Here is a 57671-nt window from a genome sequence, read left to right on the forward strand (position 1 = left end):
GGCATCAATCAATATAATGGCCGCTTGGGAGGTTGAAGCTCCCGTTACCATGTTTCGCGTATACTCCACGTGTCCGGGCGTATCGGCAATAATATAACTTTTAGATGCGGTGGAAAAGTAGATATGGGCCACATCAATGGTGATGCCTTGCTCTCTTTCTGCCACCAATCCATCGGTTGCCAGTGAAAAATCGAGGTAATCGTATCCTTTTTGTTTGCTGGTACGCTCAATGGCCTCCAATTTATCGTCTGTCAGTGACTTTGTATCGTATAGTAAGCGTCCGATCAAGGTGCTTTTACCGTCATCTACACTTCCTGCTGTTGCTATCTTTAAAACTTCCAATGCTTTGTATTTTTTTGATTCCTTGCACCCTTAGACTTCGCTCAGGGTGACCATGGAAATGACTTTTGTTCTTAGAAATATCCTTGTTGCTTACGTTTTTCCATGGCGGCTTCGGACCGTTTGTCGTCTATTCGTGCGCCTCTCTCCGAAATTTTGGAGTCCCTGATTTCCGAAACTACTTTATCGATAGTATCAGCATGGGATTCCACAGCTGCTGTACAGGACATATCGCCTACAGTTCTAAAACGCACCATACGTTCCTCGACCACCTCATCATCAGCCCTAAAAACCACATCGTCCTCTGCGGACCAGATTAAACCATCCCTAAGGAAAGTCTTTCTTTTGTGCGCGAAGTATATGGATGGAATTTCTATGTCTTCCTTTTGGATATAGCTCCAAACGTCCAACTCGGTCCAGTTACTGATCGGGAATACCCTAACGTTCTGGCCCATTTCAATTTGACCGTTCAACATATCGAACAATTCTGGACGTTGGTTTTTCTCATCCCACTGGCCAAAATCATCACGAACTGAAAAAATACGTTCTTTGGCCCTTGCTTTTTCCTCATCACGTCTAGCTCCGCCGATACAGGCATCAAACTTGAACTCCTCGATGGCATCCAACAAGGTTGTGGTCTGAAGCATGTTTCTACTCGCATATTTTCCGGTTTCCTCCACCACTTTACCTTGGTCAATGGAATCCTGAACGTTTCGCACAATCAGTTCCACTCCCAATTCCTCCACCAAACGATCCCTAAACTCAATTGTTTCGGGGAAGTTGTGGCCGGTATCAATATGCATTAATGGAAACGGAATTTTGGCTGGCCAAAAAGCCTTTTGGGCCAATCGTACCAATGTAATTGAATCCTTTCCTCCCGAAAACAACAACACAGGCTTTTCAAATTGGGCTGCTACCTCTCGGATTATATAAATGGCTTCATGTTCCAATGCATTGGCATTGGGCCTACCCGAATGGTTTATTGTTTCAGGTTTTTGTATTTCTTCTGTAAGTGTGCTCAAATCTTGTTTTTTTTTTAAGAATTGGGTGATTATGTATGTAAGCCGCATTCGCGGTTCTCCAGTACTTTAGTGGGATCAAAATATTTGTGCTCGTTCGGCAATCCGTGTTCTGTCAGATACGCATCCAATTGGGTGTCACTCCAATGATAGAAAGGACTTACTTTTAAAACACCATCCTTGCTCAGACTCAACACATCCAATGAATCGCGGAGCGCTGTCTGGCCTTTTCGAAGATTAGTGAACCAAACATCAGGTTTGTGCTCATCCATCGCTCTTTTAAAAGGCTCCAATTTTACCTGCTCTGTAAATTCTTTATGTCGAGGGTCATCAATTTGTGGAATTCCCATTACGGCGTCCCGGTGGGCCGAAGTCTGCAAGGGCACGTACAATTTAATATTGAGTCCAAGTTTGGAAATTAATTCTTCAGCATGCTTATAGGTTTGTGGGGTATTGTAGCCCGTATCGCACCATATTACCGGTAGATTTTTATCCACTTCGGTAACCGCATGAAGAATGGCCACTTCATAAGGACGGAAATTGGTTGTAACTACTGGGTTTTTCCCATGCCCAATGGCCCAAGAAATGATTTCCTCAGGCGGAATGCCCTTAAACTGGCGATTTAAATTCTGAATTTCTTCTTGTGATAGTGCCATACTTAATAAATTTTATTTGCCCCATTTGATGCCGTTCCAAATTCTTTCGTGAAAGAAATACAGCACCATTTTAGTGACCAATTCAACCAGACCAATTGAAAATGCAAGCGATAATGTTCCCGTTACAATCCAAGAAATGATAATGGTGTCCAATGTTCCCACCACTCTCCAACTAATGGATTTGGCAATGCTCCTTTTTGGGCTCTCGGAAACTTTATCTTTCTCGAAAGTTGTTTTCTCTTTTTTGCTATCGACTACAAGTTGGTCTGCTATCATTTCGTATTATCTTTTTCCTATCGGTTTACTAGGAATTTCAAAAATAGGACTAATTTCTGGAATGAAAAGCAAAATGAATCTTAAAATTGATTTTACCCTATAGTTTTAGTAGATTATCGAATATTCACCACCTCTTTTGCCAAATTCTTAACCATTTTATTCAAAAACTGAAAAGGGTTTTACTTAGGAAATTAGGTCGGCCAAGGTATTCTTTCGATACACATCCAAAGCGCTATCACGCACTTGGAGCATTAATTTATGCACGGAACATTCTTCCTCATCGGGGCAATCATCACACTTTTCATAGAAATTCAAGCTCACACAGGGCACCATGGCAATAGGCCCCTCCAAAACCCGCATCACTGCTGTCATTGGGATTTCGTGAGGTTCCTTGATGAGATAGTAACCACCTCCTTTTCCCTTTTTTGAACCAAGAAATCCATTTCTTCTAAGGGTCAACAGAATGCTTTCTAGAAATTTTTGTGAAATATTCTCATGCTTGGCAATTTCTGCAATCTGAACGGGCTCTTTAGTTCCCACCGAAGCAAGGTACGTGAGTGCTTTTAGGCCATATTTTGTCTTCTTGGAGAGCATCCCACGAATATAGCGAAAATTAACAATCCGCCTTTAAAATATCATGGGTGTAGCGTACTATTCCAACGCCTGCTCAATATCGGCTATAATGTCTTGTATGTTTTCCAATCCAACTGAAACGCGGACCATACCATCTGAAATCCCAACGGACTCTCGGTCTTCCTTACTCAATTTACTGTGGGTGGTAGATGCAGGATGGGTAACAATACTCCTAGCATCGCCCAAATTTGCCGAAAGGGACAACAGTTCAATATTATCAAAGAATTTTTTTCCAGCTTCAAGACCACCTTTTACTTCAAAAGCTACCACACAGCCACCAGCCTTCATTTGTTTTTTGGCCAATTCGTATTGGGGGTGTGATTTTAAAAACGGATACTTCACCCATTCAATCTTGTCATGGTTTTCCAAATACGTGGCCAATTCCAAAGCATTGGCACAATGTCTGTCCACCCGAAGGGCCAACGTCTCCAAACTCTTGGACAAAACCCAGGCATTGAAAGGTGATAGCGCTGGACCGGTAATCCGCGAAAAACGATATACTTTGTCCACCAACTCGTTACTGCCCACAGTTATTCCAGCCAAAACCCGGCCTTGACCGTCCATCAATTTAGTTCCTGAGTGAATGACCAAATCGGCTCCAAATTGTATCGGCTGTTGCAAGTATGGGGATGCAAAACAGTTATCAATAATAAAAATAAGCCCATGTTTTTTGGCAATATTTCCCAAGCGTTCCAAATCCAATACATCTACCCCAGGGTTGGTTGGCGATTCCACAAAAATAATCTTGGTGTTAGTTTCGATTAAATCTTCAACAGTGTCCAGGTCATTGGCCCCAAAATAACTTGTGGTAATGTTCCATTTTGGAAAAAACTGGGTAAACAAGGTATGTGTTGAGCCAAAAACACTTTTGCAGGATACAATATGGTCCCCACTTTCCAATAAAGCTGCGAAGGTTGAATATACAGCCGCCATACCGGAAGCAAAAGCAAAACCGTTTTCAGCTCCTTCCATCTTGCATACCTTATCTATAAACTCCGAAGAGTTGGGATTGGAATAACGCGAATAAATGTTCCGGTCCTTTTCCTCTGCAAAAGAAGCCCTCATATCCTCGGCATCTTCAAATACAAAACTGGAAGTTAAGTACATTGGACTGGAATGCTCCAAAAATTGCGTACGCTCCATTTGCGTACGGATTGCTTCTGTTTCAAACTGCTTACTGCTCTTTCTCATATCTTTTCTGCTATTCTTAAAATATCCCCAAATACCCCACGTGCGGTCACCGCGGCTCCTGCCCCTGCGCCTTGTATTACCAAGGGACTCTCTCCGTAGGATTCCGTATATATCTCAATTATGGAATCCGAACCTTTCACCTGACCCAAGGCACTTTCTTTGGGCACGGAAACTAATTTCACTTCCAAAACACCTTTATCTTGTTGCAAATCACCATGAAGGTCTCCTACATATCTAAGTACATGACCTTCCTTCTGATTATTTTTAATTTCAGTGTAGATTTTATCCATATTTCCAATTTGGGAAGCAAAATCATCAAATGAAAGTGTTCGCAACTCCTCTGGAATCAGATTTTCCACTGAAATATCGGAAAACTCATTCTTCAAATCCAACTCCCTGGCCAATATCAACAGTTTTCTACCCACATCATTGCCCGACAAATCTTCACGTGGGTCGGGTTCGGTAAACCCTTTTGCCATTGCTTCTTTTATAATGGATGAAAACGAGGTATCCACCTCCGAAAAGGTATTGAAAATATAACTCAATGATCCAGAGAACACTCCTTTTATTCGGGTAATGTTTTCACCGGACAAGTGTAAAAGTTTAATGGTGTCAATCAATGGAAGTCCTGCTCCCACATTGGTTTCATACAGATACTGTTTCTGATTTTTCTCCAAACATTTACGAATAGACTTGTATTTTTCAAAACTAAGGGTGTTGGCAATTTTATTCGAAGAGACCAAATCGAAACCATGTTTGATCAAGGTTTCATAATTCTCAACAAATGGTTTGCTCGCTGTATTGTCCACTGCGATCAGGTTTTCCAAATGATGGGTTTTGGCAAAAGCGATGATATCTTCAATATGATAGGGTTTTCCCTCCTTTTCCAATCTTTTTTTCCAGTTAGCACCGATTCCCTTTTCGTCTAAAAGCACTTTTTTGGAATTGGACACGGCAAAGACCTTAAGGTCTATTCCTTTTCGTGCTTCAATGCTTTTATTGGAGTCCAAAAGCTGTTCAATAAGGGTACCTCCCACATTACCATGCCCAAATAGGGCTAAGTTTATTTTCTTGGCAATTCCAAAAATCTGACCGTGAATTACGTTGATAGCTTTGTTCAAATCTGCATTCTTCACCACCATACTCACATTCTTACCTGTCACGGTATTGTTGAAAAGCAAAGGGATTACTTGATTCTTCACCAGGGCATTGAACGGTTTATGAAAACTGCTCAAATCCATTCCAACTATGGAAATGACCGAAACATCTTTCACCACAGTAATTTGATTAATGTCATGCGATGAATAATCGGTCTCGAACTCTTGGTCAAGAACTTTCTTGGCCTTTTGGGCTTTAGAAGCATCCACCACCAAACCAATACCACGTTCTGATGACCCTTGGGAAATGATTCCGACACTTATTCCATTTTGACCCAAGGCCCTAAATATTCGGGCATCTATTCCCACTTTACCCAAAAGTCCGCGGCCTTCTAGATTAATCAAGGCCATTTTATCTAAAACTGACAAAGATTTGATGCCCCCGTTATTGGTTTTCGGGCCAATCAATGTCCCTTGGTTGTCATCATTAAACGTATTGCAAATCCGTAAAGGAATGTTCTTTTCAATGAGTGGGATGATGGTCTTGGCATGCAGGATGTTGGCTCCAAAATTCGCTAATTCGTTCGCCTCGTCGTATGAGATAACATCAATCAATTTTGCCTCGGGCACCAAATCTGGATTTGCGGTAAAAATTCCATCTACATGGGTATAATTGATCAATTCGGAAGCATCCAAAAAGTTGGCCAAAAGTGCTGCTGAATAGTTTGTGCCATTTCTACCCAAAGTAGTGGTAACACCCTCTTTGGTAGACCCAATAAAGCCGGTCACCACAGGAATTGTATCCGAATCCACATCGTGAAAACAACGAATCACATTTTCTTTGGAAATGCCTTGGTCCACTTCCGCATTGTTATGGGAATCATCAGTTTTAATCAAGCTTCTGGAATCAATCAACTGTGCTTTTAGCCCTTTTTGTTTTAAAAGTGCCGTGACGGTTTTGCCAGAAATCAGTTCCCCAAAAGACAACACTTCATCTTTGGTTCGAAGGCTATAATCACCGGTTAGTGAGACCCCACTCAAAATCTTTTCAATGGCTTTGAGTTCTTCTTTGAGGTCAATCCCATCAAAATCGTTTTTCTGATACAATGAAAAAGTCTTCAAATCTTCGGCAAAGGCCTCCCCTTTTGCTGCCTTTTCCAATAGATTTTCCAATTGATCCGTAGCCTTTCCTCGAGCCGAAACCACTACGGCAAAATGTTCATTGTTCTTTGCACGGTCGCTTATGATTTTCAAAACGCGATCAATACCCTCGCCATTGGCCAAGGATTTCCCTCCAAATTTTAGGATTTTGATACGCTCATGCCTTCCATTTTTCTGAAAAATGGTTTCCAATAGCTTCTCCAACTGTTCAAACTCCATCAAAAAGGCATCATGCCCATGTACCGATTGTACCTCACCGTAAGTGACATTGGTATTGGCCAAGGCCAAACGTTTATAGGTCTCCTTGTTTTCCTCGGCGGTAAAGAACAAATCGGAATTGACGCCAACAATATGAATCTTCGTATCACTATCTTGAAGGGCTTTGAAGGCCTCTTCTCCATTTCGGGTAATGTCGATGGTCTTCAAAAGCTGATTCATCAATTTATAGGCGGATAATTGAAAGCGCTCTTGGAGTTTCTTTCCATGGTGCATCAACCAGCTTTCCACATTAAACACCTGAAGTTCCTCATTGGTACTCCTTTTGAAGCGTTCCTTAAAAGATTCCGGGGTGCGATAGCATAACATCGCGTGCATACGTGCATCATGCACGGGTTGTTTGGAATTTACCAAAAACTGCTCTTGAATCTGGCAATTGGCGATCAGCCAATCTGTGGATTTCCAATCTGAGGCCACAGGTATCAAATGTTCCGTAATGGAAGGATTCAACGCTGCCATCTCCCAAGCAATTCCACCCCCCAAAGAACCGCCAATAATCGCAAATAAACGGTTAATCTGTAATTGTTTCAATCCCAAAAGAAAAATGCGGGCAATATCGCAGGCCACAAAATCCTTATAATTTTCAATGACAAATCCGTCATAGCCATTCCCCGGGATATTAAAAGCCAAAATGGTATAGGTATCGGTATTGATGCACTTGCCCTCCCCTATCAAATCAGACCACCAGCCCTCTTCACCAGCCACATTGGAGTTTCCGGTAAGGGCATGGTTCACCAGCACTATGGGTGCAGTATGTAAGGGTTGCCCAAACACCTGGTATGATAACTTTAAGTCTTGGGCAACACCACTTTGGGTTGTAAATTTTTCTATGTTCAGATGCTGCAGCATAGCTGTTTTACGTCATTAATCTATTAATCAACCTATTTAAATGGCGGCAAAAGCCTGTGTCAAGTCAGCTTTTAAGTCTTCTATATCTTCCAGTCCTACCGACAATCGAATTAAATCTTGGGTAACACCGGCACTTTCCTGTTGTTCTTCGTTCAATTGCTGGTGGGTAGTACTGGCCGGGTGGATGATCAAGGATTTGGTATCGCCGATATTAGCCAATAATGAGAATATTTTTGTGGCATCCGTTAGTTTTTTTGCTGCTTCAAAGCCACCTTTTACCCCAAAGGTAACGATTCCACTCTGCCCTTTAGGCAGGTACTCCTTTGCCAAATCGTTATACTTACTGCTCTTTAGGCCAGGGTAATTTACCCAAGCGACCTCTTCCCTGTTTTCGAGCCATTCTGCCAGGGCCAGTGCATTTTCGCTGTGTTGTCTTATTCGAACTGGCAAAGTTTCCAACCCTTGTAAAATCTGAAAAGCGTTGAATGGGCTCAAGGCGCCACCAAAATCACGTAGTCCCTCTAAAATCAATTTAAAAGTGTAGGCTGCGGCTCCCAAAGCTTCATGATATACCAAACCGTGATAACCGGCTGAAGGTTCCGTAAACTCAGGGAATTTTCCATTGGCCCAATCAAAGGTACCAGCATCAATAATGGCACCACCAAGAGAATTGCCCTGACCACCAATATATTTTGTTAAGGAATGTATTACCAAATTGGCACCATGCTCAATGGGATTCAACAACCCTGGTGTAGCTACGGTATTATCTACAATAAAAGGTACTTGTGCCGCTTTGGCTTCCTTAGATATTCCTTTTAAATCGAGAACATCCAATTTTGGATTTCCCAATGACTCCACAAAGAATGCTCGTGTATTTTCCTGAACGGCAGCTGCAAAATTGGATGGATCTGATGCATCTACAAAAGTGGTGGTAATGCCCAACCTTGGCAAGGTCACATTCAATAAGTTGTAGGTCCCTCCATACAAGCTACTCGAAGCCACAATATGATCTCCCGTTTTTAAGAGCGTCATTAAACCTGTTGAAATGGCAGACGCTCCAGAAGCAAACACAACAGCACCAACACCACCCTCAATTGCAGCCAAACGTTCTTGTAAAACTTGATTGGTGGGGTTGTTCAGACGGGTGTAGATAAAGCCCAACTCCGCCAATGAAAATAAATTAGCAGCATGGTCAGTGTTGTTGAATACATACGAAGTGGACTGATAAATAGGTACAGCTCTGGTGCCAGCTGTTTGGGTAGTATCGTGTCCTGCATGTAATGCATTGGTTGAAAATTTTTGATCGCTCATGACTTTTGCTTGTTTAATTTGTACATCAATAAAATAAAAAGTCAAACCCCTTAGGCTAAGCCTACTGGAATAATCAAAAAGTTATAAGAAAGTGAAATCGAAAAAATGCCGATTGTCGTTATCTATTCCCATACGGGATAGAATGTAGCACCTTCATGGCTCTAGGGGCCAAGGGTTGCTAAGGCTTCAAAGGGTCTATTCCCTCCACCTTTCTTGATAACTATTCAATACGTGTTTGAACTTTGAGCGACAAATATACAGACGGAAAAACCGAAATTCCTAATCTTTTTGGAAAAATTCACAGAAGAACGTGTATTCCTCCTACTTTAAAACTGAAAACTCAATATTGGAATCCGTAAACACCGTATGGGTCTGGGTTCTAAAATCGGACGCATCAGCCTTAAAGATATTCTCCACATAGGTCTGCGGATTCAAATCTATCAACGGGAACCATGTGCTTTGTACCTGAACTTGCAATTTGTGTCCTTTTTTGAAGGTATGGAAAACATCCTGTAACTTGATGTTCACGTCGGTTTTCTGATTGGGTGTGAAAGGCTCAGGGTTGGAAAAACTGTTCCGGAACCGACCCCGCATTACTTCGCTGCGTACCATTAAATGATAGTTGCTCATTCTAAGGTGATCTTGCATTTCTTCATTGGTCTCAGCATCGGGAGGGTGTACATCAACAATCTTCACAATCCAATCGGCAGCGGTACCCGTGGTGGCGACCTTCAATTTGGCCATGATGTCACCAGCCAAAGTAAAGTCTTCATCCAATACGTCTGTTTCAAAAACGAGCACATCGGAACGCCTTGCTGCGAAGCGTTGATCGTCCGTCATATATTTTCTGGGAGTGAAAACAGTCTTCACATCTTCAGAATAAGGGACTGGTTTCTTAATATCACTTATAAACTGGATACCTGAAGTTCCTTTTTGTTCTGATGTCAACTCTTGGTTTTCGGAAAGATACATGGTCTGCTTCACCATGTTTGCTGGCGGCCAGGCATCGTATTGCTTCCATTCTTTTTTACCGGTGTCGAACACATAGGCTTCGGGCAAACCGGAATCCATATCGCCATCACCCTTTAAGAAGTGATTGAAAAATTTGGTCTCGATATTATCCTGAAAAAATTCAGAAATAGAGTCTCCAAAATAGTAATTGCCTACTAAACTTCGGCCATTGCGTCTGGCCCAATGACCGTGATCCCATGGACCAAAAACCATAGTATTGTAGTTTTCTTCGTTGTATTTTTCAATGTTCTTGTAGGTTTCCAACGGCCCGTATAAATCCTCAGCATCAAACCATCCGCCCACAATCATAGTGGCCACGCTGCTCTTTACATCTTTTAAATGCTGAATGAGTCCACGACTTTGCCACATTTCATCATAGTTTGGATGTTCCTTTAACTCGTTCCAAAAAAAGTCGTCGGTGACTCCTTCAGGTCGCATTTTAGGCGTATCCCCCGTTTCGTACTCATAGAAATAATCCAGATTTTTTAGTGGTCCAGCATCCAGGAAAAACTGGTATTGATCTTCGGTAGGCAAATCTGGAAGCACATACCAAGCTGTATCAACCGGTTGGTCACCATTTGGGCGGGGAGTTCCAAAAAGGGCGGTTGCCCTAAAGTAACTCAACAAATAGGCCCCGTTATGATGAAAATCGTCAAAAAAGAAATCCCCAATACAGGCTTGGGGCGATGCCGCTTTTAAAGCAGGATGCGCATCAACCGTAGCGTAAGTAGCATAAAAACCAGGGTACGAGATTCCCCAAATCCCAACCTTGCCATTGTTGTTCTCCACATTGTTCACCAACCACTCAATGGTATCGTAGGTGTCCGAACTTTCATCCACCTGATCATTGGAAGTTTTATTGGGAATGTAGGCCCGCATGTTTTCATAATGCCCTTCGCTCATCCATCTTCCACGGACATCTTGGTAGACAATGATGTTCCCTTCCTTCATCAAATTCACGTTGGGACCAATCTGAGGTCTAAAATTACCCTCTCCATAGGGTTGTGAGCTGTATGGAGTACGCTGCATTATAATTGGGTATTCTTTTGATGTGTCTTTTGGCGAATATATGGTCGTGTGTAATTTTACACCATCCCGCATCTCAATATCCACCTCTTGTTTGGTATAATTATCGGCCACATAGGTATCCGCAACGGCCACTTCGGTTTTAGTGGTTTTTTTACAACTTACCACAACAAATGACAAACAGAGACCTAATAGTAGGATACGAAATGAAGTTTTCATGCTTTTCGAATTTTGATTCTCTAAAACTACTAAAGTTCGGGAGAGTATGCCAACAAAAAAGCTATCTAAAAGCATTGAAATGCGTCATTCTGAATTCATTTCAGAATCTCATGATAATCATAAACAAATTGGTATGAGAACCTGAATCAAGTTCAGGTTGACGAAGATTTACTTCTTGGACAATTCTATGCTTTTATTTTAAGAATAGATAAAAGGATTACAGATCGAATGCCTCTTTCACCTGGTCCACCATATCCAATTTCTCCCAAGTAAACAGTTCTACTTCTTTTTGGATTTTTCCATTATATGGGGATTCAAAAACTTTGGTGACCGTTTGTGGTTCCTTGCCCAAATGTCCATAAGCTGCCGTTTCCAAATAGATGGGATTACGAAGCTTCAATCGCTCCTCGATGGCAAAAGGTCGCATATCAAACAGTTCTGAAGCCTTTCTTGCAATTTCACCATCGGACATCCCAACATTGGAAGAACCATACGTCTCCACAAAAAGTGATGTAGGTTCCACTACCCCAATGGCATAACTCACCTGCACCAAAATTTCATTAGCCACTCCGGCAGCCACCAAATTTTTTGCAATATGGCGAGCAGCATAGGCTGCGCTTCGGTCCACTTTGCTGGGGTCTTTTCCACTAAAAGCACCACCACCATGGGCCCCTTTGCCACCGTAGGTGTCCACGATGATTTTTCGACCAGTAAGGCCTGTATCGCCATGAGGACCCCCAATCACAAATTTTCCGGTTGGATTGATATGATATTTAATCTTATTATTAAACAGCTTCTGGATGCTATCGGGCAACAATTTTACAACCTCGGGAATTAAAATATTGATGATATCTTTCTTAATCGTGGCCAACATTGCATTGTCACTGTCAAACTCATCATGCTGGGTTGAGATTACAATAGTGTCAATTCGTTGGGGAATATTATCATCTGAATATTCTATAGTGACCTGTGCTTTGGCATCAGGACGCAAATAGGTTATTTTGTCACCTTTTCTCCTAAATTCTGCCAACACCTGAAGAATTTTGTGCGATATGTCCAAAGCCAAAGGCATGTAATTATCGGTTTCCTTGGTGGCATATCCGAACATCATGCCTTGATCGCCCGCCCCTTGTTCTTCTTTACTTCCACGATCAACTCCTTGATTAATTTCTTGGGATTGTTCGTGAATCAAGGAAATTACCCCACAGGAATCTCCACTGAATTTATATTCGCCTTTGGTGTACCCAATTTGGTTGATCACATCCCGGGCAATACTTTGCAAATCTACATAGGTATGACTCTTCACCTCTCCGGCCAATACCACTTGTCCTGTGGTCACCAAGGTCTCACAGGCCACCTTGCTCTCTGGATCAAAGGCCAAGAAATTATCCAAAAGGGCATCACTGATTTGGTCCGCAATCTTATCTGGGTGTCCTTCACTAACGGATTCTGATGTAAACAAATATGCCATTGTTCTTATGTATTAGAGGTTGCTTTGACCAAAGCCCTGTAAAGAAGTTCCAGACCCTATTGAAGAGATGCCAAATACCATTTGGCATGAACTGCTTTAGCATTTTTAGAGGTTGCAATCAGTCAAATCTTTCCTCATTTTGAAGGGCAAAAGTACATATTTGGAACATATTTTAAAACTTTGTTTTATACGGATTGTTAAGACTCCATTTCAAAGAGTTTTTTTTCTTTGACTGGATATACTTTGTATATTGCGACACTCATTAGCCTAACCATTTAACACCAACACCCTATGCATATTGCGGTAGCAGGAAACATTGGCGCCGGAAAGACCACCCTGACCAACTTATTGGCAAAGCATTATAAATGGGAAGCACATTTTGAAGATGTGGTGGACAATCCGTATTTGGATGATTTCTACACCCAGATGGCACGTTGGAGTTTTAACCTGCAGATTTACTTTTTGAACAGCCGCTATCGCCAAATTCTAAAAATCAGGGAAACGGGAAAAAATGTAATCCAGGACCGAACCATTTACGAGGATGCCCACATCTTTGCCCCCAACCTGCACGCCATGGGATTGATGACCAACCGCGATTACGAAAATTACAAAGGGCTTTTTGAGCTGATGGAAAGTTTGGTGCAACCACCCGATCTATTGATCTATCTGCGCAGCTCCATTCCCAATTTGGTGAACCAAATCCATAAACGTGGACGGGAATATGAAAATTCCATCTCTATTGACTACCTCAGCCGCTTGAACGAACGCTACGAAGCCTGGGCCAATACCTACGAAAAAGGAAAACTGCTCATCTTTGAAGTGGACAACCTCAACTTTGTGGATGACCCCGAAGATTTGGGCAAAGTAATCAACCGTATTGATGCGGAGATTCACGGGTTGTTTGAGTAAAATTCAAACCAAAACTTTTTCCCTTTAGCCTAACCCCATTTTATTCCATGGATATCGGTATATTTAATTGCTGATTAAATTTCCAGTGGTTAAAAATTCATGAAAGCTTTAGTGTATGAAAATTTTGAAGGTGCATTGTGTATTCAATCTGTACCTGACCCTACCCCTAGCGATTATGGCGTGGTAGTAAAAGTTGAAGCTACTGGTCTTTGTCTCAGTGATTGGCACGGCTGGATGGGACATGACCCCGACATTAAGCTCCCGCATGTTCCCGGTCATGAACTGGCAGGCACGGTGGCCGCTATTGGGAAACATGCAGTAAATTTTAAGATAGGTGACCGCGTTACTGTTCCCTTTGTTTGTGGTTGTGGCACGTGTGTCGAATGCAAATCGGGCAACCACCAAGTATGCGACCATCAATCCCAACCCGGTTTTACACATTGGGGTTCCTTTGCTGAATATGTGGCTTTGGATTATGCGGATACCAATTTGGTGAAAATACCTGATGGAATCACCAATGAAACTGCCGCTATTTTAGGGTGCCGGTTTATAACAGCATTTAGAGCTGTTGTGGAACAAGGAAAAGTAACTGGTGGTCAATATGTAGTGGTGCATGGCTGCGGCGGTGTTGGACTTTCAGCCATTATGATTGCCAATGCACTTGGCGTACATGTCATTGCTATTGACATCAATGAAGACACCTTGCATCTTGCCAAAGAATTGGGAGCCGTGGACACCATCAATGCCAAAAAAAGTTCGGATGTAGTGACCGAAGTAAAAGCATTGACCCGTGGTGGTGCACATGTATCCCTTGATGCGTTGGGGAATCCTGTCACCTGTTTCAACTCCATTACCAATCTAAGGAAAAGAGGCAAGCATATTCAAGTGGGATTAATGACAGGAGACCACAAACATCCCAAGATTCCAATGGATTTGGTAGTAGCTAATGAACTAGAAGTCCTCGGAAGCCATGGCATGCAAGCTTTTAAATATCCAGAAATGTTGAAAATGATTCAGCAAGGAAAACTCAACCCACAAAAACTCATAGAACGGACCATCACCTTGGAAGATGCCATCACCGCGCTTCCAAATATGCATAACTTTGAAAACAAAGGCGTGCTGGTCATCAATTCATTTTAAATCAATAAATCCAACCACATGAAAACAATACATTTCAACAAACTATCCCTACTCGCACTTGTATTTTTAATACACATCAACCTTTTTGCCCAACAATTGCAAAAAGTTCCTTCGGAAGAGGCGGGTATGTCATCAGAACGGTTAAATGTACTTACCGAAACTTTTCAGGATTATGTGAATGACGGAAAACTTTCTGGGGCCGTGGCCTTAGTAGCTCGAAAAGGTAAAGTCGCCTATTTTGAATCCTTTGGAAAAAGTGACATGGAAAAGAATGTGCCCATGGCAAAAAATTCGATCTTCAGAATCGCTTCCCAGACCAAAGCCATTGTAAGTGTTGGGGTGATGATCTTGCAAGAGCAGGGCAAACTGTTGATTACTGACCCCGTTGGAAAATACATGCCTGCCTTTATGAAAACCAAGGTGGCGGTTGCCAAAGAGGATGGTTCTTATGAGGTTGTTGATGCCGACAGGCCCATTACCATTCGCGATTTGCTCACCCACACCTCTGGGGTTGCCTATGGCGGTGGAATAGCCAAAGACCTTTGGGAAGAAGCCAACATCCAAGGTTGGTATTTTGCGGACCGTGATGAACCCATTCAAGCTACGGTAAACCGAATGGCAGCGCTTCCGTTTGAATCGCAACCCAGAGAAAAATTTGTATATGGATACAACACCGATATTCTGGGCGCCTTAATTGAAGTGGTTTCTGGTGAGCCCTTGGATGTTTTCTTGAAAAAGAACATTCTTGACCCCATTGGAATGACCGACACCCATTTTTATCTTCCCCAAGACAAAAAAGAACGTTTGGCCACAGTCTACTCCGTTACGGAAAACGGGTTGGAGCGTGCACCAAATCCCGGTGGCATGGTTGGGCAAGGGGCTTATGTGGATGGCCCACGTAAAAGCTTCTCCGGAGGTGCCGGTTTTTTAAGTACGGCTATGGACTATGCCAAGTTTTTACAGATGATGTTGAACAACGGAGAATTTAATGGGAATCGAATCATTTCACGTAAAACCGTAGAGTTGATGACCACCAACCATCTTCCCTTTCCGCTTAATGAAGGACAAGGTTTTGGATTGGGCTTTTCCACTGTGGATGATTTGGGCCTTCGTGGAACTTTAGGTTCCGAAGGTGAATTTGCCTGGGGTGGGGCCTATCATTCTACTTATTGGGCCGACCCAAAAGAGGACATGCTAGTGGTGTATTTCACCCAGTTGATTCCAGCTGGCAATATTGACGATCATGGCAAATTGAGGGCATTGGTGTATCAGGCCATAACTGACTGATAGACATTTAAGGTCATTCCCTCACTCAAACGGACCATTCCCTCATTGTTGGTTTCATTCGGTTGATTTTCAACGTAGTTTTCAAATAGTAACTCCGCCATTGCGGCCAAAAATTTGAAAATTATGGAACTCAAGAAAAATCCAAATCTGGAATTGAAACGAAACAACACCCTTTATTTTTTTATTGGGATGACGGTAATATTGCTCCTAGCCTACTTGGCTTTGGAATGGAAAACGTATTATTCCACAGATGCATGGGATAATGCAGGACTAAAAGTTCAAGATGAATTGATTGAGGAAGTACCGCTTACCTTCCAGAAACTGCCAACACCACCGCCAAAAATCCAAGCACCACCGGTCATTGAAATTGTAGAGGACGACAAAGAGGTTGTGGAAACGGTTATTGAATCCACGGAACCTGACCAGAACACTGAAATTCCATCAATTGATGATATTGATGTTGCAGAAGATGACATTCCTGATACAGTAATGTTCCGATTGATTGAAAATGCTCCTGTTTTTCCAGGGTGTGAAGTCATCTCCGATGAAGAAGAAAAAAAGGACTGCTTTCAAGAAATGATGCAAAAGCATATTCAAAAATACTTCCGATACCCTGAGTCCGCCCAAGAAATGGGATTGCAAGGTAGGGTCAATATAATTTTTACGATTCAGAAGGATGGCAGCATAGGTGATGTACAGCTACGAGGGCCTCATGAGATTTTGGAAAAAGAAGCGGCCAGAATTATATCCAAATTACCCAAAATGACCCCTGGCAAGCAACGGGGCACACCGGTGAAAGTGCCTTTTTCCATCCCGATTACCTTTAAATTGCAATAAGGTCACATCAGCTGTCATCCTGTGCGCCCACCTGAAGGGTGGGTGTTCTAACTAGCAATGGGACCGAATAACCATAGGACAAGTCAATTGTTTGGCTATTTTTAGTAGTTTAGAGGGCACTACATTTTAAACCAAACAAACTTGAAAGCATTCCGATTTATCATTTTTCTGCTATCCGCAGCGTTATTTTTTTCAGCCTGCGAATCTACTGAAGAACCATCCAAAAAAGACTATACCACATGGTCGTCGTATTTGGGTGGTCCAGACCGAAACCATTATTCTACCTTGTCCCAAATCAACAAAGAAAATGTAAAAAACCTTAAACTGGCTTGGTCCTACTCCACGGGGGACTTAGGCCAAATGCAAATGAACCCCATTGTGGTAGACACTATTATGTACGGAGTCACAGCTGCACTCCGGGCCGTGGCCATTCATGCCGGAACTGGAAAAGAATTGTGGCGCTTTGGCGATTCCTTACGGTTGAATTTATCCACCAGCAGGGGTGTATCCTATTGGTCCAAAGGAGAGGACAAACGAATTTTATATACTGCCGGTCCTAATCTGTATGCTATCAATGCCTTGACCGGCAAACCTATTTCATCTTTTGGTACGAATGGAAAAATAGACCTTCACGCTGGGATGCCCGATTCAGCCAAAAGCAAATTTTTGATTTCCAACACTCCTGGAACTGTTTATAAGGATTTAATTATTATGCCGGTTCGCGTGGGGGAAGATGTGGGTTCTGCCCCGGGCAATATTATGGCCTTTAATGTTGTCACTGGTGCTGTTGAGTGGGTTTTTCATACCATTCCGCACCCCGATGAAGAAGGTTATGACACTTGGAAAAATAAAAACGCATACAAAAGCGATATCGTTGGGGCGGCCAATAATTGGTCCGGGATGGCTTTGGATGAAGAAACCGGGATTGTTTATATTCCAACGGGTTCTGCCTCTCCTGACTTTTATGGTGGACTTAGAAATGGCTCCAACCTGTTTGCCAATACCTTGTTGGCCCTAAACGCTGAAACCGGTGAGCGAATTTGGCATTTTCAGTTGGTACACCATGATATTTGGGACCGAGACCTTCCTGCACCTCCCAACCTTATTACCGTTGAGCGGGAAGGAAAGAAGGTCAAAGCAGTGGCCCAAATCACCAAGCAAGGCTATGTATATGTATTTGATCGGGCAACAGGCGAACCTCTTTTTGACATAGAGGAAGTTCCTGTTCCGGCATCCACGTTAGATGGGGAAGAAGCATGGCCCACCCAACCCATACCTGTAAAGCCCAAGCCTTTTGCCCGGTTGGCCAAGGATTTAACCGAGGCTGATGTCAGTCCATATGCCGAAAACAAAGAAGAGTTACAGGAAATTATCCAAAATATGGACAACCGAGAGTTTTCACCTCCAAGTCTTGATGCCAATGTACTTTTTCCCGGGCTTGATGGTGCTGCTGAATGGGGCGGTGCCGGAGCCGACCCCGAAGATGGTATTGTTTATGTCAACTCCAATGAAATACCTTGGTATCTACAAATGGTGGAAAACGAAGTGGTTACGGAAGAAGCACCCTTAGGGGAACTTGTCTATAATCGATACTGTGTGATATGCCATCAGAAAGACCGAAAAGGAATGGCTGCAAGTGGGTATCCCTCCCTCATCAATATAAAAGACTCCAAGACCAAGCAGGAGGTTTCAGAATTAATCGCCAACGGTAAGGGTATGATGACCGGGTTTCCCCAGATTCCCGAAGATGAAAAAGAGGCTTTACTTCAATTTCTTTTTGATGAAAAAAGCGAGATGGTCACCCAAAGTGCTTCAGAGGCCTATCCACTCCCCTATAAGTTCAAGGGGTATACCCGCTTTCAGGATAGTAAGGGGTATCCTGCAATCAGTCCACCATGGGGCACTCTACATGCCATCGATTTGAATACAGGTGATTTTATATGGTCCATTACTTTGGGGGATATGCCCGATGCAAGGGGAGAGAATGACCCCATCACGGGATCTCAAAATTATGGTGGACCAGTTGTGACAGAAAATGGGTTATTGTTTATTGCTGGCACCGTTGATGGTCACCTAAGGGCCTTTGACAAAAATACCGGGGAGCTCCTTTGGCAATACAAATTACCCGCTCCTGCCTTTGCAACGCCAACCATGTATGAAGTAGATGGCAAGCAATATATAGCCATTGCTTGTGGTGGTGAAAAGTTGGGTACAAAACCTGGAGATCAGGTTGTGGCTTTTGCTTTGGAATAAATGAAATAACTGTATCTAAAAAACTCGTTATCCGTCAGTACGACGGCAAACCAAAATCTAAAGCCTCTTCCGCTGGAAATCGATGGGTTTCGACTGCGCCTGTCTGCCGACAAAGGCAGGCTCAACCTGACAAATTCATACTTTTATGGCTTTTGCTTAGGAAGATAAAGGAATAAAAAAACCACGCCAAGGCGTGGTTTTTTCAGCTTTTGATTTATAAAAGCGAGTGCTAATTCTTTGCCTTAGCACTTTTGTATTTTTCAATCATTTGCTCCAATTCTTCTTTGGAATCAGCTTCAAACTCTTTTGTTTCTTCCATAACTTCCCCACCGTCTTCATAGCTTGAAGTAATCACGGCTTTGTATGTTCCATCAGCAGTATTGCTAATTTCCACTACAAATTTCTTCTCGATGGTCTTGGTCTCTTTCATACCTTCCTCAGAAATGGTTATAACGGTTCCATCTGCTTTCACCATGCTCACTTCATCAGCAGGTGATAGACTTACCAAACTTGGTGCAATTACCAAGGCCACAACGGACATCAACTTCAACAATATATTCAAGGAAGGACCAGAAGTATCCTTAAAAGGATCCCCAACGGTATCCCCAACAACGGCAGCTTTGTGGGCATCAGACCCTTTACGACCTTCACTTTCTATGGTCTTTTTGGCGTTATCCCATGCACCACCGGCATTGGATTGGAAGATGGCCATCAAGACACCAGCAGTGGTAACCCCTGCCAACAAACCGCCCAACATTTCAGCTCCGCCTATAAAACCAATGGCTACTGGAACGGCTATTGCCAACAAACCAGGCAATACCATTTCTTTGATGGAGGCTTGCGTAGAAATCGCCACACATTTTTCGTATTCCGCTACGCCATCGGCAGCATCAAATATTTTTCTATCCTCCGCCGAAGCTTTGGAAATATCTGCGTCATACTTCACCATGACCGCCAAAGCGGCTTTTAATTGAGGGATATCACGGAACTGGCGACGTACTTCTTCAATCATGGCCATGGCAGCTCTACCTACAGCATTCATGGAAAGGGCCGAGAACACAAAAGGAAGCATTCCACCAATCAATAATCCAGCCATAATATCGGGTCGGGAAACATCAATGGATTCAACCCCTGCTGTCTTCATAAAAGCTGCAAACAAAGCCAAAGCAGTCAATGCAGCGGAGGCAATGGCAAAACCTTTACCAATGGCAGCGGTGGTGTTCCCCACGGCATCCAATTTATCGGTACGCTCACGAACTTCACTAGGTAGTTCAGCCATCTCGGCGATACCACCCGCATTATCAGAAATAGGTCCATAGGCATCAACTGCCAATTGGATTCCGGTGTTGGCCAACATACCCACAGCGGCAATAGCGATTCCATACAAACCAGCAAAATGGTGTGATACCAAGATTGCGGCGGCAATCAATATAATTGGAATAGCGGTGGACATCATCCCCACACCCAAACCAGCAATAATATTGGTGGCAGAACCTGTTTCAGACTGACGAACAATGGAATTTACAGGTTTAGTTCCGGTTCCCGTATAATATTCAGTGACCTTACCTACCAACAATCCTGCAACCAGACCAGCAATAGTGGCCCAGAAAACACCCATGGCAGAGTATTCTTTTCCACCTTCTACCCAAGATTCAGGTAGCATGTTGTTAATAATAAAATAGGAAGCAATCAACATAAGTCCGGCTGAACCAAACTCACCAATGTTCAAGGCAGTCTGTGGATTTCCGCCATCTTTTACCCTTACAAAGAAAGTTCCTATAATGGACATTACAATTCCAACGGCAGCCAATGCCAAAGGCAGATATACGGCCCCTAGACCATCAAAAGCTGCTTGGAACTCTGGCAATCCAGCAAAGATGGCTCCCAGTACCATGGTACCAATGATGGAACCCACGTAAGATTCAAAAAGGTCAGCTCCCATACCAGCAACATCCCCTACATTATCTCCAACGTTATCCGCAATTGTAGCAGGGTTTAAAGGGTGGTCTTCGGGAATACCGGCTTCCACCTTACCCACAAGGTCCGCACCCACATCAGCAGCTTTGGTATAGATTCCTCCACCTACACGAGCGAAAAGGGCAATGGAGGATGCACCTAAAGAAAAACCGGAGAGCACATTCAATACTTCACCCAATTCCCAGCCTTGTCCGCTGTAAATCATGAAAAGTCCACTCAAACCAAGAACCCCTAGTCCAACAACACCAAGTCCCATTACTGCTCCTCCAGCAAAGGCAACTTCCAAGGCTTTTCCCAAAGATGTACGGGCTGCATTGGTAGTTCGAACGTTGGCTTTGGTGGCCACTTTCATTCCAATGAAACCTGCCAATGCAGAACAGATGGCCCCAACAATAAAAGAAATGGCAACCATACCGTTTGAACCAGCTTCGTTACTTCCTTTAAAGAACAACAAAACGGCCACGGCAATTACGAATATGCTCAATATTTTGTATTCCGCTTTAAGAAAAGACATTGCTCCATCCGCAATGTTCTTGGCAATTCTTGCCATTTTATCATCCCCGACTTCTTGTTTAGAGATCCATACGTTCTTCACAAACACGTACAGTAAGCCCAGGACACCAAACACGGGCAAAAATTTCACGATTAAATCCATAGTTTGTAGTTATTTAAGATTTTTTTAATGGCAGCTAATGTAGTAAAATACGAAGTAATAAAAAAAATGCGCTTTTGATTATTAAAAGCGCATTTATTCGAGTTCTACGTTATCTATATGGTATAGGTCCGTTTCTTTTTGTGTTCACTTTCTTCATAGCGTTTCACACATTCGTGATAAATGGCGATGGCTTCATTGACATCACCCCAGCCACCGGTGTCCACTTTCTTCTTTTCCAAATCTTTATATACCTGAAAAAAGTGCTCTATTTCCTTTAATCTATGTGGGTTCAATTCACTAATATCATCTCTTTTGCTCCAAATAGGGTCCGAGACGGGTACACAAATCAATTTTTCATCAGGGCCTTTTTCATCGGTCATGTGGAAGACCCCCACTGGTTTCACTTCAGCAACCACCATAGGGTAGGTTGGCTCGGTACAAAGTACCAAAACATCCAAGGGGTCTCCGTCCAAGGCAAGGGTTTCTGGAATAAAACCATAATCACCGGGATACATCATGGAAGAAAACAGGGTACGGTCAAACCTAATCTTGTGCAGTGTAAAATCGTATTCGTACTTGTTTCGGCTACCTTTTGGAATTTCAATCAATACATCGAAAGTAACGGGTTCTTTTTTGGGCATTTTTGAAGTTTTGTTTTTGCAAAAATAGCCCGTATTACTGGAAAAGGATACGAAAATCGCATTAATTCGTTTAGATTCCCGTTTTCAAGGGAATGACAATTTCATCTGAATCCTAATGTTTTGCATCAGGAAGATTTTTTCAGTTAAAAATTAAATCCGAAGGTCCCCGTAATTCCGAAAGGTCGAGCATCGGGATTATCCAAGTAATTGCCCCTGAAGTTAAAGTCGATTCTTAAGATTTTAAAAATGTTCCCCACTCCAAAGGAATACTCCCAGTAAATCTGGTCTTCGGGAGCCCTTAAAGGGATGTTGCTAGGCGCGCTGAGCGCAATATTCTCATCGGAAAGTTGGCCCCAAGCTCCACGAAGTCCCACAATTTCCCGAAGATTAAACTTGCGCAACAGTGGTATCCTTGAAAACAGTCTTCCGTTAAAGTTGTGTTCCAAGTGCACTGTGGCATAGGTATCGGTGACAAACTCGTAAAAATCAAGGTTTGGAAAAACATTGTAGAGTGAAAATAACGTCTGGTTACCGGGAATCACGCTCAGAAGAGAAAGCGGCACCTCACCAAAGGTCTTCCCCAATTCCACACTACTGGTCAGTCTTCCAAATCCACCCACTTGCCATGGTTGTCTGTATGAAAACTGAAGTCGCTCATAGTCAAAATCGCTTTCCAAAAAACCGCTTATACCTTTGGTATAATTAAGAACCAAGGTGCTATGGTCATCATTTATATTGACTCGTTCCACACCGTAACCAATGGTTCGTTTGCCAGGCGTGTAAATTAAGGTTGTATTTAAATCGAACTGTTTTACTTCGGATGAAACTCCTGTTGGAGATTCCAAATCCACATAATCCAAATTAAAAGCCTCAGGCAATGCTGAACTCAAGGTTCGGAATGACCCTCCCAAACTGACTCTGAAATTCTTGGCCGGTTCAATCTCAAAGTTAAGAGTGGACAGATTTATATTGGTTAGCCGATTATTGGAGCCTACTGTCACTAGTGAAGAAGACGCAATACTACGGCCCAGAACGTCATTGGTACTGGTTAGACTTATCCCCAATTGTTCAATATCCCGTCTATTTCCCCCAGATACTATGAGCCGTGTCTTCCTATCCAACAAAAACTTCCCTGAAAATCCATGTTTGAACTTCCTGTCCCCAAAACCATAAGCCATATATCCTTCCAAACGCCAGGGGTCGTTCTGGCCAAAATAGGTTCGGGCTCCTCCCCTAAGCCGAATGCCTTCAGCGTCATTGTACCCAAAGGTGCTGTAGATGTCGCCAATGTCGAGGTTCCATTTATCTATTTCTATATAGCCTGAACCCAAAATACTCACAATGTCATAATACGTTCGGAACTTGGGGACAGTTTTTAAGGTATCCAACAGTTTAAAAATTCCCGATTCATCATCGTTTAAGGATTCTAATCGGGCATTTTTCCAAAATGTACTGTCCCTAGCAAACACTCTGGGGTCGTATGGGTCAGACTCTGACTTGTAAAATTCTTCGGGATGATTTGCATTGAACTTGTAATTATCAAAAACAGTGGTTCGCTTACCATACACTCCACGTGATTTTTCCTTTTTGGAAAAGGCAAAATCGCTCAGCATATAATCTCGTTTCAACAAAAAGACGGAGTCGTTGACCACATCAAAATCCTGCTCAATATAAATCTCTTTTACCCAGTTTATATTGGCACTTTTGGTGACCTGTAAGTTTATTTTCTTGATGGCAAAAGTGGAATCATTCACCCAGAAATCACCCTTAAAGGTAAGTTCGTTGGGCCGTCTGGGGTAATAGATAATGTTGTAACACCACTTATTATCAATAAAAGTGCTGTCCGAAAGGACATAATTATAGGTATCAATTCCTGTTTTGGAAAGTGGACTGGTAAAGCTCTTGTCAAAAAACCGGAGGTAATTATCGTAGATATTGTAGTCGGAATAGAGGTCTTCCACGAACGCGGTTATGGCCTGATTTCCCTCAAAACCAGAACTTTTGTTCCCCAAAACATCCTCTTTTTCCCGGTTTATGGTGTTATCTCCATAAACCCTTGAAAAATGTTCATTCAGGAAAAAGGGCAGGTATGTTTTTCCGGTTACCCGAGATGTATCCAAATTATCGAACATGAATTCCAGTCCTTTGAACAACTTACTCTGAATGAGCGCACTGTCGATGGTATTAAGGTCAAATTCTATCTTCTCGTACTTGTCGTACTCATATTGCTTGAACATCCGTACTCCATTCTCGCGCTTCTTCTCCCAAATCTTTCGGAGAATATCAATGGCCGGATTATCTTTTTTGGACTGTTTCCCGGTGTAGACCACCACTTCTTGAAGTTGCTCTGTGGACTCAATCAGAACAACCTCCATCCCATAGTTCACTTTTTGGGGCAAGGCTATTTCTCTGGTATCATACCCAATAAAGGAAACCTTGATGACATCATAAGTCTCATCAGATTCCAAATAAAAGCGGCCATTATCGTTGGTGATGGTACCTTCAGAAGAGTTTTTAAAAATGATATTGGCAAAGGCTATGGGTTCGCCTGATTCATCCAAAACAATGCCCCCAACCTTGGTTTGGGCAGAAATGGCCAAAAAGAATAGGAAAAAGAATACGGCAAGGAATCTTTTCATGTTTTGATATATGGGACATGTGAAAAACCATTGGGTCTTTCCGTTTTACTTTGGTTAAATTTTTACTACAAGTAATTTTTTATCAAAAACTGTTCCCTTAAAAAAGCCCCATCAACGAATGTCGATGAGGCCCAAATACCTTACAAATATAACCAAGTTTATTTATATAAAACCTTTTTAACAGCTTTGATCACATCTTCATGATTGGGTAACCATTCAGCCAAAAGTACTGGCGAGTACGGTGCCGGTGTATCCGCTGTGTTTAATTTTACGATGGGTGCATCCAAATAATCGAACGCTTTATCTTGTACGTGGTAGATAATTTCAGTGGCCACATTGCCAAATGGCCATGCTTCTTCCAAAATCACCATTCTGTTGGTTTTTTTCACAGATTTAAGGATGGCATCGTGATCCATTGGACGAACGGTGCGCAAGTCAATGATTTCACAACTGATACCTTCCTTCTCCAATTCATCAGCAGCTTTGTATGCTTCCTTGATGATTTTTCCAAAGGAAATAATAGTAACATCCGTACCTTCTCTTTTAATATCGGCCACACCCAATGGAATGGTATATTCACCTTCTGGCACTTCACCTTTATCGCCATACATCTGCTCAGATTCCATAAAAATAACGGGGTCGTCATCACGGATAGCAGATTTCAACAAACCTTTGGCATCGGCCGGGTTAGATGGCACCACTACCTTCAATCCAGGGCAGTTGGCATACCAACTTTCAAAGGCCTGGGAATGCGTGGCGGCCAATTGTCCGGCTGAAGCAGTAGGCCCCCTAAAAACAATAGGACATGGAAATTGTCCAGCAGACATCTGCCTGATCTTGGCGGCATTGTTGATGATTTGGTCTATGCCCACCAAGGAAAAGTTGAAGGTCATAAATTCTATGATAGGTCGGTTACCGTTCATGGCAGAACCTACACCTATACCGGCAAAACCCAATTCAGAAATAGGCGTATCCAAAACGCGTTCCGGACCGAACTCATCCAACATTCCTTTGGAAGCTTTATAAGCCCCATTATATTCGGCCACTTCCTCTCCCATCAAATAAATGGTATCATCCCTTCGCATTTCTTCAGACATCGCCTCTGCTATGGCCTCCCTAAACTGTAGTGTTTTCATTAACTGGTGATAAATAGATTCGTTAGTGTGCTTAAAAACGCAAGCAAAAATAGCAAAAACTAGAAGAACACAACCCTGACCTCAATCAAAAAAAAGAACAAAATTTATTATGCATGCATAATAAATTTCAGAATTTAATAGCTATCTTTGATGCCATAAACCTAAAATACATATGAAGATTTTAGTTTGCATTAGCAACGTACCGGATACAACTTCCAAAATCAATTTTACGGAAGGTGATACCAAGTTTGATACCAACGGGGTACAATTTGTGATAAATCCCAATGATGAATTTGGGTTGACACGTGCCATGTGGTTCAAGGAAAAACAAGGAGCAGAAGTTCATGTAGCTACCGTGGGTGGAGCACAGACCGAGCCCACCATCCGAAAGGCATTGGCCATTGGAGCAGATGAGGCCATTCGGGTGAACGCCGAGCCTTCTGATGGTTTCTTTGTGGCCCAACAATTGGCCGAAGTGGTAAAAAATGGTGGCTACGACCTCATTATTGCGGGTAGGGAATCTATTGATTATAATGGGGGTATGGTCCCTGGTATCTTGGCCACACTGCTGGACATGAATTTTGTAAATACTTGTATCAATTTAGAGGTGGATGGAACAAACGCCACTGCCATTCGGGAAATTGACGGTGGAAAAGAAAAAATAAGCACTTCGTTGCCCTTAGTGATTGGTGGCCAGAAAGGATTGGTTGAAGAAAGTGACCTTCGCATTCCCAATATGCGTGGTATTATGATGGCCCGAAAAAAAGCTTTGAATGTGGTTGAGCCTGTAGAGGCATCCCAACCTACCCAAGACCAAAAGTTTGAAAAACCTGCGCCGAAAGGACCCGTAAAACTGGTGGACGCCGATAACGTTGGGGAATTGGTCGACCTATTGCACAACGAAGCTAAAGTCATCTAAAAAACAAATTCCAAAATCCAAGTTCCAAGCCCATCTCGGGATTTGGGATTTGAAAAATTGAAATTTCAGAAAATTATGTCAGTCTTAGTATATACCGAATCAGAAAAAGGGAAATTCAAAAAAAGTGCCTTTGAGGTGGCATCCTACGCCTACAAAGTGGCCCAAGACTTGGGAACAAACGTTACCGCGGTCAGCTTCAATGCCAACGATGCAGCTTCATTGGGCGAATATGGGGTTTCCAAAGTTTTACAAATATCCAATGACCAATTGGCCACCTTTAATGCAAAAGCTTATGCCAGTGCTTTGGCCCAAGCTGCCGAGGCAGAGGGAGCCAAAGTCATTGTATTGAGTTCCAGCGCCGACACCAAATTTTTGGCACCTATCCTTACTGCAAAATTAAACGCGGGATATGTCCCTAACGTGGTGGCAGCCCCAGACAGCACTTCTCCTTTTGTAGTGAAACGAACTGCTTTCAGTAACAAAGGTTTCGCCCACACAGAAATTTCCGCAGATGTTAAAATCATTGGAGTATCAAACAACGCTTTTGGTGCAGTGGAGAATAGCAACTCAGCTACTGTAGAGGATTTTAGTTCCTCTTTGGCTGATGACGCCTTCACCACCAAGTCCGTTGAAGTGGACAAAGTGGCCGGAAAAGTGACCATTGCAGATGCTGACATTGTAGTTTCCGGTGGTCGTGGGCTTAAAGGTCCTGAAAATTGGGGCATGGTTGAAGAACTGGCCGAAGTGTTGGGAGCAGCAACCGCTTGTTCCAAACCCGTATCCGATATGGGATGGCGCCCGCACAGCGAGCACGTAGGGCAAACTGGAAAGCCCGTAGCGAGTAACCTTTATGTTGCCATTGGCATCTCTGGAGCCATACAGCATTTGGCAGGGATAAACGCTTCCAAAGTCAAAGTGGTCATCAACAACGACCCTGAAGCTCCTTTCTTCAAGGCCGCTGATTACGGAATTGTTGGGGATGCCTTTGAGGTAGTACCCAAACTCATCGAAAAATTAAAGGAATTTAAAGCCCAAAACGCTTAAATTTTGTTAATTTGCCCTTAACAGGGGCTGTTCAGATAACTGGTGAAGCCACTTATTTGAACAGCCTTTTTTGTTTAGGAGGAGATTTATGAGTTTAGTACGATTAAAAATAAAGGGAATATCATACAGTCAAACCCAGAATGGTGCTTACGCCCTTATTTTGAATGAGGTTGAAGGTGATAGAAAACTTCCCATAGTCATTGGAGCATTTGAAGCGCAGTCCATTGCCATTGCATTGGAAAAGGAAATTAAACCCCCACGGCCTTTGACCCATGACTTGTTCAAGAATTTTGCAGACCGATTTCAAATAGTGATAAAACAGGTCATTATTCACAAACTAGTGGACGGGGTTTTTTATTCCAGCATTATTTGTGAACGTGATAAGGAAGAGGAAATCATAGATGCCCGAACCAGCGATGCCATTGCATTGGCCCTTCGGTTTGATGCGCCTATTTTCACCTACAGAACTATTTTGGACAAGGCTGGTATTTTTCTCAAATTCTCTTCAAAAGAAGATGAAAATGAGGATGATGACAACAGTATTGTAGTGGATGAAATCCTTCAGGAAGGAGAAGCGGTAGAGATTGAATCAGGACCGGGCTCCCATGGCTACCGCGAGATGTCATTGGATGAACTCCATAAAGAACTGGAAAAGGCAGTGGCCGGCGAGGACTACGAAAAAGCTGCCAAATTACGGGACGAGATTTCCAAGCGTAAATAAATCACATACATGGGGAAAAAGACGTTAAGTTTCCTGATACTAGTTTTTATTTGTACGGCTGTATTTGGCCAAAATAACCTCCCCACAGATTCACTTAACACCACCATTGGTACTACCATCATCAATGATATTTCCGCACAGGATACCCCAGAGATGATTCCCAACCAAGGTTTTTCTATCCATACGCTATGGAGAGGAGCATTGGGTATGGCCGTTTTGATCTTGATTTCCTTTTTGTTCAGTTCCAACCGAAGAGCCATCAATTGGAAAACGGTGGGCATTGGACTAACATTGCAATTACTTATTGCCATTGGGGTTCTCAAAGTTCCCTTTGTACAATATGCTTTCGAAAAAATAGGAGAAGTCTTTGTCAGCATCCTCGACTTTACAAGGGCCGGAAGCCAATTTCTATTTGAGGGGTTAGTGGTTGACATGGATACTTTTGGATACATTTTTGCCTTTCAAGTATTGCCAACCATTATCTTTTTCTCTGCACTTACTTCCGTTTTATTCTATTTAGGTATCATTCAAAAAGTGGTGAAAGCAATGGCTTGGTTGTTATCCAAATCCTTGGGCATATCCGGTGCTGAAAGTCTTTCCGTGGCCGGAAACATTTTTTTAGGCCAAACCGAAGCGCCACTGCTTATCAAAGCCTATCTGGAAAAAATGAACAAGTCTGAAATCCTTTTGGTAATGATTGGTGGAATGGCCACCGTAGCTGGAGCTGTTCTCGCCGCTTATATTGGATTTTTGGGTGGGGATGACCCTGTATTGCGTTTGGTCTTCGCGAAGCACCTTTTGGCCGCCTCCGTAATGGCAGCACCGGGTGCCATTGTCATTTCAAAAATATTGTATCCACAGACCGAAGCCGTCAATACCGATGTCAAAGTTTCTTCAGAAAAAATTGGGGCCAATATTCTGGACGCCATTGCTAATGGTACTACCGAAGGTTTAAAGCTCGCCCTCAATGTTGGGGCCATGCTCTTGGTTTTTGTGGCTTTCATTGCCATGATCAATGGCATTTTGGGCTGGGTCGGTGATCTCACCACTTTCAATGCATGGATTGCCGCCAACTCCCCTTACGATAGTTTTTCTCTAGAAGCCATTCTAGGAACTGTATTTGCTCCGCTGATGTGGCTCATTGGGGTGGCCAATGAAGATGTTATGCTCATGGGACAGTTACTTGGTATTAAACTGGCCGCAAGTGAATTTGTAGGCTACATTCAATTGGCGGAACTGAAAGCCGTGACAAGTGACCTTCATTTTACCTATAGTAAATCCGTTATCATGGCCACATACATGTTGTGTGGTTTTGCCAACTTTGCTTCCATCGGTATACAGATCGGAGGGATTGGCTCTTTGGCCCCGGGTCAGCGAAAAGTACTGTCTCAATTTGGCATGAAAGCCGTTTTGGGTGGTTCCTTGGCCTCATTATTGTCTGCCACCATTGCGGGTATGATTTTGGGGTAGTCAGGTGAAAGGCCAGTGGTAAAAGGGTGAAGGGCAAAAGGTTTTGGGTAAATGGTAAAAAAACCTTTCAAGAAGCTGAAAAATTAACATATAGATTTCAACCTCGAAATTTTAAACATACATCGCTATGCGAAATTTTCGAGAGTTAACTGTCTGGAAAGATGGACGAATTTTAGTGAAAGAAATTTATACGCTCACCAAACTTTTACCGAACTCCGAACAATTTGGATTGATTCCACAAATTCAAAGAAGCGTTATTTCCATTCCAGCCAACATTGCCGAAGGATGCAGTAAACATTCCCAAAAAGATTTTCTTCGATTTCCTCAAATTAGTCTTGGATCAGCTTACGAATTGGAAACCCATTTAATCCTCTGTGAAGATTTAGAATTTCTTTCTCCTGAAGTAACAGATCGGGTTGTTGAAAAAATTCAAACACTACAAAAGAAACTCGTAGCCTTGATCAAACACGTTAGGCTTAACCATTAACCTTTTACCCCTTAACCCTCTAACAGTTGATAAAATCTTCATAAGTCAAACTACTGATCTATTGTCCTTTTATCCACAACCATTTACCTTTAACCCCACTATGAAACAATACCACGACCTCCTTAAACATGTGTTGGAACACGGAAACGCCAAAGGCGACCGCACTGGAACTGGAACTTTGAGCGTTTTTGGCTATCAGATGCGGTTTAACCTTGCCGATGGATTTCCCATGGTGACCACTAAAAAATTACACCTTAAATCCATTATCCATGAGTTGTTGTGGTTTTTAAAAGGCGACACCAATATTGAATACCTCCAAGAAAATGGAGTACGCATTTGGAACGAATGGGCGGATGATAATGGTGATTTGGGACCGGTCTATGGCCACCAATGGCGTAATTGGAACAGTGAAGAAATCGACCAAATCAAGGAAGTTATCGAAACACTGAAGACCAGTCCAAACAGCCGTAGAATGTTGGTATCTGCCTGGAATCCCAGCGTATTGCCAGATACTTCGGTATCCTTTGCAGAGAACGTGGCCAATGGCAAAGCCGCACTCCCCCCCTGCCACGCCTTTTTTCAATTTTATGTGGCCGATGGCAAACTTTCATGTCAACTGTACCAGCGTAGTGCCGATATCTTTTTGGGCGTTCCGTTCAATATTGCTTCATATGCCTTGTTCACCATGATGATGGCCCAGGTATGTGGCTATTTGCCCGGAGAATTCATTCACACCTTTGGCGATGCTCATATCTATAACAACCATTTGGAGCAAGTGCATCTGCAATTGAGCCGTGATCCACGCCCCTTGCCCACCATGAAACTGAATCCCGAGGTAAAAGACATTTTCGATTTTACGTTTTCTGATTTTGAGTTGTTGAACTACGACCCGCATCCGCATATAAAAGGGGTTGTGGCCGTATAACCTTTACGATGAAGTCCCTTTTTCTGTTTGTATTTTTCTTGTTCAGCTGCACCTTCTATTCCCAAGAAAGAGTGTATGCCCCAGAAGAAGTGGATCAATTTCCGATAATCGATGAAAATCCTTGCACAAATGATTTAAGCAAACGGGATTGTTTTCAACTACAATTGATGGAATTTGTACATGGAAAAATCTCATATCCTGAAAATGCATTAAAGAATGGGATTGAAGGGGTTGTCTATATGCAGTTTGAAATTGACAAAAATGGCATCATCAACAATATTAAAGCCCGCTCAGTTCGGGAAGATTTTAAAAACGAGGCCATTAAGACCTTAAGCCTGCTCCCAAAAATTGAGCCCGCTGTAAAGAACGGAATCCCGGTACCCTTCATTTTTGGGTTTCCTGTAAATTTTGCCATTCAAAAAAGTGATGACCCAAAAATCGACTATTTCCCGCAGGAACAATTGATTCACCCCAACGTCATGGAGCATCAAAATCACAACGAGTACCTTTACAATGCCGTACAGAATCAGGTTGTTTCCATTTTGGCACAAAAAAGAAATCTGTACCTCATCAAAAAAAATATAAAGGATACATTATCAATCGCCATATTGTTTGAAGTTGACAAAAACGGTCAAGTCAAAAAAAATAAAGGTAGGATCAGCATCAATTCAAGGGCATTGTACGATAAGTTTGGGCCTGACCTTGAACAAATCCCTTCTTCCTTGCCGCAGTTTAAAGTCCTAAACAAAAAACCTGACCCCATTGTCAGTACTCACCATCTGCTTTACCAATTTCTACCAATGGGCCAAAAAGAAGTGGAGTTAATACATATTCCCAATACAAAAAAGTACAAAGGAGGTGTCGTAGAGGAAATCCCTGTTTTCCCCGGCTGCAAAAACCTGACGCAAGAAGAGGCCAAAAGGTGCTTTCAATTGAAGATGCAAGAACACATTAAAAACCATTTTTCATATCCCGTGGAGGCCCAGGTAAATGGAATTTCTGGAAAAGTGAATATTATATTCATCATAACCAAAACAGGGGATATTGAAAAAATTAGAACTAGAGGGCCACATAAGGTTCTGGAAAAAGAAGCATTACGAATCATTCAACTTCTGCCCAAAATGACCCCTGGAAAGCAGAATGGAAAACCTATTGATGTACCCTATTCCATTCCCATAACTTTTAAAATGTAGTGTTCAATGGATTGGCTCAAATACCAATGCATATATTAAAGGGTTGTAGCGGTGTGACAGGAAACTTGACGAGGTCATTTTGATAGCCTCTGGCTTTTGTACATCTCCCATTATCTATGAGGTTTCTATTTTTCACAGAAACATAGAATACCCAAAATTTGTAACCAATTGCTTTTACGGAAGTATTCTATAAAAGTAAACGGTTTGAAATCCTATTTCCTTACTTGTTGCTTTGGCATACTTGTTCTCATCAATCTTTGCCATGGCCAGTCCAATGACATTGCCAAACATCAAAATTGGACAAATGACATTGATTATGTGGATTATCTTATCCGCACCAGACACCCCAATCCCTTTTACCGTATATCCAAAGAACATTGGGACAACGAACTACAAAATTTAAAGAAAAATATCGCTAAGCTTTCTGAAAAAGAAATATCCATAAAACTAAGCTCGATTGTTGCCCTTCTTAATGATGGCCATACTTTCTTGGATTTTGACGGGAATTATGGTTTTGACCATTGGTTTCCTATTCGCTTCTATGATTTTGATGATGGACTGTTCATTACGGTGGCTCATCCAGCATACAAACAACTCATTGGTAAAAAGGTTGTATCCATTTCGGGCTTGCCAGCTTCTGATGTTTTAAATGCCGTTTCCAAGGCCATAAGTGGTGACAATGCTTTTCACAAAAAAAACATAGCAGCAGCTTTTTTGTCCAACACCGCATTATTGGAAGGCATGGGAATTATTAAAAACAATCAAAATTTGATTTTACAGCTTAGTGATGAAAACGGTAAACGCTCAACTGTGGAAATAACATCGATTTCATCCTTTTACTCAACAAACTACAGAAATTGGGGAGAATTGTTCGGCCCTCCTCTAGAAGAGTACCATACTTACGTCACCCCATTTGAAAACGGCAAACCTCCCCTAAAGTATCGGGAATTTAGTGACGAGGCCCCTCCCTATTATGCAAGCAGGGAGCCGTATTGGTTCAAAAATTATCCAGAATACTCAGCATTTGTATTTCAATTTAATTTTGCCGCAGAAATTGGTCCCGAGCCTTTTAAAGACTTCTTACAACGACTTGTTGTTGCTATGAAAGAAGCAAAACCCGAAAAGCTTATCATTGATGTACGTTATTGTTTTGGTGGAGATGGAAGCATGATGGTTCCTTTGGTGAACGATATCATAACTTTCTGTAAGACTCATCCAAAAACCAAGCTATGTATCTTAACCGGAAAGCAAACTTTTAGTGCAGGGATTATGCTTGTTGCTCGATTAAAAAAGTATTTGAATGTTACCACAGTCGGTGAGCCAATGGGAGCAGGATACAATCATTATGGCGACCCCATTACGTACCAACTTCCCAACAGTGGATTAAAACTGTATTGTTCATCGGTCTATTGGCAACTGAGTCATCCGTTGAATGACTCCAATGAAATTTCAATAGAATTTCCCGTATCCGTGAATTCAACCGATTTTTTTAAGGGCGATGATAGGGCATTTCTAAAAATTGTTGAAAATAATGACCTAAGGCACATATCGGATATTTATTTGGAGGAGGAGTTAACAATCGCTGATTCAATTTATCAAAGTCGATATGCCATGTTTGGAGAACTCAAATGGTGGAACCCCATTGATGGTGACAGTGATCAAATGAACAAAAAAATCAATGTGACTTTAGAGAGGCAAAAACCGGAAAGTGCAGTAAAACTTGCCAAATTATGGACACAATATGATGCTAAAAATCCATTGGCATGGATGAAATTGGCTGAATTGTACCAACTTCAGAAAAAGTACAATTTGGCTCTGGAAACCCTTGATAAAGCCCAAAATCTGGATGGAGACCGATTAGATATAAAAGAAGCGAGGGCTGCTCTTCAAGATGCTCCAAAAGAATAGTATTGCCTGCTTGTAACACCGAGCGCCGAAATACCCATCAACTTTAAAAATTTAGTGGTATATTTTAAGGTCATCTTTTCAGACCATTAAATTCTACGAAAATGAAACAGCTCATCATCGCAATCGCTTTATCTGGGGTTTTAGTGTCCTGCAACTCTTCAGGCAAGAACAAAAAAGAAACCGACGCATCATCAGCAACTGAAACTGTTACGGACAGTACCAAAACAAAAATAAACTACGTAGCCATCGACACTGAAGAAGCCTTGATTGCCACCTCTTTAATGGCCGCCCCAGCAGCCAGTCGGGATGGGTGTACCGTCATTGGCTACAACAGTGAAGGCGAATTTGTGACCTACAAAGAAGGAAACAACGAGTTTATAGTGCTTGCCGATGACCCCAATAACCAAGGGTTCAGTGCGGCTTGCTATCACAAAAGCATGGAACCTTTTATGGCAAGAGGTCGCGAACTGCGCTCCGAAGGAAAAACAGGGCCCGAAATTTTTGATATTCGGGAAGAAGAGGCCAAATCTGGGAAACTGGATATGGGAAAACCGGGTGCTACGCTACACATCTATTATGGTCCCAAGGACACCTATGATCCCGAAACCCATAAAGTGGAAGGCGCCAAATACCGCTATGTGGTCTATTTGCCCTTTGCCACGGCAGAATCCACTGGTCTGCCCGAAAACCCTGTAAGCCCAAACCATCCGTGGATCATGAACCCTGGCACACACCGAGCCCATATAATGATTTCGCCTTTGGCGGATGGGGAAGAGTAACTCCTAAATCAATTTCAGGTAAAAAGGCGTGTTTTACATTGCTTATAGAATTGGCTTTAATTTAGAAAAACTGTAACATTCCCCCCTGTTGCGAGACCTACTCTAAAATCAATCAAAAAAATGAAAAAAGGTTTCTTGGCCTTATGGGCCTTATTAATTTTTATATCGTGTGGCAACAACAATCCTGAAAAGGGAAAAATACTGATTGTTGTTTCAAACACAGAAGATATGGGTGATCCCGAAAAGCACTTTGCCGGGAACAATCTTTGGGAAGTGGCGCCCCCCTACCATATTTTTGTTTCCCATGGCTACGAAGTGGATTTTGTTTCGCCAACGGGTGGCAAAGTACCTTTCTCCATGGATCCCGTGGGCATCAGTAGTTATACCATCAAGTATGAAAATTTTAATGGCAAGGTTGAAAATTCATTGACGCCCGACCAAGTGGATTATACAAAGTACAAAGCCGTCTTTATTGGCGGAGGGTACGGACCTTTATTTGATGTCGCCAAAAATGAGGCTATCTTACCACTCATAGCCAAAATTTATGAAAATGGCGGCGTAGTGGGAGGTTGTGGACACGGGCCCGGTGCTTTTGCCAATGTAAAACTCAACAATGGGGAGTATCTGGTAAAAGATGTAAAATTGACCGGATTCCCGAATTCCACGGAGGTGACCAAAAGTTGGGCCGCAGAAGGAACCTTATTGCCCATCATGTTGGAGGACCAACTACGACAAAATGGAGCGTTGTTCCAGACCAAAAATGACTTGGCCGATAAACATGATGTGGTCATTGACCAGCGGATTGTAACGACCATGTTTCTGCCTTCTTCAACATTAGTGGCAAAAGAAATGATTGGGGAGATTGAAAAGAACTAAGTTTTTATCCATTTTTAAATCATTAACCCGGGAGCCCATTTGGCTCATTTTATGATTTAGTCTATGGAGTTGACATGGAATGGCGCCATGATTTGCGCTTGGGAAACGGCGTCGTTAAGCTTTTATGTGAAATACAACCTCCCGTAACATGAAAATTTGCAAACTCTGTAAAACAAATCACGCTAACAAAAGGAATTCTCATATCATTCCAAAGTTTTTATCTAAGCGGTTATTTGAATACACAAACCCTAGGCACCTATTAATGGTTGATAGAAAAGGAGCAAGTCGGAAAATTCAAGATACTCCAAAAGAACATCATATTTTATGCCCTGAATGTGAAAAAAGGCTAGGACTGTTAGAGACTTATTTTGCAAAAAAGATTAGGTCAATCAATGATTTTACTAATCAAAAAGATAAATTTCGAATTCATGATTATGGAAAAAATAAACTCCTAGAATGTTTGAGAATCAATCCTACTTCATTTAAGTTATTTATCTATTCCATAGTTTGGCGAGTTTCTATTTCTGAGCTAGAGATTTTTGAAAAATTCAAATTATCAGCAAAGATAGAATCAGAACTAGGGTTTTTTCTTGATGAAAATCTTAAGACGAGCCATCAAAATATGCTTAGCTCTTTCGAAAAAATCAAGAATTTACCAAATTATAATTTTACTGTGATTAAACCTTTGGCTCTTAATGACAATACCAGAGGTATGTTGACAGCATATCAAATGGCTCCGAACAATTTTTGCATCTTTACTGTTGACTATTTAATCTTCTTTTTTGATAATGAGGATAAAATTGATTCCGTTTATAAACTCTATTCAAACAAACAAAATGATGTTGTTAAAGTTGTTGTTTCTGGTGTAACTGGCTGGCAAGAATTAACTAGAGCAGTTATATTGAAAATGTTGAAGCAAGTTTAATAAATTATTTATCCCGCAACCACTCTCCAATCCCCTTGAGTACCTCCACCACACTTTGCACTTCCCTACGGGAAAAGGTGTCTTCTTCCAAATAGAACAGCATCACCACGCCGAGGTCCAAAATTTTGGCCAGTTCTTCGGGTGAGCCATAGTTGTCTTTGATACATGTTTTCAATCTACCTTCCCTTTGTGCCATGCACCAAAAGTAAATCAGCTCTTGGGATTAAGCGTCATAACAAATTATGACACTATTCATTTTTAGCTTACCTTTTGTGACCTAAACCACATCACCATGAAAAACCTTGCCCTCCACATTATCGCCATACTACTCCTGTTTGGCTGTGGCAATAAAACCCAAGAACCAACAAAAGAAGAAGCTGTGGAAAAAACTGAAGTAATGACCGAAACGATTACCAAACCCCTATTGCGACACGTTGTACTATTCAAATTTAAGGACACCTCCACCGAAGAAGATGTTGCCCAAGTGCAAGAGGCGTTCAATGGACTGCCATCCAAAATTTCAGAGATCAAAGGCTACGAATGGGGCCTGAACAACAGCCCAGAAAATTTAAACAAGGGACTTACGCATTGCTATTTCCTCACCTTTACCAGTGAAGCGGATAGGGATGCCTACCTCATTCACCCAGACCACAAAGCATTTGGAGAGGTGGCAGGTCCACATATAGACGATGTGCTTGTGGTGGACTACTGGACCAACTAAAAATGTTTAATCTTATTTCCCATGAAAGCCACTCCAGAACATCATCAGCGAATTGCAAATATGACCTTTGCTTCGGTTTACCCCCATTATGTGACAAAAGTGGAAAAGAAAGGTCGTAGCACAACAGAATTACACCAAGTAATTACATGGTTGACGGGTTTTACCGAAAAGGACATCCAAAGTTTGATAGATGAGAAAGTCACCTTTGAAGTTTTCTTTGAAAAGGCAAAACTGCATCCCAACGCCCACCTTATAAAAGGAGTAATATGCGGCTATCGCATCGAAGAAATCGATAATCCATTGACCCAACAAGTGCGTTATTTGGACAAATTGGTGGATGAATTGGCCAAAGGCCGAAAAATGGAAAAAATCCTACGGTCTTAGCCAAAACCTTTCCACTGTAACATATCCCATCTGAATCGGTCTTTGACTAAAACAACTTCCATGATCAAAAAAATCCGATTTTCACTGATAATAGTACTTGTTTTTGCTAGCTGCAATCCAAAAACTCAGCAACCCGAAGCCCAACAACCCCAGAACACCAAACAAGCCTTGCTCATTGGCACCTTTCATTACAACAACCCCGGTGCGGATGTGGCCCAAACCAAGAGTTTTGACATTTTAAACGAAAGTGCCCAAGCCGAATTAGAACAGATTTCAGAAAAGATAAAGGCCTACCAACCAGACCAAGTTTTTGTGGAATGGCCTTATGACGAGCAACAGGAATTGGATTCGCTTTACCAACTCTATTTGGAGGATACTTATTTCACCAATGACAGCCTTTCGGATTTTTACGTAAAAAATGAAATTTTCCAGTTGGCATTTCGAGTGGCCAAAAAGGTAGGGTTAAAATCGGTGCAAGCTGTGGATTATCAACATACTGATTTTCCTTTTGACAGCTTGATGACCGTCATTGAGAATTCAAAACAAGACCATTTGCAGTCGCAGATAGAAGAAACCATCACTTATTTTACGGAAGGATTCAACAGTAAAATAAAACAAGGAAGTACATTGATGGATCTTACTTATTATCTCAATTCAGAAGAGTTAAGAAAAAGAAGCAATGAATTTCACACCCAAGTCCCCTTAAAAGCTGGGGGCAAAGATAATTTTGTGGGGGCTCATCTTACGGCTGAATGGTACAGACGAAATCTTTTTATGTGGTCATTGGTGGAAAAAAGCATTTCCAACAAAGATGAACGAATCATGCTGCTCCTCGGAGCCAGCCATATTGCCCTTATTAAGGATTTTATAGACAAAAACCCTAATTGGAGTGCCGTAGAACTCCAAGAAGTGATGGGTCAGTAGCCCACAAATGTTCATTTACGTTAAACAAGCATAACGATTGCGTTAAATGGAACCGCTGTTATTTCCGTATCTTTAAGGAAGTAAAAATTTGCCATGATCCTTACCGATTCCCTTTTGGATTTCTTTTTGGAAACCCGAAAACATTCCGAAACTATTTGCGAACCCTTGGAAATTGAAGACTATGTGGTACAGCCCATTGTGGATGTGAGTCCACCCAAATGGCATTTAGGACACACCACTTGGTTTTTTGAGGAATTCATCTTAAAACCCCATGCTAAGGGATACCAAGAGTTCAATGCCGATTTCTCGTTTGTATTCAACAGCTATTATGAGACCGTAGGGAAGCGAGTGGTTCGTTCCGATCGCGGAAATCTATCAAGACCTTCGGTGAAAAAGGTGTATGAATATCGAAATTATGTCACCCAGGCAATCAAGGACTTCTTTTCGGAGCCGCAGGGCAAAGCACTCCAAGATGTTTTGGAAATCGGCATACACCATGAAAAGCAACATCAAGAGCTATTGCTCACAGACATCAAATATATTTTAGGCAATAACCCGCTGTTGCCTGCTTATTCCAATGCGTTTGAGGACCATCCGAAAGAGACCCACCAACAGGATTGGGTCACCATGGAAGAAGGGGTTTATGAGATTGGACACGCAACCCATGATTTTTGCTACGACAATGAATTGGGAAGACATAAAGTCTATTTGCAACCGTATGAAATATCAAACAAACTCGTCACGAATGGCGATTTTATAGAATTTATTGAAGCTGGTGGGTATCAACGCTTTGATATTTGGCATGCGGAAGGTTGGGATTGGGTGAACCAAAACCACATTTCTGCCCCACTGTACTGGCACCAAATTGAAGGCCAATGGTGGCATTATACCGCAAAAGGACTTCAAAAGGTGGATTTAGAGACTCCGGTGACCCACATTTCATACTATGAGGCCTTTGCCTATGCCCAATGGAAAGGGTTTCGATTACCCACAGAATTTGAATGGGAGGCGGCACAAGCTTACTTTCCTTGGGGCAAGCGCTGGGAATGGACAGAAAGTGCTTATCTGCCCTACCCCAACTATACAAAACCCGATGGTGCCCTCGGCGAGTACAATGGTAAATTCATGGTCAGTCAAAAAGTGTTGCGCGGAGGTTCGGTGGCCACATCCGCAAAGCATACGCGACCTACCTACCGTAATTTTTTCCATCCGCAGTTACGCTGGCAATTTACGGGTTTAAGGTTAGCCAAATAATCCCGACTTAACTGTTATGCCACAAAAAACCACAACCACATTTGCCACTGCATTTGAGCGTGAAGTCCATGAAGGGCTTACCGCCTTTCCAAAATATCTCTCCTCCAAATATTTTTATGACGAGGTGGGTGATAAGCTTTTTCAGGACATCATGGCCATGCCGGAATATTATCTTACCGATTGTGAGTTCAATATTCTGGACGCGAACAAAACAGCCATTGTTGACCTTTTTGCATCGGATGGAGAACCCTTTAGCCTGTTTGAATTGGGAGCAGGTGACGGTAAAAAAACCAAAGTTTTACTTCGTCATTTGGTGGAAAGAAACATCCGGTTTGATTATCGGCCCATCGACATCAGTCAGAATGCGCTAGATCAGCTGGAAACAGCATTGCACAAAGAGCTTCCCGAGGTGGACATCAACCCATTGCAAGGCACCTATTTTGATACGCTTCGCGATATTGGGGAAAGCAATGGGCGACGAAAGGTGATTTTGTTCTTGGGCTCCAACATTGGCAATCTCTTGCATCCGCAGGCGGTGGAGTTCCTCAAAAATATGCGGAAGGTCATCAATAAAAACGACCTCATTTTTATGGGTTTTGATCAAAAAAAGAATCCACAAACCATCTTAGATGCCTACAACGATAAAACGGGAATCACCGAAGCCTTCAACAAAAACATTTTGGCGCGCATCAACAAAGAAATGGGTGGCGATTTTAATCTCGACAACTTTCTGCATTGGGAGGTCTACGATCCACAGACTGGAACAGCAAAGAGTTATTTAGTGTCCAAAGTAGAACAAGTGGCCTATATAGATCGTCTGGATTTGGAAGTCCCTTTTAAACGATGGGAGACCATCCATACCGAAATTTCACAAAAATATGATGATGCCGTGGTACAATGGTTGGCCGGAAAGGCCGGGCTAGAGATAGCCACCTCTTTTTCGGACGAAGAGGAAAGCTACAAGGATTACGTTTTCACCAAATGAAACAAAAACCGCCATTGAAGTTGGGGAGCTCCAATGACGATTCTATAGGTTATACTTCCAGAACAGCGTTCTCAGTTCCAGCGTACTCGTTCCATTGAAAACGATCTGCCTCCTCATCGTTGGTATAGGAACCATCAATGATGTACCTAAACTCGTACGAATTCTCTTTTGGAAGTTCAAATGTTCCTTTGAAAGTTCCATTCTTCAACTTCTTCAAAGTGCTACCTTTTGGGTTCCAATTGTTAAAATCCCCCACTACAGCAACTTTGTCAGCCTCTTCTGCAGGAACAGTGAATGTTACCTTGCAAACAGGCTTGCTTTTTAGGTATTGCTTCTTAATTGCCATGGTACTAAAAATTTAATTCCGGTACAAAGCAATACATAAAACTGCTTATTTACAATTCGTTACCTTCGATTTATCAAATTGATAAAATGCCCCTAACCTTTGGGTTACTTTTGTCAATTTACTTCTCTGTTTTTTATCAATTATCTTTTTGACAACCAACGTTTTAAAAGTGTTGTAATGACATCGATTTCTTCAACGGTATTGTAAAAATGAAAGCTTAGACGCACACCTCCCCCGCGGGGTGATACGATTACATTTTCTTCCGTTAACTTGTTGAACAATTTCTCGCCTCCCTTTATATTGAAAATGGTACTATGTTGCTCCCGGTCCAATATGTTTTGGTCCAAAAGTCCCAGTTCTGAGAGTGCAGTTTTAGCTTTGTTGGACAGTTTTTGCAAATGCGCCTGAATATCTTCCTGACCTATTTCATCCAAAAAATTGAGTGCGAATTCAAGGCTTCCAAAGTTGAAGGAATCCAAATGACCCGGCTCCAAATACTTACAAAAGGGAATGCTGTTTCGTTTGGACTGGTCATTATCCACAGAACCGTTACCGATGCCTTTCAGTTCAAATTGGTCCATAACGGCATCCTTCACCAAGTAAAATCCGTTGCCGTAACCTCCCAACAACCATTTATAGGCACTGGCCCCCATTATATCAAACCCAGATTTTTCAAAGTTGAAGGGCTCCGTACCACAGAATTGGGTACCATCACCAATGATCAATAGGTTAGGAAAGTCCTTCTTCAATTTTTTTATAAAATCAAGGTTTACTTTTACCCCGTTCACCCATTGCACCACACTCAACGCCAACACATCAATATCTCCGGTTTTCACCTTTGCATGGATGTTCTCTTCCATGTGTGCATCAATATCCACATACTCCCTTTTAAAATTACGAGTCTCAAAGGGCCAGTTTACCGAAGGGTAATCGTTTTGGAGCAATAGGACTTTTTTATCGGTAGAGAGTCCTTCCAGCAGCAAATTCAGCCCCAAACTAAAATTGGGCACCAAAGCCACGTTCTCGGGTTTGCAATGAAAAAACTTCCCTATGGTTTTCTTGATTATGGGCATGTGGGCAAAGCTTTTGGCCTTCATCTCACTTCCCCCAATGAGAAAATCAAGGTCATGCCCTTGTCGCCATTCCATAAGGTCTTCGCTTAAAAGACCAGCAGAAGCCGTATTGGCATAAATACATTGGTTTAGAACGGGAAACTTTTTTCTTAGGTTCTGCATTGCTGAGTATTTGGATACAATTCAATTATCTTTGTTGATAAAGATAGCCATTCCATGTTGTCCTTTGGTAAAAAGAAAAAGACAGAAATAAACGTTGAACAGCACGAGCTTCTGGAGAGAGCACAAAAGCGAATAAAACAGAAGAAACGCTTGTTCTCCCATGTGGTCCTATTTTTGATCGGGAGCTTGTTTTTGCTCTTGGCCAACAAGATTTTGAAGTACGGAGAAGCGTATGATTGGTCCATTTGGGTGATTATTTTCTGGACTTTTTTATTGACCTTGCATACATTCAATGTTTTTGTAACCCATAAGTTCATGGGCAAGGATTGGGAGCGACGGCAACGAGAACGCTTGGTGGAACAACAGAAAAAGCGAATTGCTGAAATTCAAAAGGAAATTGAAACTGACTTTCCGTTGTCCAAAATCAATAAAAAAAAAGATTCGTGAAGCGACTGATCATTATAGCCGCTGCTTCGGAAAACAATGCATTGGGCAAGGACAACGACTTGGTTTGGCACCTTCCTGATGATTTTAAGCGTTTTAAAACCCTTACTTCGGGCCATAAAATAATTATGGGCCGGAAAACCCTGGAAAGCTTTCCCAAGCCATTGCCAAATAGGGAGCATATTGTCATCACCCGAGATAAAAAATACACGCCCAAATTCCAGAGTACGGTGGTACATTCCATTGAAGCTGCCATTGATTTGGTGGGTAATAATGAAACTGCCTTTATTATTGGCGGCGGTGAAATCTACAAACAGGCCATGCCTTTGGCCACCGATATGGAGCTTACACGGGTACATGGTATTTTTGAAGCAGATACCTTTTTTCCCAAAATCAATCCGAATAATTGGGAGTTGCTCAAAGAGGAGCATCACCCAAAGGATGATCGACACAAGTACAGCTTCACCTATCTCACCTACACAAAAAAGTAAAGTTTAGAAATCCAGATATGCCATTTGGGCATCGGAATCTTCAACCAAGTTCCTGAGAACTTCAATGCCCTTATTGGAGTAAAAAATAGCTTTTCCCTCATGATTTGTAGCACTCAACAGATTGTTTTTTTCAAGGATTGCTTTGGTCTGCCGGGCAACGGCTTCCCCTGAATCAATTAGGGTAATGTGCGCGGGCAGAATGTCCTTCAGCAATGGAATGAGATAAGGATAATGGGTACAGCCCAGAACCAAACAATCTATGTTTTGGTCCAACATGGGCCGTAAAAAAGAGAGTAACAATCCCCGTGTCACAACAGAGTTGGTTTGCCCCGTTTCTATCAGTTCCACTAAGCCTTTGCCCTCCTGTTCAACTACGGTTATGCCTTCTGCGAAGAGTTTTGAGGTATTGTGGAACAGACTACTGGAAAGTGTCCCCTTTGTTGCCAACACCCCCACTTTTTTGGTCTTGGTGTGAAGGGCCGCAGGTTTAATTGCGGGTTCAATCCCTATAAAGGGAATGTTGTAATTGGCTCGGAGATAATCAATGGCATTGGTGGTGGCGGTATTGCAGGCCACTACGATAAGTTTGCAGTTCTGTTCCAATAAAAATTCGGTGTTCTTTATGCTAAGTTGAAGGATTTCCTCTTTGGATTTTTCACCATAGGGAGCATTGGCACTGTCCGCCAGATAGATGGTATCTTCATGGGGCAACATTTTTTTTATTTCCTTCCAGATGGAAGTGCCCCCAACTCCAGAATCGAAAATGCCAATGGGTCTGTGCATATCCAAAAATAGATACTTAAAATTTTATGGAACAAAAAAACCGCTTTCTCTTTTTGGAAAAAGCGGTCTGTATTCTTGTAAAATATTGTTCTTAGAAGCCCAATTCCTGCTTAACAGCTGGCAATAGGTCTTTTCCTTTGGCCACGATCAAGCTTAATCCTGGGCTTGCATCAATCACATAGTCGAACCCTTGGGCCGCAGCTACTTTTTCGATGGCATTTTTTGCCTTTTCAGAGATAGGTGCGAACAATTCTTGTTGCTTCTTCTGCAATTCTTGCATGGCAGCTTGCTCTGCTTCCTGAATATTTTGTTCAAAACCTTGAAGCTCTTGGGCACGTTGCTCGTTTTCCTCATTGGTTTTAGAGGAGGCTTCGTTTTGGTACTGGGTCAATTTGTTTTGAAGCTCCTTCATTGAGCTCTGTATATCCGCTCTGTAGGTTTCCTGTAGTTTCTTCAACTCGGCCTGCGCAGCCTTCATCTCCGGCATTTCAGACAATAATTGCTGAACGTTCACGTGCGCAACCTTGCTCTGTGCATTTACAAAACCCGTAGCCGCTACAAACAATACAAGGGCCACAGCGATTCTTTTTACATTTTTCATGATTCTAAGTTACTATTTTGATGTTAAATTTAGTGCTCCACTTATTTACTGTTGTATGGAATCCTTTTGTTGTTCTTGCGCTTTTTCACGCTCTTCCAATTTGGCTTTACGTTTGGCCTCGCGCTCTTCCAATAATTTTTTTCTTCGTTCCTCGTAGGCTTTCTTTCGTTCTTCCCTTAGCCTTAATTGTTCGGCTCTTCTGTCTTCCACAGCTTTGGCGTTTGCCTCTTGTATGGAATCTGTTCTTTCTTGTCTTTCTCTTAGTGCGTCACTGATTTCATCCTCACCTTCTTCCTCTTCCATGAACTGCTCCAATCGGTTACGCTCTTCTTGTTTTCGATTGGATGCGCTTATTTTTCGTGTGCGTCCTATCTCTCTTAATACCAAGTCGCTGATATCGTGCCTTTTTTCGGAGTACAACATTACAACATCTGCCGATTTATCAAAAATAAAATCGTATCTTTTATTCCCTCCAATTTTTTGGACTTCGTTGAATACTTGGTCCTGAATGGGCTGGATCAACAGCTGTTTCTGCAGTACCAAATCCCCTTTTGGTCCAAAGCGATCTTGTTGGTAGTCCAACATTTCCTTCTCCAATATCTGAATCTCCTCTTCACGCTCCGTGATCAGTTCGTCAGTCAGCAGCACTTTTTCCGCCATTAGATCTTTTTTCATCTGCTCAATGACGCTTTGTTTCAACTCAATCTCCTTCTTCCACTTTTGTGCCTTAGCTTCCAACTGTTCAGTGGCATCTCTATACTCCTCTACATTTTCAAGAATATATTCCATATCCACGTACCCTATGCGTACACCCCGTTGGGAAAAGCCATAAAAAGATGTCATCAAAACAAGTAATGACAAAAGAACTTTGGTATTCATCTTATCCGCTTTTTACATAGAAAATATCGTGCCAAAATAACTAATTAATTTAAAATGAGCTATTTATAAACTACACGATTCTTATTTTCCTTTGATTAAAACTGCTGCCCGATGATGAAGTGCGTTTGCCAGCCACTTGGCCCTACTGATGCAGGTTGTGCGTCGCTATCGAAGCCGTACCCAAAATCAATTCCCAAGAGACCGAATGCCGGCATAAAAATACGTAGCCCCACTCCGGCAGATCTTTTTAATTCAAACGGATTAAACTCACTAAAATTGTTGAACGCGTTCCCTGCTTCCAAAAATGACAGTGCATAAATGGATGCTGATGGCTTCAGGGTGAGCGGATAACGCAACTCCAATGAGAATTTATTGTATATGGTTCCTCCATCCCTTTCAGCGTTTCCGGTAATCGGGTTGGTACTGAACGGCGTTAGCGAACTGTTTTCATATCCCCTTAGCTGAATCACATCCCTGCCATCCAAGGTAAAGTTTCCAAGACCATCACCTCCCACAAAGAAACGTTCAAAGGGAACATTACCAATATCATTGTTATAGGCACCAAGGAAACCAAACTCTGCGTTGGTCCGCAGCACCAATTTGTCCACCAAATTTGTATACCAGTCTCCCTTAAACTTAACTTTATAAAACTCCAATAACTTAAAACGCTCTTCTTCAAATTGTTCCAAATTATCGCTCAACCGCGCAAACTCCAACTGTTCATCAATGTCTGAAGGGTTGGGACCAATTTCCAAAAGTCTTTCGGTAGTTGTTCTAATATCTTCCTTAAGTTGCTTGTAATCCTTTGAACTAAACAGGGAATACGGTGGGGTAAACTTAGCTGTAATCTCGAAGTTTGACCCGGACATGGGGAATATTCTATTGGGACCCTGGGAACTCCTTGATATACCAAAGGTATAGCTCAACGAATTGGAGCTACCGTTACCAAAATTGAACAATCCATTGTTAAAATCATTAAAATCATATAACTGGTAGCTCAACGAGTGGGATACCGTAAAAAAGTCATCGGGCCAGGTCACCCGTTTCGCCAGACCAGCGGAAACCCCGGTAATGGAGAACCCTCTGCTCTTGTCCACATCAATCCTTCCTCTGCTGGTAAAATCAGTGGCAAACTGTTGGGTCCTGGACAACGAAAGATTGAAACGCACAGGTTTTTTACCCCCCAACCATGGTTCGGCAAAATTAAGACTGTACACGCGGAAGGTTCTACTGGCCTGCAAACGCAAGGCAAACGTTTGACCATCACCCATGGGCACCGGTTTGTACGCCTCGCCATTAAAAATATTTTTTAAGGAGAAGTTACTGAACGAAAGTCCCAATGTGCCTATGAAGCCACCGCCACCAAATCCACCTTGTAGTTCTATTTGACTGGAACCTGCTTCCACCAAGCTATAATTAACATCCACGGTTCCTTCATTGGGGTTTGGGTTTTGGATATCTGGTTTTATCTGCTCAGCATCAAAGAACCCTAACTGTCCCAATTCACGGATACTCCTTACCAAATCATCCTTGCTATATTTTTGACCTGGTCTTGTACGCAACTCCCTAAAAATTACATGGTCATTGGTCTTGTCGTTTCCGGTAACGGTTACGTGGTCCAAGAAAGTCTCTTTTCCTTCTATGATCCGAATTTCAAAATCGATGGTATCGTTTACGGCAGATACTTCTACCGGGTTGATACTGGAAAATAGATAACCATTGTTTTGGTACAGGTTGGTCAAATCATTGGCATCTGGTTTAGAATCATCGGCTATCCGTTCCTTGAGCAACACCCCGTTATAGGTTTGTCCTTTTCTAATCCCGAGAACCTGACTCAATTGTCGGTCTGTATAAACCGTATTCCCCACAAAATTGATGTCCCCGAAGTAGTATTTGTCCCCTTCTTCGACCTTGATTTTCAGGTCGATGTTCTTTTCATTAACCTTGATAAAAGTATCAGAAAGCACCCTTGCATCCCTATATCCCCGTTCGGCATAGGTGTCCACCAAATTGGAAAGATCTTCCTCATAATCTTCCTGAATGTATTTGGATTTCTTCCAAAAACGATAGAATTTCTTCTTTTTGGTATTCTTTAATGATTTTCTGAGACGCTTGTTGGAGAGTTTTTCGTTACCCTCAAAAGTGATGCTCCTGATTTTTACCTTATCGCCTTTGTTGACATTGATCACCATGTTCTCGGTATTGGTGGCCGAGGTATCCGGTGCAGTGGCAATATTTACTTTGGCATTGAGATATCCTTGTTTTTTATATTTGTTTTGAAGGTAGTTTTTGGTGTTGGCTATTAAACTTTCGGTAATTTTCTTGCCTTTTTTAAGGTCGGTATCGTTGATGATATCCTCTACCTTACGTTTTTTAACGCCATATACTGTTACATTGGCCAAGGTAGGACGTTCGGTGATGTTCAATTCCAAGAAAATCTTGTCATCCTCAATATCGGTGTAGTACATCTCCACATTGCTGAACAACTCTAAGCTCCACAACTTTTTGATCACTGCACTGATCTCGTCCCCAGGCACGGTAATGGGTTGTCCTACACGCAAACCTGTATAGGTCTTGACCGTCTGCTCATTGTAGCTTTGCAGACCGGTGACCGTGAGCCCTCCCAGAATATACTGCTTTCCGTCCTCAAAGGGGATGTCCTGGGCAAAGCCCTGTGCGGAGAAAAGTAATAAGGGGAGAAGTAATTTCAGGTATGGTGTTATGCAGTTTTTTATACCTTTAATTGAGTTGTTCGCTAGTTTTTCCAAATCGTCGTTCTCTATTTTGGTAACTTAATATTGCCTCTACCAAATGATGCTCTCTAAAATCAGGCCAAAATACATCAATAAAATATAATTCGGCATATGCAATCTGCCACAATAAAAAATTGCTTATCCTATGTTCACCGCTGGTGCGGATAAGCAAGTCGACATCTGGCAAAAAATGCGTGTAAAGATGTGTATTTATAACGGCTTCATCAATATTTTCCGGTGAAATTATATTATTTTTAACTTTGGCACTTATCTCTTTTACAGCGCTTTTTATCTCATCCCTAGAGCCATAGCTAAGGGCCAGCGTAAGGATCATTCCTGTGTTTTCTGATGTTTTTGATATGACTTCGGAAAGTTCTTTTTGGGCCTTTTGGGGCAAAGAGTCAATCTTGCCAATGGCTTTTAGTTTGATGTTGTTCTTGTTAAGGGTTTCCAATTCCTTGCGCAACGAGGCCACTAAAAGCTTCATCAAGGTCTGCACTTCCACTTTGGGACGGTTCCAGTTTTCTGTGGAAAAAGCGTAGAGAGTTAGGCACTCTATTTGCAGTTTGGCACAGTTTTCAACCGTGTTTCGCACTGCTTCCACTCCATTTTCATGCCCAAAGACACGGAGTTTACCGCGTTGTTTGGCCCATCTTCCATTTCCATCCATAATGATGGCAATGTGTTTTGGCAATCTCTCTTTGTTGACCTCGTCTAGCGTATGCATTTTATTGAAAACAATCCTGGCAGGGCTTTCTTCCAAAGGTGTACGTGAGTGTAAAACCCGTGAAAACATACCAGTCATCGCTCAATATATTGCCGAATCTAAATTGCTCAAAATTGGAACCTTCGGGGTTACTTGCGTCCAAATTGTCCGTAAACGTATACCGGGCTCCAATTTCGGCGCCAAGAATCAGGAATTGATTTAACCGATACTTTGCCCCAACCGTCATTGGAATTGCAAAACTACCTTCTTTTTGGTTAATATCCTGCACTTGAAGGGCATCAAAATACATAAAATCATACCTGAAATAGGTGAAACCCGTGTAAAGATAGGGTGTAAAGGCCGGTCCGAGCTTGTGAAGATTGTACTCAACAAAGTTAAATTCCAACCCTAAGGAAGCTTCCAAAATGGAATTGTCCACAATATAACCGCGTTGTTGGCGGGATTGCATGTGCGATTTTGTATCATCTGCGGTAACATCACCATACAAAACACTGGCGCGCCAAGCATACCTTTTACTCTTGTTCCATTTAAAAATACCGCCAAATGCAGGTCCAGACGGCAAGATATAATTTGTTCTTCCTACATCCCCTATCATGTTGGCCCCACCCGCAAAGACTCCAATTTCATAGGTCTGCGCACTGACCTTGAACATACAGCACAAAAAAATAGCCAAAACTATTCGCATACTATCCAAAAAATTTCACGTATTAAGAGTAAAGGAAGGTCAATAAGTATACTGTTATGATGGTTCTCCTTTGTTAAACAGTTTTTAGTCCCATTTATTGTTTTTGACATGTTCAATTCCTGCGATCTTCCCCCCAAAGCAATTTGTTGCGAAGTGTTTTCCAAAAACTTTCTGATTTGTACTCTATCATTTTGATGGTAAAATTGGACTTTTTTATCTTGATTTCCTTACCATTGGGTATATCTGCAATCCTGGAATCCAAAGAGACCAAATGGGTCTGTTCCCTTCCGGAAACCCGTAACCGTATTTCGGTATCGTCGGAAATGACCAGAGGGCGGGCATTTAAATTATGTGGCGCAATAGGGGTTAGAACCAACGCTTTTGCCGATGGAGCGATCACCGGACCATTACAGCTCAATGAATACCCTGTGGAGCCTGTTGGGGTTGAAACAATAAGACCATCAGACCAATACGATGTAAGGTATTCATCGTTCAAATACGTTTCCACTGTGATCATGGAGGTGGTGTCCTTGCGACTGACCGTAACTTCGTTCAACGCAAAATTAAGCCCATTGAATTCATCCAAATCCGAGTTGAGCTCCACCTCAACCAAGGTCCGTTCTTCAACCGAATAATGCCCGGCCACAAACTCGGTTACCAGTTTACGGACGCTTTCTTTTTTAAAGGTCGACAAAAACCCCAGTCGGCCCGTATTTACGCCAACAATGGGAATTCCATAGTCCTTTATATAGGTTACCGCACGCAACATGGTGCCGTCGCCCCCAAAACTCACGAACATATCAAAAGTGGAATCCAATCCTTTGGATTGGGAAAACGTACCTCTAAAAAGTTCTTTGGAAAAACCGGAAACCAGTTGAAGAAATTTTTCTTCGATATACACCTCTGAGCTTATCTTTTGGAGTTCATCCAAAAGTTCCAGCATACAGGTTCTGTCCTCGTCCTGAAAAGTTTGACCGTAAATAGCAACTTTCATGTTACACGTTAAGGTATTTTTCCAAATAATCTGACCGCTGTTTTAAATCTTCCAAAAACTGGTCGTCACTATTTCCAAAGACAATGGTGTAGTTGTATCGTCTAAAGGTCTGGGCCACCTCATTTAAGTTTTGTCCGCCGATTTTTAGGGTAATCTCAACAATGTCATTCTCCGAATTGGTTATAAAAGCTCCCAATAAACGGGCGTTGTTGCTTTCCACGATTTGGGCAATTTCACTGAAAGAATAATCTTTTATTCCAACCGAAACTACAAGAATGCCGCCCGGTTCCTTAAAAAAAGGAGTGTCTATGAACACGCTTACAATATCCTCTAAATCATAATAACCCGTAATTATCTGGTTCTCGTCCAAAATGGGCAAGATATTGGCCTCATTTCTGGAGAACATTTCAAGCACGTCCAACCAAGAGGTTTCCTTCGTCACAAAAAAGTTTTCCAACTCATACCTGAATTCCTCAATCTTCTTGTTGGGCTCAAAGCAGGCCAAGTCATTTTCGGACAACAATCCCAAATAGGTGCCATTCTCTGTAATGGCCACATGGGAATAGGTGGTCTCCTCAAAAAATTGAATGGCGTCCTTCAAAGTTTCCGAAACCTCATAAATGGGAACGGTAGTTATAATTTGGTTCTGAATCTGCATAGAATGTCTATTAGGTGCAAAATACTAATTTTAAATCGCAAAAGGCATGCCTAATTCTTATTTTTGCCAATCTAAAAAAGAACTCCATGACAAAGTTAAGTGTCAACATAAATAAACTGGCAACTTTACGAAATTCAAGGGGCGGCAACGTTCCCAATCTTATAACTTCGGCCCAAGACATTGAGTCTTTTGGGGCACAGGGCATTACCATTCATCCAAGGCCGGATGAACGTCACATTCGTTACCAAGATGCCCGTGATTTGAAAAAAGTGGTCACCACCGAATTCAATATTGAAGGCAATCCCATTCCAAATTTTATTGATTTGGTGCTGGAAGTAAAGCCAACACAGGTGACCTTGGTACCCGATGCCGAGGACGCCATCACCTCAAATGCTGGTTGGGACACTATCAAACACAAGGATTTTTTAGTAGATGTGATCAAAACCTTCAAAGCGAGTGGCATTCGCACCTCCATTTTTGTGGACCCCAATGTTGATATGGTAAAGGGCGCTGCCGAGACGGGCACAGATCGCATTGAACTTTACACAGAAAGTTTTGCCCACTTGTACGACCAAGGTAAAAAAGAAGAAAGTATTCAGCCTTTCATCAATGCTGCCAAGATGGCGCATGAGTTGGGCTTGGGCATTAATGCAGGACACGACCTCAGTTTGGACAACATTAAGTTTTTCAAAGAAAACATTCCCCATTTGTTGGAAGTTTCCATAGGTCATGCCCTCATCTGCGAATCCATTTACTTGGGGATAGAAAACGTCATCAACATGTACTTGAACAAATTGAAATAATGGAGGTTTTACATTCAAAAATAGAGGGAGAAGGAAAGCCATTTATCATCTTACATGGTTTTTTGGGCATGTCGGACAATTGGAAGACTTTGGGAACCCAATATTCAGAGAATGGGTTTGAAGTGCATCTGGTAGACCAACGTAACCACGGTAAAAGTTTTCATTCCGATGATTTTAATTATGACCTATTAAGTGATGATGTCATCAATTATATGGACCATCACAACATAGATGCCGCATTTGTATTGGGCCATTCCATGGGCGGAAAAACAGCTATGCAATTGGCCACTTCGCATCCAGATAGGGTCACCAAATTAATCGTGGCCGATATTGCCCCAAAATATTACCCGCCGCACCATGAATTCATATTCAATGGCCTTTCCCATTTGGATTTTGACATGATATCAGACCGCAGGGAGGCCGATGAAGAACTGGCAAAACACATAAAAGATAGAGGGGTTCGTCAATTTTTGCTCAAAAACCTGTATTGGGTTGAAAAAGAAAAACTGGGATTCCGCTTCAATTATAAGGTACTCAAAGAGCGAATGGAAGAGATTGGCGAAAACATTTTTCCCAACGCGGTTTATGAGGGTCCTGCCCTATTCGTTCGTGGTGACCGTTCCGAATATATACAGTCCAGTGATTTTCCTGAAATCAAACGGCATTTCCCTAAAGCCCAAATTGAAACCATTGATAAAGCTGGACATTGGCTACATGCAGAAAACCCCAAACAGTTTTTTGAAAAGACCTTCACCTTTCTAAATTCATAAAATTTACCCCATTTTATTATGCATGCATAATTTTTTTGCCTATTTTATTGTCTGAATAACAAATTTGACCTAGTTTTGGTTAACCCCGTTTTAACCATAAGTTTAACATAAACTAACTCAAATAGATTTTGGATATGAAAAAGTTGTATGCCTTACTTCCCTTTTTAGGCCTATTCTTGATTGCATGTGAAGAAGATACTACCCCCATTGACAACACACCAGACCCTGTAGAATACACTGCTGGAACAGCGGATTTTTCAAATTACGTTGCCGTAGGGAACTCCCTTACGGCCGGTTTTTCGGACAACGCACTTTTTAGAGCGGGCCAAGAAGCCTCTTTTCCCAACATGCTTGCGGCCAATTTTGCCCTAGTGGGAGGAGGTTCTTTTGAAATTCCCTTTATGGCGGACAACCTAGGAGGTGCCACTATTGGCGGCGAAACAGATGCCAATATGGACGGCTCGCCAGATATCGGCAACCGACTGATTTTGACCTTTGCCGCAAGCGGTCCTGCGCCTACCCCAGTTTCTGGGCAAGGAAGCACTGAGATAACCAATAAACTTTCTGGGTCCTTCAACAATATGGGAGTTCCCGGTTCTAAAAGTTATGAGCTTCTTGCGCCTGGCTACGGTAGCTTGGCTGGCTTGGCCGTTGGTGCCGCAAATCCCTATTTTGTACGATTTTCATCAGGGGAAAGTGCAACGGTAGTTGGAGATGCGGTGGCTCAAAATCCATCGTTTTTCACCCTATGGACCGGAGCAAACGATGTACTTCTTTACGCCACTGGAGGCGGTACTGGGATGGATCAAACTGGAAACCTAAATCCCAGCACCTATTCCCGAAACGATTTAACCGACCCCAATGTATTTGCAGGTACATTGGATGCCATCCTTCAAGCCATGACGGCCAATGGTGCAGATGGTGTTATCGCCAATTTGCCCAATGTAACGGATATTCCCTATTTCACCACGGTACCGCATAATCCTGTTCCTTTGGATGGCGCTACAGCTGAATTACTTAATGGTGCTTATGGCGCCTATAATGCAGGGTTGGCCCAATTACAAGGACTGGGAGCCATTACAGAAGATGAATTGGCTCAACGAACCATCAGTTTTTCTGCAGGCGAAGGAAATGCTGTGGTCATCATTGATGAAGACCTTACGGATTTAACAGGGTTCAATCCCGCTTTAATCAATATGCGACAAGCAACTGAAGAAGATTTAATGGTATTGACCTCAAGAACGTTTATCGGTACTTTGGCCAATCCAGCCGACCCTACTTCAATCAATGGCGTTGCCATTCCACTTGCAGACCAATGGGTGTTGACTCCCGCAGAGCAAGAACTTGTAGAAAACGCGTTGGCTGCCTATAACCAGACCATCGCAGCTTTAGCCACCGCTTACGATTTGGCCTTTGTTGACGCCAATGCCCTATTGACTGAATTAAGAACCAGTGGTTTTCAACAATCAGATGGAAGTATTGTCACTGCAACCTTTGCAACAGGAGGCGGGTTCTCTCTTGATGGTGTCCACCCATCTCCAAGAGGTTATGCCATTCTTGCCAATGCTTTCATAGAAGCCATTAATGCTAAATACGGTTCCAATTTGCCCGGGGTAAACCCCTTGGATTATACGGGACTATACATTAACTAAACAACGTTTTATTTCATTATCTTGAAGGCACCGTTTAATCGGTGCCTTTTTTAATTAAAACAACCCTAAAACATAAATTCATGAAACTAATTTTGAGACTTTTATTGAACGCTTTGGCCGTAGTTATCCTTTCCTATATTCTGCCCGGTGTAGGAGTGGATTCCATGCTCACTGCCATTATCGTGGCCGTGGTCTTGAGCATTCTTAACTTTATCGTGAAACCCATCTTGGTTATTTTAACATTGCCAATCACCATTGTCACACTTGGACTCTTTCTACTGATTATCAATGCAATAATAATTCTCATTGCCGCCAATGTTATTGATGGCTTTCAAGTGGTGAATATTTGGTGGGCCCTAATTTTTAGTCTTTTGCTCTCCTTTTTACAGTCTATCTTACACTCCATTCTCAAGGAAGATGTATAGAATGGACTTTTGTTTGACATTCAACGCTTTAAAAAGTTGCTGCCAAACCAAAAATGCATTACTTTTGCCACCCATTTTTGAATAGCAAATTAGGTAGGAGATGAACATTACTAAAGAGCAGATTGACGATCTTAATGCAGTTGTAAAAGTCGCCATCAGTAAAGAGGATTATCAAGACAAAGTAGAAAAAATTCTGAAAGACTACAGAAAACAGGCCAATATCCCTGGATTTCGGAAAGGACAGGTTCCTATGGGACTTATAAAAAAGCAGTACGGAAAGGCGGTATTGGTAGATGAGGTGAACAAGCTGTTGCAAGACAATCTCAACAAATACCTTACTGAGGAAAAATTGGATGTCTTGGGCAATCCACTTCCCAAACAGCAAGAGAATTTTGATTGGGACAACGATAATCTCGATTTTGAGTTTGAATTGGGATTGGCTCCAAACTTCGATGTTAACTTGAAGACTAAAAAAGCTGTTACCCAATATAAAATTGTAGCCGACAAAAAGATGATTGACGAGCAAGTGGAACGTATTCAAAAACAGTACGGGAAACTTGTTTCAAAAGATGAAGTGGGCAAAAAAGATGAGGTTACTGGTTTCTTCGCCAACGAAGAAGAAGATATTGATCACAAGACCACCATCGAAATTAACAATATTAAAAGCAAAAAGGCTGTTGATGCCCTTGTTGGGAAAAAAGTAGGCGATTCGGTAACACTTTCCACAAAAGGTCTTTTTAAAGAGGACTACTTATTGTCCAGCGCATTGGGTATTGCCCGTGATAAGACGGACAAATTGAATATAGATGTGACCTTCACCATTGAGGAAATCAATGAAAGGGAACCTGCCAAACTAGATCAAGAATTGTTTGACAAGCTTTTTGGGGAAGGCAAGGTAACTTCGGAAAAAGAGTTGAAGGAAAGAATTAAGGAAGATTCTGAAAAACAGTTTGAGCAGCAATCCGACCAGAAATTGCTAAATGACATCACTGAAAAACTCATTGATGAAACCAAATTTGAGCTTCCTGCAGATTTCTTGAAAAAATGGATCCAGCTCAGTGGCGAAAATGTACTTTCCGAGGATGAAGCGAAAGATGAGTACGAAAAATCAGAAAAAGGACTTCGCTATCAATTGATTGAAGGAAAGATCATCCAAGAAAACAACCTTCAAGTTCAATTTGATGAGTTAAAGGAGTTTGCCAAAGGTTTCGTTAAATCCCAAATGGCCCAATATGGCCACATGGATCCACAAGAAGAAGAGTTGGAAAACATTGCTGGTAGGGTTTTGGGAAATCAAGATGAGGTAAAGCGCCTATCTGAACAGTTGATGAGCCAAAAGCTATTGGATCTTTACAAAGAAAAGGCCAATCTTAAGGTAAAAGAGGTCACTTATGATGACTTTGTCAAAGAGGCATACAGCTAGCCTTGGGCTAAAAGAAATAATAAGTATCTTTACGGTGCCGAAAAGCTAATTTTTCGGCACCTTTTTTTTAAGATAATCTCAAAGAAATCCTATGGATTACGGAAAAGAATTCAAAAAATACGCTACACAGCACCATGGAATAAATAGCATGTACTATGATCAAATCATGAGTACCATGTACCCCATGAACATGACTCCCAATATTATTGAGGAGCGCCAATTGAACGCTATAGCCATGGATGTATTTTCCAGGTTAATGATGGACCGCATCATCTTTTTGGGAACAGGTATCAACGACCAAGTGGCCAATATTGTTCAGGCGCAATTGCTTTTCTTGGAAAGTTCAGATGCTTCAAAAGATATCCAGATATACATCAACTCCCCTGGCGGCAGTGTCTATGCTGGCTTAGGTATTTATGACACCATGCAGTTCATAAAGCCAGATGTAGCAACCATTTGTACCGGTATTGCAGCGTCT

54 protein-coding genes and 1 riboswitch (2 of these 55 running past the window's edge) are annotated in these 57671 nt (G+C 42.1%); of the genes, 29 read left to right on the forward strand and 25 right to left on the reverse strand.

Annotated features, from left to right (window positions below; genetic code table 11):
- The 10 genes from AB1A65_RS01170 to metK all read right to left on the reverse strand — a co-directional run.
- Positions 1-342, reverse strand: the start of a protein-coding gene (locus AB1A65_RS01170) for a GTP-binding protein (protein ID WP_366584782.1). The gene continues 906 nt to the left of window position 1, outside the view; the window shows 342 of its 1248 coding nt (coding positions 1-342); its start codon is at positions 340-342; the stop codon falls past the left edge of the window.
- Positions 343-413: 71 nt separating this feature from the next.
- The gene (gene cysD / locus AB1A65_RS01175) at positions 414-1322 is read right to left on the reverse strand and encodes a sulfate adenylyltransferase subunit CysD (protein ID WP_366585234.1); all 909 of its coding nucleotides are present in this window, start codon (positions 1320-1322) and stop codon (positions 414-416) included.
- 68 nt (positions 1323-1390) lie between these two features.
- A complete protein-coding gene (locus AB1A65_RS01180; RefSeq protein WP_366584784.1) occupies positions 1391-2014 on the reverse strand; it encodes a phosphoadenosine phosphosulfate reductase family protein in 624 nt (207 codons plus the stop codon).
- A gap of 12 nt (positions 2015-2026) precedes the next feature.
- A complete protein-coding gene (locus AB1A65_RS01185) occupies positions 2027-2290 on the reverse strand; it encodes a DUF2061 domain-containing protein (protein WP_366584786.1) in 264 nt (87 codons plus the stop codon).
- A gap of 183 nt (positions 2291-2473) precedes the next feature.
- A complete protein-coding gene (locus tag AB1A65_RS01190) occupies positions 2474-2884 on the reverse strand; it encodes an Rrf2 family transcriptional regulator (protein WP_366584788.1) in 411 nt (136 codons plus the stop codon).
- A gap of 57 nt (positions 2885-2941) precedes the next feature.
- Entirely contained in the window at positions 2942-4114 is a 1173-nt protein-coding gene (locus tag AB1A65_RS01195) for an aminotransferase class I/II-fold pyridoxal phosphate-dependent enzyme (RefSeq protein WP_366584790.1), read from the reverse strand.
- Positions 4111-7497, reverse strand: coding sequence for a bifunctional aspartate kinase/homoserine dehydrogenase I (gene thrA, locus AB1A65_RS01200; RefSeq protein WP_366584792.1), 3387 nt, complete (start codon positions 7495-7497; stop codon positions 4111-4113). The genes AB1A65_RS01195 and thrA overlap by 4 nt, the downstream gene beginning before the upstream one ends.
- 36 nt (positions 7498-7533) lie before the next feature.
- Positions 7534-8808: an O-acetylhomoserine aminocarboxypropyltransferase/cysteine synthase family protein gene (locus tag AB1A65_RS01205; RefSeq protein ID WP_366584794.1), complete on the reverse strand. Its 1275-nt coding sequence runs from the start codon at positions 8806-8808 to the stop codon at positions 7534-7536.
- Positions 8809-8923: 115 nt separating this feature from the next.
- Positions 8924-9031, reverse strand: a riboswitch (SAM riboswitch).
- A gap of 98 nt (positions 9032-9129) precedes the next feature.
- Complete coding sequence (locus tag AB1A65_RS01210; RefSeq protein ID WP_366584796.1) at positions 9130-11064, reverse strand: CocE/NonD family hydrolase; 1935 nt, start codon at positions 11062-11064, stop codon at positions 9130-9132.
- A gap of 217 nt (positions 11065-11281) precedes the next feature.
- Entirely contained in the window at positions 11282-12535 is a 1254-nt protein-coding gene (metK, locus tag AB1A65_RS01215) for a methionine adenosyltransferase (protein WP_366584798.1), read from the reverse strand.
- A 291-nt stretch (positions 12536-12826) separates the two neighbouring features.
- Between metK and AB1A65_RS01220 the strand changes: the two genes are divergently transcribed.
- The 5 genes from AB1A65_RS01220 (at position 12827) to AB1A65_RS01240 (ending at position 18961) form a co-directional block, all read left to right on the forward strand.
- Positions 12827-13444 (forward strand): deoxynucleoside kinase, encoded by a 618-nt coding sequence (locus AB1A65_RS01220; protein ID WP_366584800.1) that lies wholly within the window; start codon positions 12827-12829, stop codon positions 13442-13444.
- 99 nt (positions 13445-13543) lie between these two features.
- Positions 13544-14584 carry a zinc-dependent alcohol dehydrogenase family protein gene (locus tag AB1A65_RS01225; protein WP_366584802.1) on the forward strand — a complete coding sequence of 347 codons (1041 nt, stop codon included), beginning with the start codon at positions 13544-13546 and terminating at the stop codon, positions 14582-14584.
- 18 nt (positions 14585-14602) lie between these two features.
- A complete protein-coding gene (locus AB1A65_RS01230) occupies positions 14603-15871 on the forward strand; it encodes a serine hydrolase domain-containing protein (protein ID WP_366584804.1) in 1269 nt (422 codons plus the stop codon).
- Between the two features lie 123 nt (positions 15872-15994).
- Complete coding sequence (locus tag AB1A65_RS01235; RefSeq protein ID WP_366584806.1) at positions 15995-16708, forward strand: TonB family protein; 714 nt, start codon at positions 15995-15997, stop codon at positions 16706-16708.
- Between the two features lie 141 nt (positions 16709-16849).
- The gene (locus tag AB1A65_RS01240) at positions 16850-18961 is read left to right on the forward strand and encodes a pyrroloquinoline quinone-dependent dehydrogenase (protein ID WP_366584807.1); all 2112 of its coding nucleotides are present in this window, start codon (positions 16850-16852) and stop codon (positions 18959-18961) included.
- A 229-nt stretch (positions 18962-19190) separates the two neighbouring features.
- Here the strand turns inward: AB1A65_RS01240 and AB1A65_RS01245 are convergent, their stop codons facing one another.
- From AB1A65_RS01245 to AB1A65_RS01260, 4 genes are all read right to left on the reverse strand, one after another.
- A complete protein-coding gene (locus AB1A65_RS01245) occupies positions 19191-21593 on the reverse strand; it encodes a sodium-translocating pyrophosphatase (protein ID WP_366584809.1) in 2403 nt (800 codons plus the stop codon).
- Between the two features lie 113 nt (positions 21594-21706).
- Positions 21707-22234, reverse strand: a complete 528-nt coding sequence (locus AB1A65_RS01250; protein ID WP_366584811.1) for an inorganic diphosphatase — start codon at positions 22232-22234, stop codon at positions 21707-21709.
- Positions 22235-22377: 143 nt separating this feature from the next.
- Positions 22378-24873 carry a DUF5686 family protein gene (locus AB1A65_RS01255; protein WP_366584813.1) on the reverse strand — a complete coding sequence of 832 codons (2496 nt, stop codon included), beginning with the start codon at positions 24871-24873 and terminating at the stop codon, positions 22378-22380.
- A gap of 158 nt (positions 24874-25031) precedes the next feature.
- Positions 25032-26009, reverse strand: a complete 978-nt coding sequence (locus AB1A65_RS01260) for a pyruvate dehydrogenase complex E1 component subunit beta (RefSeq protein WP_366584815.1) — start codon at positions 26007-26009, stop codon at positions 25032-25034.
- Between the two features lie 172 nt (positions 26010-26181).
- On the opposite strand from AB1A65_RS01260, the gene AB1A65_RS01265 reads away from it, so the two are divergent.
- From AB1A65_RS01265 to AB1A65_RS01315, 11 genes are all read left to right on the forward strand, one after another.
- The gene (locus tag AB1A65_RS01265) at positions 26182-26928 is read left to right on the forward strand and encodes an electron transfer flavoprotein subunit beta/FixA family protein (protein WP_366584817.1); all 747 of its coding nucleotides are present in this window, start codon (positions 26182-26184) and stop codon (positions 26926-26928) included.
- 75 nt (positions 26929-27003) lie between these two features.
- Positions 27004-27972 carry an electron transfer flavoprotein subunit alpha/FixB family protein gene (locus tag AB1A65_RS01270; protein WP_366584819.1) on the forward strand — a complete coding sequence of 323 codons (969 nt, stop codon included), beginning with the start codon at positions 27004-27006 and terminating at the stop codon, positions 27970-27972.
- Positions 27973-28060: 88 nt separating this feature from the next.
- Positions 28061-28693 (forward strand): bifunctional nuclease domain-containing protein, encoded by a 633-nt coding sequence (locus AB1A65_RS01275; RefSeq protein WP_366584821.1) that lies wholly within the window; start codon positions 28061-28063, stop codon positions 28691-28693.
- A gap of 9 nt (positions 28694-28702) precedes the next feature.
- Positions 28703-30163: a nucleoside transporter C-terminal domain-containing protein gene (locus AB1A65_RS01280; RefSeq protein ID WP_366584823.1), complete on the forward strand. Its 1461-nt coding sequence runs from the start codon at positions 28703-28705 to the stop codon at positions 30161-30163.
- Between the two features lie 127 nt (positions 30164-30290).
- Positions 30291-30650, forward strand: a complete 360-nt coding sequence (locus AB1A65_RS01285) for a four helix bundle protein (RefSeq protein ID WP_366584825.1) — start codon at positions 30291-30293, stop codon at positions 30648-30650.
- A gap of 100 nt (positions 30651-30750) precedes the next feature.
- Positions 30751-31575, forward strand: a complete 825-nt coding sequence (locus tag AB1A65_RS01290; RefSeq protein ID WP_366584827.1) for a thymidylate synthase — start codon at positions 30751-30753, stop codon at positions 31573-31575.
- Between the two features lie 8 nt (positions 31576-31583).
- Complete coding sequence (locus AB1A65_RS01295) at positions 31584-32768, forward strand: energy transducer TonB (RefSeq protein ID WP_366584829.1); 1185 nt, start codon at positions 31584-31586, stop codon at positions 32766-32768.
- A gap of 204 nt (positions 32769-32972) precedes the next feature.
- Positions 32973-34676 (forward strand): hypothetical protein, encoded by a 1704-nt coding sequence (locus tag AB1A65_RS01300; RefSeq protein WP_366584831.1) that lies wholly within the window; start codon positions 32973-32975, stop codon positions 34674-34676.
- Between the two features lie 101 nt (positions 34677-34777).
- Positions 34778-35455, forward strand: coding sequence for a hypothetical protein (locus AB1A65_RS01305; protein ID WP_366584833.1), 678 nt, complete (start codon positions 34778-34780; stop codon positions 35453-35455).
- Between the two features lie 120 nt (positions 35456-35575).
- Positions 35576-36331, forward strand: a complete 756-nt coding sequence (locus AB1A65_RS01310; RefSeq protein ID WP_366584834.1) for a type 1 glutamine amidotransferase domain-containing protein — start codon at positions 35576-35578, stop codon at positions 36329-36331.
- A gap of 262 nt (positions 36332-36593) precedes the next feature.
- On the forward strand, positions 36594-37256 hold the full coding sequence (locus AB1A65_RS01315) for a hypothetical protein (RefSeq protein ID WP_366584836.1): 663 nt from the start codon (positions 36594-36596) through the stop codon (positions 37254-37256).
- Positions 37257-37260: 4 nt separating this feature from the next.
- On the opposite strand, the gene AB1A65_RS01320 is transcribed toward AB1A65_RS01315, so the two are convergent.
- Positions 37261-37452, reverse strand: a complete 192-nt coding sequence (locus tag AB1A65_RS01320) for a hypothetical protein (RefSeq protein ID WP_366584838.1) — start codon at positions 37450-37452, stop codon at positions 37261-37263.
- A 96-nt stretch (positions 37453-37548) separates the two neighbouring features.
- Between AB1A65_RS01320 and AB1A65_RS01325 the strand changes: the two genes are divergently transcribed.
- From AB1A65_RS01325 to AB1A65_RS01345, 5 genes are all read left to right on the forward strand, one after another.
- Complete coding sequence (locus AB1A65_RS01325; RefSeq protein ID WP_366584840.1) at positions 37549-37977, forward strand: Dabb family protein; 429 nt, start codon at positions 37549-37551, stop codon at positions 37975-37977.
- A 21-nt stretch (positions 37978-37998) separates the two neighbouring features.
- Complete coding sequence (locus AB1A65_RS01330) at positions 37999-38361, forward strand: DUF2200 domain-containing protein (protein WP_366584842.1); 363 nt, start codon at positions 37999-38001, stop codon at positions 38359-38361.
- Positions 38362-38421: 60 nt separating this feature from the next.
- Positions 38422-39285, forward strand: coding sequence for a DUF5694 domain-containing protein (locus AB1A65_RS01335; protein ID WP_366584844.1), 864 nt, complete (start codon positions 38422-38424; stop codon positions 39283-39285).
- Between the two features lie 93 nt (positions 39286-39378).
- On the forward strand, positions 39379-40539 hold the full coding sequence (gene egtB / locus AB1A65_RS01340) for an ergothioneine biosynthesis protein EgtB (RefSeq protein WP_366584846.1): 1161 nt from the start codon (positions 39379-39381) through the stop codon (positions 40537-40539).
- A 16-nt stretch (positions 40540-40555) separates the two neighbouring features.
- A complete protein-coding gene (locus AB1A65_RS01345; protein WP_366584848.1) occupies positions 40556-41524 on the forward strand; it encodes an L-histidine N(alpha)-methyltransferase in 969 nt (322 codons plus the stop codon).
- Between the two features lie 49 nt (positions 41525-41573).
- On the opposite strand, the gene AB1A65_RS01350 is transcribed toward AB1A65_RS01345, so the two are convergent.
- Both AB1A65_RS01350 and AB1A65_RS01355 read right to left on the reverse strand, forming a co-directional pair.
- The gene (locus tag AB1A65_RS01350) at positions 41574-41870 is read right to left on the reverse strand and encodes an isoamylase early set domain-containing protein (RefSeq protein WP_366584850.1); all 297 of its coding nucleotides are present in this window, start codon (positions 41868-41870) and stop codon (positions 41574-41576) included.
- 140 nt (positions 41871-42010) lie between these two features.
- Positions 42011-43105: an aminotransferase class V-fold PLP-dependent enzyme gene (locus AB1A65_RS01355; RefSeq protein ID WP_366584852.1), complete on the reverse strand. Its 1095-nt coding sequence runs from the start codon at positions 43103-43105 to the stop codon at positions 42011-42013.
- Positions 43106-43159: 54 nt separating this feature from the next.
- Here AB1A65_RS01355 and AB1A65_RS01360 point away from each other — a divergent pair, with 54 nt between their 5' ends.
- Positions 43160-43552 carry a 2TM domain-containing protein gene (locus tag AB1A65_RS01360; protein ID WP_366584854.1) on the forward strand — a complete coding sequence of 131 codons (393 nt, stop codon included), beginning with the start codon at positions 43160-43162 and terminating at the stop codon, positions 43550-43552.
- A complete protein-coding gene (locus AB1A65_RS01365) occupies positions 43549-44040 on the forward strand; it encodes a dihydrofolate reductase (RefSeq protein WP_366584856.1) in 492 nt (163 codons plus the stop codon). The genes AB1A65_RS01360 and AB1A65_RS01365 overlap by 4 nt, the downstream gene beginning before the upstream one ends.
- Positions 44041-44043: 3 nt before the next feature.
- Here the strand turns inward: AB1A65_RS01365 and murI are convergent, their stop codons facing one another.
- The 8 genes from murI to AB1A65_RS01405 all read right to left on the reverse strand — a co-directional run bounded on the left by murI (position 44044) and on the right by AB1A65_RS01405 (position 52120).
- Positions 44044-44823: a glutamate racemase gene (gene murI, locus AB1A65_RS01370; protein WP_366584858.1), complete on the reverse strand. Its 780-nt coding sequence runs from the start codon at positions 44821-44823 to the stop codon at positions 44044-44046.
- A 91-nt stretch (positions 44824-44914) separates the two neighbouring features.
- Positions 44915-45424 carry an OmpH family outer membrane protein gene (locus AB1A65_RS01375; protein ID WP_366584860.1) on the reverse strand — a complete coding sequence of 170 codons (510 nt, stop codon included), beginning with the start codon at positions 45422-45424 and terminating at the stop codon, positions 44915-44917.
- Between the two features lie 45 nt (positions 45425-45469).
- The gene (locus AB1A65_RS01380) at positions 45470-46303 is read right to left on the reverse strand and encodes an OmpH family outer membrane protein (RefSeq protein WP_366584862.1); all 834 of its coding nucleotides are present in this window, start codon (positions 46301-46303) and stop codon (positions 45470-45472) included.
- A 95-nt stretch (positions 46304-46398) separates the two neighbouring features.
- Positions 46399-49071 carry an outer membrane protein assembly factor BamA gene (gene bamA / locus AB1A65_RS01385; protein WP_366584864.1) on the reverse strand — a complete coding sequence of 891 codons (2673 nt, stop codon included), beginning with the start codon at positions 49069-49071 and terminating at the stop codon, positions 46399-46401.
- Complete coding sequence (locus AB1A65_RS01390; RefSeq protein WP_366584866.1) at positions 49043-49783, reverse strand: isoprenyl transferase; 741 nt, start codon at positions 49781-49783, stop codon at positions 49043-49045. The genes bamA and AB1A65_RS01390 overlap by 29 nt, the downstream gene beginning before the upstream one ends.
- A 1-nt stretch (position 49784) precedes the next feature.
- Positions 49785-50468, reverse strand: coding sequence for a DUF6089 family protein (locus tag AB1A65_RS01395; RefSeq protein ID WP_366584868.1), 684 nt, complete (start codon positions 50466-50468; stop codon positions 49785-49787).
- A 112-nt stretch (positions 50469-50580) separates the two neighbouring features.
- Positions 50581-51462: an NAD kinase gene (locus AB1A65_RS01400; RefSeq protein ID WP_366584870.1), complete on the reverse strand. Its 882-nt coding sequence runs from the start codon at positions 51460-51462 to the stop codon at positions 50581-50583.
- 1 nt (position 51463) lies between these two features.
- Positions 51464-52120, reverse strand: coding sequence for a CBS domain-containing protein (locus AB1A65_RS01405; RefSeq protein WP_366584872.1), 657 nt, complete (start codon positions 52118-52120; stop codon positions 51464-51466).
- A gap of 86 nt (positions 52121-52206) precedes the next feature.
- Between AB1A65_RS01405 and AB1A65_RS01410 the strand changes: the two genes are divergently transcribed.
- The 6 genes from AB1A65_RS01410 to clpP form a co-directional block, all read left to right on the forward strand.
- On the forward strand, positions 52207-52923 hold the full coding sequence (locus AB1A65_RS01410; protein ID WP_366584874.1) for a pyridoxine 5'-phosphate synthase: 717 nt from the start codon (positions 52207-52209) through the stop codon (positions 52921-52923).
- Positions 52923-53693 carry an alpha/beta fold hydrolase gene (locus AB1A65_RS01415; RefSeq protein ID WP_366584876.1) on the forward strand — a complete coding sequence of 257 codons (771 nt, stop codon included), beginning with the start codon at positions 52923-52925 and terminating at the stop codon, positions 53691-53693. The genes AB1A65_RS01410 and AB1A65_RS01415 overlap by 1 nt, the downstream gene beginning before the upstream one ends.
- Before the next feature lie 134 nt (positions 53694-53827).
- Positions 53828-55345 (forward strand): G-D-S-L family lipolytic protein, encoded by a 1518-nt coding sequence (locus AB1A65_RS01420; RefSeq protein WP_366584878.1) that lies wholly within the window; start codon positions 53828-53830, stop codon positions 55343-55345.
- Between the two features lie 80 nt (positions 55346-55425).
- On the forward strand, positions 55426-55770 hold the full coding sequence (locus tag AB1A65_RS01425) for a phage holin family protein (RefSeq protein ID WP_366584880.1): 345 nt from the start codon (positions 55426-55428) through the stop codon (positions 55768-55770).
- A 100-nt stretch (positions 55771-55870) separates the two neighbouring features.
- A complete protein-coding gene (tig, locus tag AB1A65_RS01430; protein WP_366584882.1) occupies positions 55871-57193 on the forward strand; it encodes a trigger factor in 1323 nt (440 codons plus the stop codon).
- Positions 57194-57284: 91 nt separating this feature from the next.
- On the forward strand, positions 57285-57671 hold the 5' portion of the coding sequence (clpP, locus tag AB1A65_RS01435) for an ATP-dependent Clp endopeptidase proteolytic subunit ClpP (RefSeq protein ID WP_366584884.1). Its footprint extends 294 nt past the window's final position; 387 of the gene's 681 nt are visible here — the first part of the coding sequence; the start codon lies at positions 57285-57287; its stop codon lies off the right edge, out of view.

This window comes from Allomuricauda sp. ANG21 (assembly GCF_040705235.1).
GTDB lineage: Bacteria > Bacteroidota > Bacteroidia > Flavobacteriales > Flavobacteriaceae > Flagellimonas > Flagellimonas marina.

Excerpts from the sequence above, each read along its gene's own strand:
- AB1A65_RS01180 (WP_366584784.1), bottom strand. The coding sequence starts at position 2,014 with ATGGCACTATCACAAGAAGAAATTCAGAATTTAAATCGCCAGTTTAAG.
- AB1A65_RS01185 (WP_366584786.1), bottom strand. The coding sequence starts at position 2,290 with ATGATAGCAGACCAACTTGTAGTCGATAGCAAAAAAGAGAAAACAACT.
- AB1A65_RS01190 (WP_366584788.1), bottom strand. The coding sequence starts at position 2,884 with ATGCTCTCCAAGAAGACAAAATATGGCCTAAAAGCACTCACGTACCTT.
- AB1A65_RS01195 (WP_366584790.1), bottom strand. The coding sequence starts at position 4,114 with ATGAGAAAGAGCAGTAAGCAGTTTGAAACAGAAGCAATCCGTACGCAA.
- thrA (WP_366584792.1), bottom strand. The coding sequence starts at position 7,497 with ATGCTGCAGCATCTGAACATAGAAAAATTTACAACCCAAAGTGGTGTT.
- AB1A65_RS01205 (WP_366584794.1), bottom strand. The coding sequence starts at position 8,808 with ATGAGCGATCAAAAATTTTCAACCAATGCATTACATGCAGGACACGAT.
- AB1A65_RS01210 (WP_366584796.1), bottom strand. The coding sequence starts at position 11,064 with ATGAAAACTTCATTTCGTATCCTACTATTAGGTCTCTGTTTGTCATTT.
- metK (WP_366584798.1), bottom strand. The coding sequence starts at position 12,535 with ATGGCATATTTGTTTACATCAGAATCCGTTAGTGAAGGACACCCAGAT.
- AB1A65_RS01220 (WP_366584800.1), top strand. The coding sequence starts at position 12,827 with ATGCATATTGCGGTAGCAGGAAACATTGGCGCCGGAAAGACCACCCTG.
- AB1A65_RS01225 (WP_366584802.1), top strand. The coding sequence starts at position 13,544 with ATGAAAGCTTTAGTGTATGAAAATTTTGAAGGTGCATTGTGTATTCAA.
- AB1A65_RS01230 (WP_366584804.1), top strand. The coding sequence starts at position 14,603 with ATGAAAACAATACATTTCAACAAACTATCCCTACTCGCACTTGTATTT.
- AB1A65_RS01235 (WP_366584806.1), top strand. The coding sequence starts at position 15,995 with ATGGAACTCAAGAAAAATCCAAATCTGGAATTGAAACGAAACAACACC.
- AB1A65_RS01245 (WP_366584809.1), bottom strand. The coding sequence starts at position 21,593 with ATGGATTTAATCGTGAAATTTTTGCCCGTGTTTGGTGTCCTGGGCTTA.
- AB1A65_RS01250 (WP_366584811.1), bottom strand. The coding sequence starts at position 22,234 with ATGCCCAAAAAAGAACCCGTTACTTTCGATGTATTGATTGAAATTCCA.
- AB1A65_RS01255 (WP_366584813.1), bottom strand. The coding sequence starts at position 24,873 with ATGAAAAGATTCCTTGCCGTATTCTTTTTCCTATTCTTTTTGGCCATT.
- AB1A65_RS01260 (WP_366584815.1), bottom strand. The coding sequence starts at position 26,009 with ATGAAAACACTACAGTTTAGGGAGGCCATAGCAGAGGCGATGTCTGAA.
- AB1A65_RS01265 (WP_366584817.1), top strand. The coding sequence starts at position 26,182 with ATGAAGATTTTAGTTTGCATTAGCAACGTACCGGATACAACTTCCAAA.
- AB1A65_RS01270 (WP_366584819.1), top strand. The coding sequence starts at position 27,004 with ATGTCAGTCTTAGTATATACCGAATCAGAAAAAGGGAAATTCAAAAAA.
- AB1A65_RS01275 (WP_366584821.1), top strand. The coding sequence starts at position 28,061 with ATGAGTTTAGTACGATTAAAAATAAAGGGAATATCATACAGTCAAACC.
- AB1A65_RS01280 (WP_366584823.1), top strand. The coding sequence starts at position 28,703 with ATGGGGAAAAAGACGTTAAGTTTCCTGATACTAGTTTTTATTTGTACG.
- AB1A65_RS01285 (WP_366584825.1), top strand. The coding sequence starts at position 30,291 with ATGCGAAATTTTCGAGAGTTAACTGTCTGGAAAGATGGACGAATTTTA.
- AB1A65_RS01290 (WP_366584827.1), top strand. The coding sequence starts at position 30,751 with ATGAAACAATACCACGACCTCCTTAAACATGTGTTGGAACACGGAAAC.
- AB1A65_RS01295 (WP_366584829.1), top strand. The coding sequence starts at position 31,584 with ATGAAGTCCCTTTTTCTGTTTGTATTTTTCTTGTTCAGCTGCACCTTC.
- AB1A65_RS01305 (WP_366584833.1), top strand. The coding sequence starts at position 34,778 with ATGAAACAGCTCATCATCGCAATCGCTTTATCTGGGGTTTTAGTGTCC.
- AB1A65_RS01310 (WP_366584834.1), top strand. The coding sequence starts at position 35,576 with ATGAAAAAAGGTTTCTTGGCCTTATGGGCCTTATTAATTTTTATATCG.
- AB1A65_RS01315 (WP_366584836.1), top strand. The coding sequence starts at position 36,594 with ATGGTTGATAGAAAAGGAGCAAGTCGGAAAATTCAAGATACTCCAAAA.
- AB1A65_RS01320 (WP_366584838.1), bottom strand. The coding sequence starts at position 37,452 with ATGGCACAAAGGGAAGGTAGATTGAAAACATGTATCAAAGACAACTAT.
- AB1A65_RS01325 (WP_366584840.1), top strand. The coding sequence starts at position 37,549 with ATGAAAAACCTTGCCCTCCACATTATCGCCATACTACTCCTGTTTGGC.
- AB1A65_RS01330 (WP_366584842.1), top strand. The coding sequence starts at position 37,999 with ATGAAAGCCACTCCAGAACATCATCAGCGAATTGCAAATATGACCTTT.
- AB1A65_RS01335 (WP_366584844.1), top strand. The coding sequence starts at position 38,422 with ATGATCAAAAAAATCCGATTTTCACTGATAATAGTACTTGTTTTTGCT.
- egtB (WP_366584846.1), top strand. The coding sequence starts at position 39,379 with ATGATCCTTACCGATTCCCTTTTGGATTTCTTTTTGGAAACCCGAAAA.
- AB1A65_RS01345 (WP_366584848.1), top strand. The coding sequence starts at position 40,556 with ATGCCACAAAAAACCACAACCACATTTGCCACTGCATTTGAGCGTGAA.
- AB1A65_RS01350 (WP_366584850.1), bottom strand. The coding sequence starts at position 41,870 with ATGGCAATTAAGAAGCAATACCTAAAAAGCAAGCCTGTTTGCAAGGTA.
- AB1A65_RS01355 (WP_366584852.1), bottom strand. The coding sequence starts at position 43,105 with ATGCAGAACCTAAGAAAAAAGTTTCCCGTTCTAAACCAATGTATTTAT.
- AB1A65_RS01360 (WP_366584854.1), top strand. The coding sequence starts at position 43,160 with ATGTTGTCCTTTGGTAAAAAGAAAAAGACAGAAATAAACGTTGAACAG.
- murI (WP_366584858.1), bottom strand. The coding sequence starts at position 44,823 with ATGCACAGACCCATTGGCATTTTCGATTCTGGAGTTGGGGGCACTTCC.
- AB1A65_RS01375 (WP_366584860.1), bottom strand. The coding sequence starts at position 45,424 with ATGAAAAATGTAAAAAGAATCGCTGTGGCCCTTGTATTGTTTGTAGCG.
- AB1A65_RS01380 (WP_366584862.1), bottom strand. The coding sequence starts at position 46,303 with ATGAATACCAAAGTTCTTTTGTCATTACTTGTTTTGATGACATCTTTT.
- AB1A65_RS01390 (WP_366584866.1), bottom strand. The coding sequence starts at position 49,783 with ATGCATACGCTAGACGAGGTCAACAAAGAGAGATTGCCAAAACACATT.
- AB1A65_RS01395 (WP_366584868.1), bottom strand. The coding sequence starts at position 50,468 with ATGCGAATAGTTTTGGCTATTTTTTTGTGCTGTATGTTCAAGGTCAGT.
- AB1A65_RS01400 (WP_366584870.1), bottom strand. The coding sequence starts at position 51,462 with ATGAAAGTTGCTATTTACGGTCAAACTTTTCAGGACGAGGACAGAACC.
- AB1A65_RS01405 (WP_366584872.1), bottom strand. The coding sequence starts at position 52,120 with ATGCAGATTCAGAACCAAATTATAACTACCGTTCCCATTTATGAGGTT.
- AB1A65_RS01410 (WP_366584874.1), top strand. The coding sequence starts at position 52,207 with ATGACAAAGTTAAGTGTCAACATAAATAAACTGGCAACTTTACGAAAT.
- AB1A65_RS01415 (WP_366584876.1), top strand. The coding sequence starts at position 52,923 with ATGGAGGTTTTACATTCAAAAATAGAGGGAGAAGGAAAGCCATTTATC.
- AB1A65_RS01420 (WP_366584878.1), top strand. The coding sequence starts at position 53,828 with ATGAAAAAGTTGTATGCCTTACTTCCCTTTTTAGGCCTATTCTTGATT.
- AB1A65_RS01425 (WP_366584880.1), top strand. The coding sequence starts at position 55,426 with ATGAAACTAATTTTGAGACTTTTATTGAACGCTTTGGCCGTAGTTATC.
- tig (WP_366584882.1), top strand. The coding sequence starts at position 55,871 with ATGAACATTACTAAAGAGCAGATTGACGATCTTAATGCAGTTGTAAAA.